At 65.3% G+C, this 57,671-nt stretch carries 40 protein-coding genes and 3 pseudogenes (1 of these 43 running past the window's edge); 24 read left to right on the top strand and 19 right to left on the bottom strand.

The genetic code is table 11. The annotated features are described in order from the left end of the window. The 6 genes from clpB to ABZ803_RS13230 all read left to right on the top strand — a co-directional run. Positions 1-1,540: the 3' portion of an ATP-dependent chaperone ClpB gene (gene clpB, locus ABZ803_RS13255; protein ID WP_357036494.1), read on the top strand. Its footprint begins 1,094 nt before the window's first position; 1,540 of the gene's 2,634 nt are visible here — the last part of the coding sequence; the start codon falls outside the window, past its left edge; the stop codon is at positions 1,538-1,540. A gap of 14 nt (positions 1,541-1,554) precedes the next feature. After that, a complete protein-coding gene (trxA, locus tag ABZ803_RS13250; protein WP_357036491.1) occupies positions 1,555-2,007 on the top strand; it encodes a thioredoxin in 453 nt (150 codons plus the stop codon). After that, positions 2,004-2,270, top strand: a complete 267-nt coding sequence (locus ABZ803_RS13245) for a UBP-type zinc finger domain-containing protein (protein WP_357036488.1) — start codon at positions 2,004-2,006, stop codon at positions 2,268-2,270. Before trxA ends, ABZ803_RS13245 begins: the two co-directional genes overlap by 4 nt. Then, entirely contained in the window at positions 2,248-3,972 is a 1,725-nt protein-coding gene (locus ABZ803_RS13240) for an FAD-dependent oxidoreductase (protein ID WP_357036486.1), read from the top strand. The genes ABZ803_RS13245 and ABZ803_RS13240 overlap by 23 nt, the downstream gene beginning before the upstream one ends. Before the next feature lie 13 nt (positions 3,973-3,985). Then, positions 3,986-4,426, top strand: a complete 441-nt coding sequence (locus ABZ803_RS13235) for a DUF1931 family protein (protein WP_357037177.1) — start codon at positions 3,986-3,988, stop codon at positions 4,424-4,426. Positions 4,427-4,662: 236 nt separating this feature from the next. Continuing rightward, positions 4,663-4,920 (top strand): transposase, encoded by a 258-nt coding sequence (locus ABZ803_RS13230; RefSeq protein ID WP_357036483.1) that lies wholly within the window; start codon positions 4,663-4,665, stop codon positions 4,918-4,920. 61 nt (positions 4,921-4,981) lie between these two features. Here the strand turns inward: ABZ803_RS13230 and ABZ803_RS13225 are convergent, their stop codons facing one another. The 3 genes from ABZ803_RS13225 to ABZ803_RS13215 form a co-directional block, all read right to left on the bottom strand. Beyond that, positions 4,982-6,013 (bottom strand): hypothetical protein, encoded by a 1,032-nt coding sequence (locus ABZ803_RS13225; RefSeq protein ID WP_357036480.1) that lies wholly within the window; start codon positions 6,011-6,013, stop codon positions 4,982-4,984. Positions 6,014-6,441: 428 nt separating this feature from the next. Next, positions 6,442-6,873: an excalibur calcium-binding domain-containing protein gene (locus ABZ803_RS13220; protein WP_357036477.1), complete on the bottom strand. Its 432-nt coding sequence runs from the start codon at positions 6,871-6,873 to the stop codon at positions 6,442-6,444. A 402-nt stretch (positions 6,874-7,275) separates the two neighbouring features. After that, on the bottom strand, positions 7,276-8,412 hold the full coding sequence (locus ABZ803_RS13215; protein WP_357036474.1) for a hypothetical protein: 1,137 nt from the start codon (positions 8,410-8,412) through the stop codon (positions 7,276-7,278). Positions 8,413-9,036: 624 nt separating this feature from the next. Between ABZ803_RS13215 and ABZ803_RS13210 the strand changes: the two are divergent. Together ABZ803_RS13210 and ABZ803_RS13205 are read left to right on the top strand one after the other, a co-directional pair. Beyond that, positions 9,037-9,341 (top strand): annotated as a pseudogene (locus tag ABZ803_RS13210) (transposase); the annotation flags it as partial. Continuing rightward, positions 9,236-9,538 carry a transposase gene (locus ABZ803_RS13205; RefSeq protein WP_357036471.1) on the top strand — a complete coding sequence of 101 codons (303 nt, stop codon included), beginning with the start codon at positions 9,236-9,238 and terminating at the stop codon, positions 9,536-9,538. The pseudogene ABZ803_RS13210 and the gene ABZ803_RS13205, both read left to right, overlap by 106 nt. Before the next feature lie 9 nt (positions 9,539-9,547). Here the strand turns inward: ABZ803_RS13205 and ABZ803_RS13200 are convergent, their stop codons facing one another. Continuing rightward, the gene (locus tag ABZ803_RS13200; protein ID WP_357036467.1) at positions 9,548-10,141 is read right to left on the bottom strand and encodes an RDD family protein; all 594 of its coding nucleotides are present in this window, start codon (positions 10,139-10,141) and stop codon (positions 9,548-9,550) included. A 126-nt stretch (positions 10,142-10,267) separates the two neighbouring features. Between ABZ803_RS13200 and ABZ803_RS13195 the strand changes: the two genes are divergently transcribed. The 5 genes and pseudogenes from ABZ803_RS13195 to ABZ803_RS13175 all read left to right on the top strand — a co-directional run bounded on the left by ABZ803_RS13195 (position 10,268) and on the right by ABZ803_RS13175 (position 13,811). Beyond that, positions 10,268-10,528, top strand: coding sequence for a hypothetical protein (locus tag ABZ803_RS13195; protein WP_357036464.1), 261 nt, complete (start codon positions 10,268-10,270; stop codon positions 10,526-10,528). 4 nt (positions 10,529-10,532) lie between these two features. Then, the gene (locus ABZ803_RS13190; RefSeq protein ID WP_357036461.1) at positions 10,533-11,258 is read left to right on the top strand and encodes a hypothetical protein; all 726 of its coding nucleotides are present in this window, start codon (positions 10,533-10,535) and stop codon (positions 11,256-11,258) included. Further along, positions 11,255-12,050 (top strand): annotated as a pseudogene (gene istB, locus ABZ803_RS13185) (IS21-like element helper ATPase IstB). The gene ABZ803_RS13190 and the pseudogene istB overlap by 4 nt, the downstream one beginning before the upstream one ends. A gap of 152 nt (positions 12,051-12,202) precedes the next feature. Next, positions 12,203-13,168 (top strand): DUF1152 domain-containing protein, encoded by a 966-nt coding sequence (locus tag ABZ803_RS13180; protein ID WP_357036458.1) that lies wholly within the window; start codon positions 12,203-12,205, stop codon positions 13,166-13,168. A gap of 208 nt (positions 13,169-13,376) precedes the next feature. Continuing rightward, positions 13,377-13,811, top strand: coding sequence for a hypothetical protein (locus tag ABZ803_RS13175; protein WP_357036455.1), 435 nt, complete (start codon positions 13,377-13,379; stop codon positions 13,809-13,811). Between the two features lie 514 nt (positions 13,812-14,325). Here ABZ803_RS13175 and ABZ803_RS13170 read toward each other — a convergent pair. The 9 genes from ABZ803_RS13170 to ABZ803_RS13130 form a co-directional block, all read right to left on the bottom strand. Beyond that, positions 14,326-15,120 carry a methyltransferase domain-containing protein gene (locus ABZ803_RS13170; protein WP_357036453.1) on the bottom strand — a complete coding sequence of 265 codons (795 nt, stop codon included), beginning with the start codon at positions 15,118-15,120 and terminating at the stop codon, positions 14,326-14,328. 865 nt (positions 15,121-15,985) lie between these two features. After that, a complete protein-coding gene (locus ABZ803_RS13165) occupies positions 15,986-16,876 on the bottom strand; it encodes an alpha/beta fold hydrolase (RefSeq protein ID WP_357036450.1) in 891 nt (296 codons plus the stop codon). A 76-nt stretch (positions 16,877-16,952) separates the two neighbouring features. Next, positions 16,953-17,558, bottom strand: a complete 606-nt coding sequence (locus tag ABZ803_RS13160; protein WP_357036448.1) for a TetR/AcrR family transcriptional regulator — start codon at positions 17,556-17,558, stop codon at positions 16,953-16,955. Positions 17,559-17,941: 383 nt separating this feature from the next. After that, positions 17,942-18,574, bottom strand: coding sequence for a hypothetical protein (locus ABZ803_RS13155; protein WP_357036445.1), 633 nt, complete (start codon positions 18,572-18,574; stop codon positions 17,942-17,944). Next, entirely contained in the window at positions 18,571-19,779 is a 1,209-nt protein-coding gene (locus ABZ803_RS13150; RefSeq protein ID WP_357036442.1) for a cytochrome P450, read from the bottom strand. Before ABZ803_RS13150 ends, ABZ803_RS13155 begins: the two co-directional genes overlap by 4 nt. Continuing rightward, on the bottom strand, positions 19,776-20,441 hold the full coding sequence (locus ABZ803_RS13145; RefSeq protein ID WP_357036439.1) for a glutathione S-transferase N-terminal domain-containing protein: 666 nt from the start codon (positions 20,439-20,441) through the stop codon (positions 19,776-19,778). The genes ABZ803_RS13150 and ABZ803_RS13145 overlap by 4 nt, the downstream gene beginning before the upstream one ends. After that, the gene (locus ABZ803_RS13140) at positions 20,438-23,428 is read right to left on the bottom strand and encodes a beta-ketoacyl synthase N-terminal-like domain-containing protein (RefSeq protein ID WP_357036436.1); all 2,991 of its coding nucleotides are present in this window, start codon (positions 23,426-23,428) and stop codon (positions 20,438-20,440) included. Before ABZ803_RS13140 ends, ABZ803_RS13145 begins: the two co-directional genes overlap by 4 nt. Continuing rightward, positions 23,425-28,719: a type I polyketide synthase gene (locus ABZ803_RS13135; protein WP_357036433.1), complete on the bottom strand. Its 5,295-nt coding sequence runs from the start codon at positions 28,717-28,719 to the stop codon at positions 23,425-23,427. Before ABZ803_RS13135 ends, ABZ803_RS13140 begins: the two co-directional genes overlap by 4 nt. Further along, positions 28,712-35,230, bottom strand: a complete 6,519-nt coding sequence (locus ABZ803_RS13130) for an acyltransferase domain-containing protein (RefSeq protein ID WP_357036430.1) — start codon at positions 35,228-35,230, stop codon at positions 28,712-28,714. Before ABZ803_RS13130 ends, ABZ803_RS13135 begins: the two co-directional genes overlap by 8 nt. A gap of 660 nt (positions 35,231-35,890) precedes the next feature. On the opposite strand from ABZ803_RS13130, the pseudogene ABZ803_RS13125 reads away from it, so the two are divergent. Together ABZ803_RS13125 and ABZ803_RS13120 are read left to right on the top strand one after the other, a co-directional pair. Then, positions 35,891-36,045: pseudogene (locus ABZ803_RS13125) on the top strand (hypothetical protein); the annotation flags it as partial. A gap of 482 nt (positions 36,046-36,527) precedes the next feature. Further along, entirely contained in the window at positions 36,528-37,385 is an 858-nt protein-coding gene (locus ABZ803_RS13120; protein ID WP_357036427.1) for a DUF4253 domain-containing protein, read from the top strand. 486 nt (positions 37,386-37,871) lie between these two features. Here ABZ803_RS13120 and ABZ803_RS13115 read toward each other — a convergent pair whose 3' ends face one another. Continuing rightward, positions 37,872-38,684: a VanZ family protein gene (locus ABZ803_RS13115; protein WP_357036424.1), complete on the bottom strand. Its 813-nt coding sequence runs from the start codon at positions 38,682-38,684 to the stop codon at positions 37,872-37,874. Positions 38,685-39,354: 670 nt separating this feature from the next. Here ABZ803_RS13115 and ABZ803_RS13110 point away from each other — a divergent pair. Beyond that, entirely contained in the window at positions 39,355-40,869 is a 1,515-nt protein-coding gene (locus ABZ803_RS13110) for a recombinase family protein (RefSeq protein ID WP_357036421.1), read from the top strand. A gap of 674 nt (positions 40,870-41,543) precedes the next feature. On the opposite strand, the gene ABZ803_RS13105 is transcribed toward ABZ803_RS13110, so the two are convergent. The 3 genes from ABZ803_RS13105 to ABZ803_RS13095 form a co-directional block, all read right to left on the bottom strand. Further along, complete coding sequence (locus ABZ803_RS13105) at positions 41,544-41,675, bottom strand: hypothetical protein (protein ID WP_357036418.1); 132 nt, start codon at positions 41,673-41,675, stop codon at positions 41,544-41,546. Positions 41,676-41,802: 127 nt separating this feature from the next. After that, a complete protein-coding gene (locus ABZ803_RS13100; protein ID WP_357036415.1) occupies positions 41,803-42,375 on the bottom strand; it encodes a hypothetical protein in 573 nt (190 codons plus the stop codon). Positions 42,376-42,900: 525 nt separating this feature from the next. Further along, a complete protein-coding gene (locus ABZ803_RS13095) occupies positions 42,901-43,605 on the bottom strand; it encodes a GIY-YIG nuclease family protein (RefSeq protein WP_357036412.1) in 705 nt (234 codons plus the stop codon). A 242-nt stretch (positions 43,606-43,847) separates the two neighbouring features. Between ABZ803_RS13095 and ABZ803_RS13090 the strand changes: the two genes are divergently transcribed. From ABZ803_RS13090 to ABZ803_RS13055, 8 genes are all read left to right on the top strand, one after another. Then, entirely contained in the window at positions 43,848-44,954 is a 1,107-nt protein-coding gene (locus ABZ803_RS13090; RefSeq protein ID WP_357036409.1) for a hypothetical protein, read from the top strand. 88 nt (positions 44,955-45,042) lie between these two features. Then, entirely contained in the window at positions 45,043-45,291 is a 249-nt protein-coding gene (locus ABZ803_RS13085) for a hypothetical protein (RefSeq protein ID WP_357036406.1), read from the top strand. Between the two features lie 350 nt (positions 45,292-45,641). Further along, positions 45,642-46,910, top strand: a complete 1,269-nt coding sequence (locus tag ABZ803_RS13080; protein ID WP_357036403.1) for a hypothetical protein — start codon at positions 45,642-45,644, stop codon at positions 46,908-46,910. A gap of 202 nt (positions 46,911-47,112) precedes the next feature. Further along, positions 47,113-47,478 carry a hypothetical protein gene (locus tag ABZ803_RS13075; RefSeq protein WP_357036400.1) on the top strand — a complete coding sequence of 122 codons (366 nt, stop codon included), beginning with the start codon at positions 47,113-47,115 and terminating at the stop codon, positions 47,476-47,478. Further along, complete coding sequence (locus ABZ803_RS13070) at positions 47,475-48,110, top strand: hypothetical protein (protein WP_357036397.1); 636 nt, start codon at positions 47,475-47,477, stop codon at positions 48,108-48,110. The genes ABZ803_RS13075 and ABZ803_RS13070 overlap by 4 nt, the downstream gene beginning before the upstream one ends. Continuing rightward, a complete protein-coding gene (locus ABZ803_RS13065; protein WP_357036394.1) occupies positions 48,107-51,193 on the top strand; it encodes a hypothetical protein in 3,087 nt (1,028 codons plus the stop codon). Before ABZ803_RS13070 ends, ABZ803_RS13065 begins: the two co-directional genes overlap by 4 nt. After that, positions 51,186-52,496, top strand: coding sequence for a DUF2399 domain-containing protein (locus ABZ803_RS13060; RefSeq protein WP_357036391.1), 1,311 nt, complete (start codon positions 51,186-51,188; stop codon positions 52,494-52,496). The genes ABZ803_RS13065 and ABZ803_RS13060 overlap by 8 nt, the downstream gene beginning before the upstream one ends. 157 nt (positions 52,497-52,653) lie before the next feature. Next, positions 52,654-53,352 carry a hypothetical protein gene (locus ABZ803_RS13055; protein WP_357036388.1) on the top strand — a complete coding sequence of 233 codons (699 nt, stop codon included), beginning with the start codon at positions 52,654-52,656 and terminating at the stop codon, positions 53,350-53,352. A 682-nt stretch (positions 53,353-54,034) separates the two neighbouring features. On the opposite strand, the gene ABZ803_RS13050 is transcribed toward ABZ803_RS13055, so the two are convergent. Both ABZ803_RS13050 and ABZ803_RS13045 read right to left on the bottom strand, forming a co-directional pair. Continuing rightward, entirely contained in the window at positions 54,035-55,087 is a 1,053-nt protein-coding gene (locus ABZ803_RS13050) for a hypothetical protein (RefSeq protein ID WP_357036385.1), read from the bottom strand. Positions 55,088-55,134: 47 nt separating this feature from the next. After that, a partial coding sequence (locus tag ABZ803_RS13045; RefSeq protein ID WP_357036382.1) for an ATP-binding protein occupies positions 55,135-57,671 on the bottom strand: 2,537 nt, incomplete at its 5' end.

The following is a 57,671-nucleotide window of genomic DNA, read 5'->3' as shown; positions in this document are numbered from 1 at the left end:
GGTGTTTCACGGCGTGAAGATCAAGGACGGCGCCCTGGTTGCCGCCGTGACCCTCTCGCACCGGTACATCACAGACCGCTTCCTTCCGGACAAGGCGATCGACCTGGTCGATGAGGCATGCGCTCGGCAACGCACAGAAATCGATTCGATGCCCGCCGAACTCGACGAGCTCACCCGGAAAGTGACCCGGCTGGAGATCGAAGAGGCCGCGCTGTCGAAGGAAACGGACGCGGCCAGCAAGGCACGCCTCGAAGAGCTGCGCAAGGAGCTGGCCGACCTACGGGCCGAGGCCGACGCCAGGCACGCTCAGTGGGAGGCCGAGCGGCAGGCGATCCGGCGGGTGCAGGAGCTGCGGGGAGAGCTGGAACGGTTGCGCCACGAGGCCGAGGAGGCAGAGCGCAACTACGACCTCAACCGGGCCGCCGAGTTGCGATACGGCGAGATCACCGAGCTGGAACGCAGACTCAGGGCGGCGGAGGAGCAACTGGCCACCAGGCAGGGCCGGACCCCGTTGCTGCGTGAAGTGGTCACCGAAGACGAGATCGCAGAGATCGTGGCCGCATGGACGGGCATCCCGGTCGCCCGGCTGCAGGAAGGCGAGCGGGAGAAGCTGTTGAAGCTCGACGAGATTCTGCACGAGAGGGTCGTCGGCCAGGACGAGGCGGTGCAACTGGTCGCAGACGCGGTGATCCGGGCGAGGTCGGGTATCCGTGACCCGCGCCGGCCGATCGGTTCGTTCATCTTCCTGGGCCCAACGGGCGTGGGAAAGACCGAGCTCGCAAAGACACTGGCCAGTGCCCTCTTCGACAGCGAAGACAACATGGTGCGCCTGGACATGAGCGAGTACCAGGAGCGGCACACGGTGAGCAGGCTCATCGGTGCGCCCCCCGGGTACGTCGGATACGACGAGGGCGGCCAGCTCACCGAAGCGGTGCGCCGCAAGCCGTATTCCGTAGTGCTCTTCGATGAGATCGAGAAGGCCCACGCCGACGTCTTCAATACCCTGCTGCAGGTGCTCGATGACGGCCGGATCACCGATTCTCGAGGCAGGCAGGTCGATTTCCGGAACACGGTGATCATCATGACCTCCAACATCGGATCCCAGTATCTCCTCGAGGGAGTCACAGCCGATGGCGAGATCAAACCGGATGCCCGGGGGCGGGTGCTGGCGGAACTACGCGGGCACTTCCGTCCGGAGTTCCTCAACCGGGTCGACGACATCGTGTTGTTCACCCCGCTCACGCTGCCCCAGATCGAGCACATCGTGGAGCTGCAACTCACCGATCTTCGCAACAGGTTGTCGGAGCGGCAGATACACCTGGATATCACGCCGGAAGCGCGTCGGCTCATCGCCGAACACGGTTTCGACCCGGTCTACGGTGCGCGGCCGCTGCGACGGTACATCGCCCACGAGGTGGAGACCAAGATAGGTCGTGCGCTGTTGCGCGGCGAGATCGAACCGGGTGGCACCATCCGTGTCACGGTGGACGGCGGCGAACTCGCCGTCGCCTATGCGGAGCCCGCCGTCGCGGCGGCCTGAGAAGAGGTGTCGTCATGGGATCCGAAAAGGTGAAGTGCCCGCACTGCGGCAAGGTCAACAAGGTGGCGGCGGCAGGGGAAGGAAAACCGCGCTGCGGGAACTGCCATGAGCCACTGCCCTGGATCGCCTCGGCAGGCGACGACGACTTCGCGGAGGTCGCCGAGAAATCCTCGGTGCCTGTGCTCGTCGACCTCTGGGCGACGTGGTGCGGTCCTTGCCGCATGGTCAGTCCGGCGCTCGAGCAGCTCGCCAGGGAACGCGCGGGTCAGATCAAGCTGGTGAAGATCGACGTGGATGCTGCGCCCAAGACGGCCGAACGGTTCACCGTCCGCGCCGTACCGACTCTGCTGGTGATGGACCGGGGCGAGGTCCTGGCTCGTCAGGCGGGCGCCGCTCCGGTACCACAACTGCGTACGTGGCTCGATCAGGCGCTCTCGGAAAATGCAGGCAAGGAGACGAAGCCATGACTTCAATCCATGTGGACCCACACGTGAGCGCGATCCGGCCCGTCGCACCCCGGACTCCGCAGGGCTGCGAGGAATGTCTTCGCCTCGGCACCCCGTGGGTACATCTGAGGCTGTGTCTGACGTGCGGACACGTCGGTTGCTGCGACTCCTCGCCCGGCAAGCACGCGAGCGCGCACGCTCATGTCATCGGCCATCCGATCGTCCAATCAATGGAGCCAGGTGAAGATTGGCGCTGGTGTTATGTCGACCAGAACTTCGTCTGAGGACGCCGCTCCCGTGCGCGACATTCCGCCGCTCGGCGAGACTCCCGATGAGCTCGGAGCATACCCGCGGCTGACGGACGACCAGGTCGCGACACTCGAGGTCGGTGGCACGCGTCGATCGGTTCGCCTCGGCGAGGTGCTGATCCGAGAGGGCGAACCCAGCAACGACTTCTTCGTCATCCTCTCGGGCAAGGTCGCGATCATCGACGAGGGCGACGGAGACGGCGAACGCCGGATACTGCGCGTGCACGGTCCCGGCCGATTCCTGGGCGAGCTCGGACTGTTGGAAGGCCAGGTGGCGTTCTTCACCGCCGAGGCGATCGAGGACGGCGAGATACTCGTCGTCCCGGCCGACCGGGTGCGCGCGCTGGTTTCCCACGATCCCGTGCTCAGCGATCTGATCCTGCGCGCCTACCTGGTGCGGCGGCACCTGCTGATCGGGCTGGGTTCGGGATTCCGGATCATCGGCTCCTGCTATTCACCGGATACGTTGCGGCTTCGGCAGTTCGCCATGCGAAACCGATTGCCCCACAGATGGATCGATGTGGAGCAGGACGAACGGGCGGAGCAGCTGCTGCGCAGCCTGAACGTCGCCCCCGAGGACACTCCCGTCGTGATCTGGCACGGGGAGAAGGTGCTGCGCAATCCCACGAATGCGGAACTCGCCCGCATCGTCGGGCTTCCGGTCCTGGACTCGGTCCGGGACGCAGCCCAGGACGTCTGCGACCTCGTCGTGGTGGGTGCGGGACCGGCCGGTCTGGCCGCGTCCGTGTACGGCGCCTCGGACGGGTTGAACACGGTGACATTGGAGTCGTTCGCCGCGGGCGGCCAGGCCAGTACCTCATCCCGGATCGAGAACTACCTCGGCTTCCCGGCAGGGATCTCCGGCGCCGAATTGGCGGAGCGAGCCGTGATCCAGGCCGGGAAGTTCGGCGCCCGCATCCTGGTGTCGGCGGAGGTGACCGGTGTGGGGTCCGAGGACGGCCACCACGTGCTCCGGCTGGCGGACGGCGGCACGGTTCGCGGCCGGGCCGTCGTGCTCGCCACCGGGGCGCGATACCGCAAGTTGGCGGTTCCGGGAATCGAGGTACTGGAGGGGACGAGCGTGTACTACGCCGCAACCCATCAGGAAGCGCGGATGTGCGGCACCGACCCGGTGGCCATCGTCGGCGGCGGCAACTCCGCCGGACAAGCCACCGTCTTTCTCACCGACCGTGTCTCCCACGTTCACCTGCTCATCCGCGGCGGTGACCTCGGAAAGAGCATGTCCCGATACCTCGTCGACCAGATCGAGCGCCATCCGCGCGTGACCGTCCACCGGAATACCGAGATTCGCGAGGTCCACGGTGAGAAGTACCTCGACCAGATTGTGGTCGAGAACAATCACACGGGCGAACAGGACACCCTCCGGGTACACGCCCTGTTCGTCTTCATCGGCGCGGTGCCGCACACCGGGTGGCTGGCCGACACGATCGCACTCGACGACCACGGCTTCGTCCTCACGGGCGTGGACGCGGTCCACGCCCGTGAGGACGGCAACCAGTGGATCGGCGATCGGCCATCGAGGACGCTCGAAACTAGCTCGCCCGGCCTGTTCGCTGTCGGCGACGTCCGCACCGGCTCCGTGAAACGGGTCGCCTCCGCTGTCGGTGAGGGAGCGATGGCGGTTCGCCAAATCCATGAATACTTCGACAGGAGCTGACGACATGCCAGTGATGGGTACCGTGAAATTCCAGCAATTCTTCCGGTCAGCGGCCGGTCTGCAAGTCGACCGGAACGACCTCAAACGCTATACGGATTTCATCGACGACAAGATCTACGATCTGGTCCTCATCGGCAAGGCCTCGGCGAAGGCAAACCTGAGGGACGTGATCGAACCGTGGGACCTGCCGATCACCAAAGGACTGCAGGAGAGCATCCACCGGTTCGAGAAACTCGACGAGGAGATCGAACTCCAGTCTGTGCTCGATCAACTGACGGCCCGGCCGCCGTTGGACATGGCCCTCTCCGAGGCGACCGAGCAGCGACTGCCGCTGATCGCCGGAGGCTTGAGCGTGGCGCTGGCGCACACATTCGTCACGATCGAACCGGACCGTAAGAACCCCGGGACCGCCGAATGGAACGTCGCCTTCGACATCTTCCATCTCCTGCTCTGACCATCGCCCGCACCCGGCGAACCAGTAGGTTTCTGTCTCCCGATCTGGTGGATTGCCCTGAATCGTTCTGGTAGTGGCGCATCATCGTCTGCTGTGACGGGGTTGGGGGCTGATCGGTATCGAGTGCTGACGGACGAGCAGTGGAAGTTGTTGGAGCTGTTGTTGCCCACTTCCGAGGGCCGGGTGGGCCGGAACTTCGCCACCACCGGCTGGGGGTGGAGGGGATGTTGTAGCGGTTGCAGACTGGTTCGCCGTGGCGGGATCTGCCGCCGGTGTTCGGGCCGTGGCAGACGGTGTGGAAACGGCATCGTCGTTATGTCGCGGATGGGACCTGGGATCGGATGCCGACCGCGCTGCTGGCCTTGGCCGACTCGACCGGGAATCTGGACGGTCGATTCCACGATCGTGCGGGTGCATCAGCACCGTGCCGGCGCCCGGCGCCCGGTACGACAAACTGGCCATCACCTACCGCGCCGGAGTCGTTCTGGCCCTGATCATCGAATGGCTGAGAGCCGCCGGGAAGCCGTCGACGCTATCGCCGACACCGTCACGTTGTCAGTCCGCGTGGTCGAATCGCTGGCGTTGCCGGGCCCCGTAGGCCGCCGCCTTCACGGCTTCGTCGTCCTCCACGCCTGATCCCAGCGCACCGCCCAGGGTCGCGACGGCGCCGACCAGCCAGGCCATCAGCAACAGCGTCGTCGATCCCGCGGGCCTGCCGGTGTTCTCGGTGACCATCTGCGGCGGGATCGTCCACCAAGCGGTCAGCAGCAACAGGACGAACAGCGCCGCGTGGAAGACGACGACGCCGATCGTCAGGGTGATGACTGTCGAGGCGTTGTACAGCACCGCGCGCTCTCGGGCGCCGCTCGATCCCGGACGTTCCCACAGCCTGTGTTCGATGATGAGCCAGGCGATCAGCGCCGCGCTCGCCAGCACCGTCGCCGCGCTCAACCGCCACGGCCCCATCGTGGCCGACAGTTGCCACATCGTCGGATAGGCCAGGCTGACCGCCCCGGTCGCGAAGGCCGCCATCATCACCTTCGACATGCCGGTCACCAAACGCCACGGCCGGTTGGCATAGACCATGCCCGCGAGCAGCCGCAGACGAGACAGGGCCGAGGGCGCGAGGTAATGGACGACATCGTCGTCCTGCACCCGCTCGAGCCGCTTCGCCGGTGCGTGCTGTTCCCCGGAGCGGCCGGTCACCTCGGCCACGACGGTTCGCGCCAGGTCCCGTACCCGGCGCTCGATGAACGCACCGCCCAACCCCGGGATGGAGATCACCGCGAAGCGGTCCGGCACGCTGATATCGGCCAGTACTGGCGTCGTTCCCTGGCGCCGGGGCAGATCGGTGAGGTAGATAACGACGTCCTCGGTCTCCCCACCCGGGTCGATGGCTCCGACGACCTTCGAGAACTCGGTGTCCTCGTCGATCGGGTAGGCATGACACCGCACCGACACATCCCGGGCGCCGGATGCGGCCCCGTCGCTCCGAGTGCTCGACAGCGAATCGGACAGATGTTCGGCGATCGCCGCTGGGGCCCCGGGATCGGCGATCAGCAGAATTGACGACTGTTTCCCTGCCATGGGCGCCGCCTACCCTCGCCACAAGCGGCCAAACGCCCCCGGTGTCACGCACACGCACGCCCGAGACCTCACGGCAGCCGATCCCAGGTCCCGTCCGCGGCGTAGCGACGGTACCGTTGATCCCTCGAGCGCGCCTTGGTAGAGCAGACAAACTCGCATCGCCGCGCAGGTGGGTCAGGACGGCCGTGTCTTCGTGGTGCTGCCCGATATAGACATCGGATGCGGACATGTTCTGTCGTAGGAAACCGATGCCAACCCCGTGCGGCAGCGGCGGATCCCTCGCGCTACCCAAGCCGACATCGGAAACGTGTCATTGAGTGTCCGGAGGGGGACAAATGCGCTAACCACAGAGATTGACCTGCGGAAACGGTGAGTAGATGCCCTGCTGCGCTTCCTGTACCGCGTCAGCACAAACAGCGTCGGTTGCCTTATTCGCAGGCGACGCCATCCTTATCGCGGTCCAGCTCGGATCTGTAGCCGGGTTCTCCCCGCCGGAGCGGCGCGGCACCCGCGGCCTTGGCAGCGGCGCAGTTGGAGTAGTAGACGCTGGGAGCTACCGGTCGCGGTGGCACCGGAACGACCGCCGCCGGAGGCGTCGGTACCACTGCTGCGGGCGGGACAGGGGCGACCGCAGCCGGCGGCGAAGTGGGGATCAGGGTCGCTTCCAGTGTGGTCGGCGGCAGTGGTAAGGCAGTGGTTGTCGGCGGCAGGAGCGTCGTGTGGCCAGCGGATACGACTGAAGTCGTGACCGGTGTTGTAGTGGTTGGTGTTGACGCGGTTTCGGCGCCGCAAGCGGCGGCTGTGAGCGTCACTGCCGCGCAAGAAAGGAGAGCGGCAGCAAGTCGCCGGGGTGATGTCATGGTCTCTTTCCGAGGTAGGGGTGTACGTCCGAGCGCAGGTGCATGCCGCCGCTTGCACGGAGAGGGTGACGTGTGGCCATGACGCACCGCCATGGCAGTGCACCTTGCGTTGTCGGCTTTGGTTCCGTCCCGCAGATTCTGCGTAGGGTGCAGCTCGGGAACTGCCAGCCTTATCGGAATCGGCCCGGCTTGTGTTTCGGGTATCCGACCCAGTTGGTCCGACCCTGTGTTCGCCTCGGCCGGAATGTCGGTGGTCCTGCCGGTTGCACCGTAGTCCCTTCTTTCGACTCGGTTGCTTCTGAGCCCTCAGCTCACCACCACCGCGCCCACGTCACCAACGTCACGACCCGCATAGCTAATCGGCGTTTTCGGTCGCAAAGCTTTCGCCTGCTGCAGAGTTGATCAGGACGCCCACGAGCTGTGCAGTAGCCCCTGCGCAGCGGTAACGATGTCTGTAGCGAGCTGCGAAGGAGTGGCGGTTTGGTTGGCTTCCCAGTCGCCGTAGCGGTCGGCGAGTTCTAGCAGCGAACGGAGCGATTCCGGCTGGTCGAGCTGCATCCAAGCCTGGGTCGCGATCAGTTCGACACCGATCACAGGTGGCAGATGTCCGTGTGTGATCTGACGAAGCCACCATCCAACCAGTAGGTGCCGGACATCGCACTCATCGGTGGGAATTGTTGCCACGATGTCGAGTTCGTTCAACACCCGGTCGAACAGGTCCTCGGCTTGGTCGGTCTCTGCTCGGGTGAGTCCGCCGAGCAGAGGCAGAGACTCGCTGTCGATATCGAGAACCAGTGCGACGAGGGCAGCTTCGATGAGCTTTTCCGGTTCCACTGGGCGTCGGATGAGCCGCTCCAGCCCCAGCATGCGCAATTGTTCTACGGCCTGTTCGGGGGTGACGGCGTAGGGATCCGATGGCGCGACGACCCTCAGGTCCGGTGGTCCGCCGCTGTCGCCGAGCAGGTAGTTCCAGAAGGGAACAGTTGCGTGAGCCAGGTCGAGATCGCTGGCCTGTCTCAGAAATTCGTGCCGAAGATAGTCGGAAAGGTCTAGGCCGTAGTAGATCGCGTCGGTCTGGACAATCGACAGCACCGGGTGACCCCATTGCCCGGCGATGCCGGGCAGGAACCGATGACCGAACACAGGAACCAGCTGCGGCGCGTCCTCGAGCCCGCGGCGCGCGATCTCCAGACGTCGGATCGGATCGGCGGGCCGGTCACGCCATGCTGGGTGCCAGAAACCGTTGTGTTCAACGTCGAACAACACACCTTCGGCGGGTTGAGCGAGCCACGCACCGAGAACTTCCGGGTCGTCGTGTCTCCAGTCCGGCCAGCCACGCCAGCCGGACTCACCCGGCTCGTCCACGGGAAGTCCAGCCGCCAGGAAGGCGCGGTGGTCGTCGGCGAATCGAAAGTTGTAGCGCGATTCGATGGAGTCGAATTCGCTATCGGTCAGTCCTGGTGTGACCTCGGCCGGCAGGTGTCGCTGGAGCCGGCGGGCAGATTCGATCGAGAGTCTGTCACGTCGGTGCTCATTCATGGCCGCTCGAAGACATCGCTGCCCCGCTCTGCTCGAGCAGGTTCGTCATGATCCTCACGCGAGCCCATTGTCCTCGGCTTCTTCGTCGAACCTCCCACCAGACACAGGAAGGCTGCATCCAATCGAGGGAGGAACCGTGCTCGCCTCTCGACGGCGTCATCGGCGCACGAAGATCGACGCCACAGGAAGAAACTGCCGAAAATTACTGCCACGGTTGGAGCACACCATTTCTTGCGCTCCGGCTCGGCGATTGCGAGGCTGAATGGACTGACTCAGACCGTGTCTCATGTCGCAGGTGTCGACCCAAGAGCCGGGAAGTGCGCAGGCAGTAGCCAGTTGCACTCACCACTGTCGGGGGTACACAGTCGGAGCCGGTTGATAGCATGTGTGCTGGTCGGACAGACTGCTTCGGCGTACGCGACCAGGAGGTGGTCGCCGCCATTGATATGGGTCAGGCCGGGCCGATATTTCGGGGGCAAGCGTATGGATGTCGTTTGCCGAAGACCACCTCCCACGCGCGTTCTCAAAGAACCGCTCCTGCCGTCGATGTGATTCGTGGATGTGCATGAGAATTGGTGTGCTGCATGATGTTTTGTCGTGACAGTCGCGTTCTCCAGCCGGTTGGTGCCCGACGAGCTGTGGGAACTCGTCGAGCCACTATTGCCGAAGTTCAGCCCTCGCGCATAAGGGGTGGGACCGCGCCGGTCGACCAGCGGGCGGTAATCGCAGCGGTGGTGTACGTGTTGACCAGCGGTTGTGCGTGGCGGCTGCTGCCGCCATCATTCGGTATCACCGTGCCGACAGCGCACCGACGGCTCAGCGTGTGGACCGAGGCCGGCTTGTGGCGGCGTTTACACCATGCTGTGCTGGACGAGTTGGGAAGCCAAGCCTTGATCGATTGGTCGCGCACGGTGATCGATGCGGCGTCCGCATCGCCCGCAAAGGCATCGAATCCTCCGAACGCCTCGGTAGGCACCGGTGGGTCATCGAACGGACGATCTCCTGGCTGACCGGCTACCACCGGCTCAACATCCGCTGCGACCGCAAGGCCACACACTTCCTCGGTTTCCTCACCCTCGCTGCCGCACTGACCTGCTACAAGAAACTGGTGAAATCAACCACATGAGACACGGTCTTACGGGCGCTTTCGCATGTCCACACGGCCCGGCAGTACCATCGGGAGGTCGTTCTTCCAGTCGATCTTTCGCTTGGCCGCGCGTACCACCCGGCTGCCAGTTGCCAGATCATGCAGGGCTAGTCGTTTTCCGGAGGGAATCGCTGCGAGGAAGAAGCTCACAATGAGCGCAAGGAATCCGATAACGGCGATCCAATTGAGGATGGCTGCATCCGGATTCGATCCCGCCAGGGACATGAAGACGAACGGCAGGAAGATGATCAGCATGCGCGAGGCTGCTGGCAGCAATTCCAGCCTTGGCCGAGCCCACTCTCCAGAAGGTATTACCCGAAGTCCGAGAAGCCCTTTGCCGAGAGTCTGTCCATCGCGGCGGATCAGCAGAAAGACCTCCAATCCGACGTAGGCGATGAAGTAGCACAACCACGCCGCTGATTCGTAGATCATCGCTTCGCGGGCTTCGGTCGTCAGCAAGGTGATCGGGACCAACAGGATTCCGACGGGTATTGCGATGACGAATGTAAGCAGTAGGCAGAAAGTAAGATCGAGGAGCCTTGCGGCGAGACGTCGGAAGAACGGGGCGGATTCGTAGGGCATCTGACCTCATCTGTGAGTCTTCTCCGAGGGAGAGTTGCCCTCGGAGAGAGTCTCTCCGGGTACTGTGACGCAATCGCCGAGCCCTCGCGCCTTGTTACTTAGCTGGTTCCGGTCACGCGCCTGCAGATGACCAACCCCGATCACGCCGAAGCGGTCGAATGGATCACCGATGCCGACACCCACGGTGAGTATCGGCGCAGCCGACGTGTCCCCTACCGGCGCGCGGCGATGAGCCCGCACCAGCGCGGATTGCCCACACCACTGCCCATCGACATCGATCGGATCGCCTCGGATGTCGGCTGGTTCTATCGGCGATCTGTGACGTCACCCATCGGTGGATGTTGGTGTCGGGCTGGTTCGGAAGATGTTCGTATCGGTAAATTTTGACGTCGTGATCTTGGTTGCGGTGCACGGATCGGTGTGCTTCGCCCGGTGCTTGTGGAAGGAGACTGCGGAGACCGGCCGCTGGTTCACACCCCGGGTCGACAAATATTCCCAAGTTACCGTCCGCACCAACCGATATTCGGTGCCGGTGCGGTTGATCGGCCGCCAGGTCAGGGTGCTGCTACACGCGAACCACCTCGTCGTCTATGACGGCCGCACTGAAGTCGCCCGGCATGAACGCCTGCTCGGCAAAGCGCAATCACGCCTGGATCTCGACCACTACCTCGAGGGTTTGCTGCGCAAACCCGGTGCGCTGCCTGGTGCGACAGCTCTCGAACAAGCCCGAGCCGCGGGAAAGTTCACGCCCGTCCATGAAGCCTGGTGGGCCGCAGCGCGGCGAGCGCACGGCGAGCGCGACGGCACGCGAGCACTGATCGAAGTGCTTCTGCTGCATCGGTATCTGTCGCACGACCATGTCGTCGCCGGCCTCGCTGCCGCACAGCGAGCTGGGGCGTTGACCGCTGACGCGGTCGCTCTGGAAGCCCGCAAGATCGGCGAGGCTCTGGAAGGCGAACCCACGGTGGTCGACCTCGACCAACCCGATCCGATCCCGTCGCTGACCGAGCGCCGCCTGGCTCAGCTGCCGCCGGACCGGCGCCCTCTGCCGTCGGTCGCCGCCTACGACCAGCTGTTGCGCCGAACACCCACCACAACGAAAGGCACCACCGCATGACCGCCACCACGCCGCGTCGTCACGGCATGACCGAACAGGCCGCTGACGCCGCGGTCGACCAAGCCTGCCGCATGCTGCGGCTGCCGACCGTCCGCTCCCACTTTGGTGAGATCGCCGAGACCGCCGGCCGCGAGCAGATGTCCTACCGCGTATTCCTGGCCGAGCTGCTGCTGGCCGAATGCGACGACCGCGCCCGCCGCCGGTCCGAATGCCGCATCCGCGCCGCCGGTTTCCCGCGCGACAAGTCGCTGCGCGCGTTCGATTTCGACGCCAACCCCAACATCGACCCTGCCACCATCCACACCCTGGCCACCTGCGACTGGATCCGCAAAAGGCCCGCCTCTCTGCCTGATCGGTGACTCCGGCACCGGCAAGTCCCACCTGCTGATCGCGCTGGGCACCGAAGCCGCCATGCAGGGTTTCCGGGTCAAATACACCTTGGCCACCAAGCTCGTCAACGAACTGGTCGAGGCCGCCGACGACAAGCAACTGACCAAGACCATCGCCCGCTACGGTCGTGTCGACCTGCTCTGCATCGACGAGCTGGGGTATATGGAACTCGACCGGCGCGGCGCCGAGCTGCTGTTCCAGGTCCTGACCGAACGCGAGGAGAAGAACTCCGTCGCCATAGCCTCCAACGAGTCGTTCTCCGGGTGGACCAAGACCTTCACCGACCCCCGGCTCTGCGCGGCGATCGTCGATCGGCTCACCTTCGGCGGCCACATTATCGAAACCGGCACCGACTCCTACCGCCTGGCCCGCACCGCCCAGGCCAAAGCCACCGCCGGGTGACGCCGGAATTCACCGATACATCCCAGCTGACTCCCGCCTCAGCGACGTTACGATTCACCGATGCCCTTGCGGGCTCGCCGCTGCAGAGAGTTCGTCAGCCCAGGGAAGTCGAGCACCGCAACGGAGACCAGGGGTGCTGAATACTGCGACAGATGTCTGCCCCTACCCTGTTCGACACATCGATACTGCACCGCCTGCACGACTGCGAGCGGATCCTGATCGCTGGTGCCGGCGGCGGGCATGACCTGCTCAGCGGCCTACCCATCGCCTTCGCACTCCAAGAGCGACATAAGACGGTGTTCCTGGCGAACCTCACCTTCACCCCGGTCCACCGCACCACCGCACAGCCGGTCGCGCCGGGACTGTTCGAAACCGACGCCGACACCATCGGCCCTCCCGGCTACTTCCCCGAGAAACACCTCGCGGTCTGGTTACGAGACCACGGCTATCCCGACCGCGTGTTCCTCATCCGCAAAGGTGGACCCGCCGACATCCGGGCAGCCTACGGGTGGCTGGCCCGTGAGCTGCGCCTGGACGCGGTGGTGCTGGTCGACGGCGGCACCGACCTGCTCATGACCGGTGACGAAGCCGGTCTCGGAACCCCGGTCGAAGACATCACCAGCCTGCTGGCCGCCCACGCCCTCGACCTACCCGTCAAACTCGCCACCTGCGTCGGGTTCGGCAACGACACCTACCACGGTGTCTGTCACGCCCACTTCCTGGAAAACGTCGCCGCCCTCACCAAACTCGGCGCCTACCACGGCGTGTTCGCACTCACGCCCGGCATTACAGCCGTCGACGCCTGGCTGGACGCCGTCGACTGGGTCCAACAACACACCCCCGGCCGGGAAAGCATCCTCTGCGCCTCCACCACCGACGCCGCGCGCGGCGAATTCGGCAACCACCACTCCCTGGCACGCACCCGCGCCAAAGGCGCTGAACTGTTCATCAACCCCCTCATGTCGATGGTCTGGGGATTTGACCTCGACGCGGTCGCCAACCGAGTCCTCTACCGCCACGACATCGCACACGCCACCACACCCTTCGAAGTCGCCGCCGCGATCGAAGCATTCCGCGACCACACCCCACTGCGGCCCCGACGAACCATCCCCGTCTGACAACACCGACGCCCGCGACACACCCCGCAAGCGACGTCAAATTCCACCGTCACAAACCAGCGACCGAGCCAACAGGCGACGCCCGAATCCACCGATCAACGACGCCCGAATTCACCGGCATAACCAGTCGGCTTCACCACGACACGTAGATTCCGAGAGGCATTCCAACGGCAGTTCGGACAAATCCCGGCCCAGCTACGGACTGGACGTGTTCTGGGTGCGCCCCGACGGGGCGATCGCCACCCAATGGTGGAACGCGGCGCCGAACCAAGGCTGGAATCACCAGCCCTTCGCGATCACAGTGCCGGGCGAGGCGCACGTGCCCCATGCCGCGCGCGTGCTGAACCTGTTGGACGCGGTAGGCGTCGACTTCAGCGTCCCGGAAGGGGAACTGACCGAATGGCTGCGAGATCCGGAATTCACCCCCTACCCAGCACTGGCCGATGCGCTGCTGGCACTGCTGAACAGCCGATGGACGCATTCATGGTCACCGCTCACCTGCGTGCGTCGACCACCGCAGCCTCGATGTCGAAATCCGGCAGCCCGACTCGATGCGTCATTCGCCAGTAGTCGGCGACCCGCCACGGCATATTGGACCACCCGGCCCGCCGCGTTGCGATACCAGCTGCGCATACCCCTGTAGCTCCAGACATGAGCACGTATCTTCGGCGGTCGCGACGGAAAAGCTCGAACGCGCGTCGATGCTGATCCGGTGGACGGGCTTCTCGACCCGCAACAAATGCCCCTACCAAGTGGGTGAGCCCTTGGGTCGTTTGTTCCTGGCGAGTGGGTGGGGGTCGCCGGTGACAGGGGGAGACGAGCTACGCGGGCCCGGGCGGGACCTTGGCCATCGACGTCACCGAACCGGCGTGGGCGGGGTGACTCCGGCGAGAAAGTGGAGCGCGTGCGCGGCCTGACACTCCGCCACCAGCATAACTTCCACAGCCGTTCATAATCCCGCTTCCGGCACAACGATTGTGATGTCCGAAGACATGATATTTCTCCCTACCGCGAAATGGGCCACACGCCCGCCGATTCCCTGACTGCTTGCGGGCTTCACCAGTCTTGGCGGCGCATCCACGGTGGCTGGGGGTAATGTTCGCACACCGGAGGGATCCTGGGCGTGGTGCTCCTCGGACTTCCAGGGCTCTGCGCGGTCACTGTGGGTTTGACCGCTTGGCGATGAAGTGGAAGAACCTGGCCAGATGGATGTAGGGCTCGCGGGTGGCCAGCGCCATTTCCAGGCGTTCAAGCTGGCGGTAGAACTCGGGATCGGATTTGCGGTCGTCGTCGAGGATGTAGTCGCAAACTGTCCGGATGCCGCGATGAGCAATGACCTCGAATCCGGCAGCGGCCAGGTCGGCTTGGACGTGGTCGGGATAGCAAGCGCGGGTGGTGGTTTCGTAGGCGACGCTGTAGCGAGTGGGAGCGTCCAGCATCCGCAGCGCCCCGTCCAGGTCCAGGCCTCGCACCGCGCTCAGCAGCGGATCGGCGTCGGCGTTGGGCGCGATCATCGACAGCACGCCGCTGACCCGCAGCGGCACCGCCAGTGCCGCGATCACCCCGACTGGGTCAGAAAGGTACTGGATCACGTTGTGGCACAGCAGTACATCGAAACAGCCACGACCGAACTCGTCACCGAGGGCATCGAGGCTCGCGTGCCGGGTGGTGACTCGGTCGTCCAGGCCGCGGTGCGCGGCCGCGGCACGCGCCTGTGCGAGGGACTGCTCGGAGATGTCGGCGATCGTGACGTGATGGCCTTGTGAGGCCAGTTCGAGCGCGTCGAGCCCGTTGCCACCGCCGACATCCAAGATCTCGAGGGGGCCGGCCGGTAGATGGGCGGTGAGGTTCGCGGCCGCGACGGTGTATCGCAGGCGGCCCCAGGGGCTGGTTTGCCACCGCGCGAACGCGCTGAACTTCTCGTCGAACACATCGGCTCGTGACTGACTCACCGCGCTTCACCCGGCCTTTCGGATCAGGGTTCGATTCGAGTGTGTCCGATCGTAGGGATTGCGCACTGCGCGAGGCTACTGGGCGTCATGCTGCTTCGTTGCGGTCCGTGCCGAGTCGTTCGGGAGCGCGTGTTCGATGGCCGCTGCCTGGGTGAGACAGCGCACGATCTCTTCTGCGAGCAGGTGATCACCGAGATCGGATAGGTGCACTCCGTCGGCACGCCAGAGCGTGGCCGCCGCTCCAGCAGCCGGGGGACCGCCGGGAGCCGACCCCAATGCTGTTGCTGTGGCCATGACTCGCTGATGCGAATGTGGAATCCAGCGGCGAATCGACGCTGTCGGGAGTCGCCGACATCGCCAACGGGTTGGTCGTCCGGGATCCGCATCGGGCACCGTCAGCGTGGGACTGAACGCTGGGCAGGTGTATCGCGTGCGGGCACAGACCACCGCATGTTGAACTGGCCTACGATCCGATGCTGAGCGCGCTGCCGATCCGCTGGGGCCGAATACGGCAAGCAGACAGCGGATCCCGATGCGCACCGAGGCGATCCGCGGCGACAACACGACCGTGTCCGCCGACCGGACTGCGCGATAGTGCGGCACCGCCCCGCTATCGCCAGTCGATCTGCCGGCGGCACGCGCGTGCGTTCGCACTGCTACGAATCGCCGATGCGTATCGACGGGTCGAGGCATCGCAGCTGTCGCCCATCAAGTCGCCCCACGCGACACAACAGGTCGGGCCGGTGGTCCGGCGATATCGGGTGCTCGAACAGCTCTGTCCAACGTTGACGAGTGGTAACACGCACGTCGGCTTTTGGTGCGTTTTCGGCGGCGAGGTGGGTCACAGCTGAACCGGACGCGGGGTTTATCCGCTCAGCTTGGCGAGCAGGAAGTCGCGGGCGACGCAGGACGCTCGTTGGAATTGTTCCTCGTAGACGGCGAAGTGGCCACCGGGGATGAGGGCGAGTTGTTTGGGTTCGAGTGCCTCGGCGTAGCTCTGAAGAGCGATATCGCTGGGTGTCAATGTGTCCTGATCGGTGATCACCATCAACAGCGGGGTCGGGGAGACGCGGCGCAGGAATGCTTCCGGGGCGTAAGACTGGAATTTGTCGACGCTGGAGAGGGTGACCTCGTTACGCCAGGTGGGGACCTGCGGACCGTGGGCCATCAACCACTGGTAGACCTCGGTGCCAGGCATCGCGACGAACTCCGTGGAATCAGCGGAGGCCGCCTTGATCATCTCGTGCGGTTTGCCGGAGGCGCGAGCCCGGCGGTCGGCTGCGATCGCCTCATGGACAGTGGGCAGCATGATGGAGGGCACCAGGCTGCGGAAGGTCGCCCACCCATTGGTAAGCGGGACCTGTGATACCACGGCGCGCACGCGCCGATCGGTCGCTGCGACGACCAGGACATGACCGCCCGCGTAACTTGTTCCCCATACGCCGATGCGGTCGGGTTGGATGCCGTCCAGCGTTTGGGCGAAGGTGATGGCATCCCGGTAGCCCTCGATCTGCCGGATCGGGTCGACCTCCTGACGCGGTTCGCCGTCGGAAGTCCCGAACCCGGGGTGGTCGTAGACCAGACAGGCCAAGCCCGCGTTGCTGAATACCTCGGCGAATGGCGCGACCCATTCCTTGACGCCTGCGAAGCCGTGCGTCATCACCACCAGCGCGGTATCGCGCGACGCCCGTTCCGGCCGGTACAGCCAGCCCCGTAAGGTCACTCCGCCGCTGAGGAATTCGACGTCGACACGCATAGCCGGGTCCTTTCATTACATTCCGTCGTGTAATGAAAGTATGCCTCAACAGGTGTGATGTCAACCACAGAAATCGTCAGCGCGAGGCGTATCCGACCGCGTCGAGGGCCGAGCGCACCGTCAGCATCACGAACTCCTCATCGATCGGACCGAGCACAGGCATCAGTGCCCGCATCAGCATCGGTCCGGTGATCAGGTCACAGAGCCATTCCGCGTCCACTCCGCCGACGATCTCGCCACGCGCCACCGCCCGATCGAGGATGGTCGCGGTGGACAATCGCCTCGGGCGCAGGAACTGCTCGTGGAATCGGCGCGCCGTCGCCGGGGTGCGGTCGAGGTCTTCTAGCAGACCGGGCAGCGCTCGGCGTAGGACTTGATCGTTGAAAAGCTCCATCTGGTGCCGCTGGATGCCCAGCAGCTCCGCCTCGATGCCGCCCAGGTCCTCGTCGCCCGGATGCAGCCCGTAACGATGGATCAGTACCGATACGACGAGATCGGCGCGGTCGGTGTAGCGGCGGTACAGCGCGGGCCTGCTGGTGCGCGCCTCGTCGGCTACGGCCTGCAGGGTGAGTGCGCCGTACCCACGCTCGGCGATCAATCGTGCGGCCGCCTCCAGCAACGCGGCATCCACCCTGCTGTCGCGCGGACGGCCGGTTCGGGCAGGGGCAGTACTGTCCGGCATTCGCTCACCGTACCCAGAACATCGCACCATGGCGCCTTGCGCCCTCGGTCGGCATCGACCGACAGCGCCAGTGGCCTCGCGTAACCGATGGGCACACTGTTCGATGACCACGGTGGCCGGCGCCCTCCTCGAACGCGCTGCCGCCGAACTCAGACGAAGCGTCAAACCCACCTTCCTGACGACCCAGACCCGCAACCTCCGGGATGAGCGGCCAGGAGTTCGCGCACCCACGCCGGCCGTTGCTCTCCGGTTCCGGCCTCGGCCACGTCGCGTTCGATCAGCGCGACCCGGACGCCGAGGTGGTGCTCACCATAGGCGCAACCTGGTTCGGTTCATATCGGCGGCCGTTGTCGCGGGCCTTGGTCGAGTTCCGGCGACGTAGTTCATCGACCGGACGTGTCCCGCACGACGATCGCGCCGTAGTCCCTGCTCGGCGGATCTGGATAGTAGTCGGGGATGATGTGCTGTCGGTCCGGCACCAGATAGCCGTGCCCCCGGTACATCTCCAGGAACGGATCGACGAGGCAGCCGCCGAGCTGACGAAACGCGTAGTCGCCTGCGTCGATTTCACCGAAGCGGCGGCAGTAGGCGTCGTAGCCGGGGATCTTGGCTCCGGTGAGAACATAGTCCAGCGTCAACCGCTCGGCCAGCTCGACCGGGGTCTCCATCATCACCGCGTATGCCATTCCGCCGCGCGCGCTCCGCTTCAACGAGCCGGAGGCGAGGTAGATGGCGTTCGCGGCGTCCAGATCGATCGTCGGGTAGTAGCCATGACCGGTCACCGTATCCCAATCGCTGAGTTCGGCGATCTTGTCCGGCGTGTAGCGCATGGGGAAGCCCATCAAGGTTCCGACGACCTCATCGTCCTGCTCGAAAATCCAGAATCCCTCGGGGAAGGCGCGCAGGCGAGCTGTCATCTGGTCCCGGCTCGCCCGCTGGGATTCCTCCCAGTCCTGCTCGACAGCCATGATCTCATCCAGGTCGTCCAGCGCCGCCTGGCGCACTCTGATCGTCATCGCGCCTCCCAGGTCACAGGCAGGCATTCCAGGCCATGGACGAATACGCCGATCTTCCATCGCAATGTGTCCGGATCGGCAGCGAACCCCAGGCCTGGAAAGCGCTGCACCAGGGTGCCGACAGCCACCTGCGCCTCGAGTTTTGCCAGCGACGATCCGAGACAGAAGTGCAGGCCATGGCCGAACCCCAGATGCTGGTTCGGTGTCCTGGTGATGTCGAACCGGTCCGGTTCGGGAAACCGTTCCTCGTCGTGATGTGCCGACAGCAACGAAGCGACGACCAGTTCCTCGGCCGGAATGACCGTGCCTCGAAACTCGACATCGGTCAGCGGAAATGCCCCGGTGCTGTTGGCTACCGGTGGGCAGTATCGCAACACCTCCTCGATGGCTGGTTCGATGAGTTCAGGCCTGTCGCGCAGCCGCCGCATCTGCTCTGGGTGACGGAGCAGCGCCCACACCCCGTTGCCGATGAGGTTGCCCGTCGTCTCGAACCCTGCTGCGATGAGCAGGAACACCATGCTCATCAGTTCTACCGATGAGAGCCGGTCGCCATGCGTCTGCGCCTCGATCAACGCGCTGGTGAGGTCGTCGCGAGGGTGCCTGCGGCGCAGCTCGAGGAATTCCTCGAGGTACTGCTGAAACTCGATCGCCATCCGGCGCAGGGCGTCGAAGTCTCCTTCCGACGGCGGAGCAATCAGAATTCTGGTCCACTCCCGGAAGCGCTCCTGGTCTTCGATCGGAACCCCGATCAGCTCGACCAGCACGGTGATCGGCAACCGGAATGCCAGTGTGTCGAGCAGGTCCACCGAGTCCTGCTGCTCGGCGAGGTCCAGCAGCCTCTGCGTCGCCTCGGCGATGAGTGGGCGCAGCTGCGAGATCCGGCGGGGAGTGAACGCTTTGGCCACCAGTGCGCGCATCCTGCTGTGCTCGGGCGGATCGGCGTAGAGCATGTGCTTGTCCAGCCGGTCGAATTCGGTGACCCGGAAGTACCGGGAACGCGCCTGATCGGACAGTTTCCGCTTGTCCTTGCTGAAACGGGGATCACGGAGCAGTTCCACCACGTCGGCGTAGCGGGTCACGCGCCACTCGGGCGCCCCCTGGTGCGGATTGAACAGCCGGACGATCGGTGCCTCGGCACGCATCCGCGCCAGCGTCGGCAACGGATCGACCCGCATCTGCTCACCCCACAGATCGAACTGGTTCATTCGGGTCGCTCCAGCACCTTGCCCACTCGAAGCCAGGTCGGCCTGCCACTGATCTCCCGCCACCACCGCGCCAGGTTCGGCCGCGCATCGATCAGGTCCGCGCCGTTGGAGGCGACCAGATATTGCAAGTAGGGCAGCCAGGTGACCTCGGCGAGTGAGAACTCGGGGCCGGCGAGGAATTCCTGTCTGGACAGCGTGGCGTCCGCGACGTCGAAAGGTGTCGCCAGCGCGGCGCGGGCAGCGGCGATAGCGTCCTGGTCCGGCGGCGGCGGCAACAGCGCGGCAGCGGGGCTGCTCCGGATGATCTCGTAGACCGGGCCGCCACGGACCAGCTCCCACACGGGGCCGCTGACATAGCTTTGCTCGATGCTGATCCACTGCTCCATCAGCCCGTGCAGCTGAAGGTTGTCCGGCGTCAGCGCGGGGCCCGGCAGCCGCTGATCGAGATAGCGGATGATCGCCCGCGATTCGTACAGCAGGAACCCGTCGTCTTCGAGTACCGGAATCTCACCGAAGGGCTGGCGTTGCCGGTGTTCCGGCGACTTGTCGTGTCCTTTGAGAACACTCACCTCGACCAGCTCGGCTTGCTGGTCCTTCTCGGCCAGCACCATCAACACTTTGTGCGTGCACGCGCTGGTGGCTGTCCCGTAAACCTTGATCATGATTCATCCTCTTCGCGCTCCGCGAGCATCTTCAGCAAGTACCGAGTGATCGCCCGTGGGGTCGGGTGATCGAAGGCGAGAGTGGATGGCAGCGCGAGGCCCGTTCGCGCGGCCAGTTCATGCCGCAGTTGCACGGTCATCAGCGAATCCATGCCCAGTTCCATGAACTTGCCGTCGACCGGGACATCGGATGGCGAAGACAACTGGAGCACGGTAGCCGCGTCCGCGCGTACCGCCGACTCGATCGCGGCCTCTCGCTCTCCATCCGGCAGTCCGGTCAGCTCCGCGAGCCAATGCACCGGCTCGACGGCGACCTGTTCGCGTGGGGGTTCCGGGGTGTCGAGCCAGTGACGCTTGCGCTGCCACGGATAGTGTGGCAACGACACCACCGTGCGGCGATCCGGGTAAAGGCCGCCGAAGTCCACCGGATACCCCGCGGTGTAGAGGTCGGCGACCGCGTTCAGCAGGCTGAGCATTTCCGGACGCTCCCTGCGCAGCGTCGGTATCGCCGCCGACGCGCCGAGACAGTTCGCGACATGGCCGGCCAGCACAGAGTGCGGTGCTATCTCGAGAAAGAGCCGCTGCCCGTCTCTGCCCGCAGCGCGCACGGCTTCGGCGAACCGCACCGGATGCCGCACGTTGTCCGCCCAGTACTCCCCGGTCAATTCCTTTCCGGCGATCCGGTCTGCGCGTGCCGTGCTGTACAGCGGGCACGCCGTCCGGCCTGCCTCGACCGTGCCGAGTTCCTGCGCGAGCTCCACGGCCAGTGGAGCCATCGACGGGGAGTGGAACGCGTAGTCGACCGGCAGCCGACGGCAGCGAACGCCTTGTCGCTGCAGTGGGCCGAGCACGGTGTGCAGCTCGTCCACCGCGCCGGACAGCACGACGGAGTTGTCGTCGTTGATCGCGGCCACCGCGACCGAACTGTCGGTCGCGGACAACAAGGCCGCGACCTCATCGTGGGCGAGCTCGACCGCAACCATCGTCCCCGAACCGGCTGCCCGCGCCATGATGCGGCCTCTGGACACCACGATCCTGATGGCTTCCGCGAGACTCAACGCACCTGCGACGTGCGCTGCGGCGATTTCACCGACGCTGTGCCCGATGACCGCGTCCGGTCGGATACCCCATGAGGACAGCAGGGCGGCCAGCGCGACCTGGAAGGCGAACAGCGCGGGCTGGGCGATCTCGGTGCGCTGCAACCTCGACCGGTCCGGTGGCGCGGCCAGCTCCGCGAGCAGCGAAAAGGATGCGTTCTTCGCGATGAGCTCATCGCATTGACCGAGCACAGCGGCGAAGACCGGCTCGCTGGATCGCAATTGCCGTCCCATGCCGATCCACTGCGAGCCCTGTCCGGAGAAGACATAGGTGAGCGCAGGCGGTGCGGCGGCTCGTGCCGCGGTGGCGCCGTCCCGCGCGAAGGCGCGCAGCTTCCCAGCCAATTCGGCTCCGGACTCGCCGACCACCGCGGTCCGCCACTCGTGATGATCACGCCGCACCCCTGCGGTATAGGCGATATCGTGCGGATCGTTGCCCCGCTCGAGGACACTCGCGTGTGCCGAAGCAAGCTCGGTCAGCGCCGCGGGGCTGCGTGCCGACACCGGGTGCACAACGGGCCCGGCGCGCGGTGGCACCTGCTCGGGCGAAGGCGCTTCGGCAACGACGACATGCGCGTTGGTGCCGCTCATGCCGAACGAACTGACGCCCGCGATCCGTGGCCGATCGCTTCGAGGCCATGCCACGGCCGTCTTCGGGATCACGAATGGTGTTCCGGTCAGGGAAATCCTCGGATTCAGGGCGCTGAAGTGCAGGTTGCGGGGAATCTGCGCATTCCGCAATGCCAGTACCGCCTTGATCAATCCGGCGATCCCGGCGGCGGCTTCGAGATGCCCGATGTTGGTCTTGACGGCGCCGAGTACACAACCGCCGCTGTCGGGCTCCCGTTCGCCGAAAACTTCGGTCAAGGCCTCGATCTCGATCGGGTCCCCGAGCGCTGTTCCGGTGCCGTGGGTTTCCACGTATCCGATGTCGTCGGGTCGCACACGCGCATCGGCGAAGGCCTGACGCAGCATGTCCTTTTGCGCCGATGGGTTCGGCGCGGTCAGTCCGGCCGAGCGACCGTCCGAGTTCATCGAGGAACCCCGCAGCACGGCAAGCACGCGATCACCGTCGGCCAGCGCGTCGGACAGTCTCTTCAGCACGACGATTCCGCAACCCTCGCCTCTGACGAACCCATTCGCACGCGCGTCGAATGCGCGACACCGGCCGTCCGGCGACAGCGCCTGCAGATCGGCCACTATCTGGGTTACCGACTCGTCGAGAACGAGGTTCACTCCTCCGGCCAGCGCGAGCGAGCTCTCTCCTGTCCGCAGACTGCGAATCGCAAGGTGTATCGCAACCAGCGACGATGAGCACGCGGTGTCCACCGCGAGACTCGGCCCCCGCAGTCCGAGCAGGTAGGACAACCGGCCCGCACCGAAACAGTGGGCCGTTCCGGTGCCCGCGTACCCGCCCATCGCGCCGGATCTGGCGCTGAGCAGCAGATAGTCGTTGCCGCTCATGCCGACGAACACACCGGTTCTGCTACCGGTCAGCCGCTCGGCCACCACGCCGGCATCTTCCAGCGCTTCCCAGGCGACTTCGAGCAGCAGCCGATGTTGCGGATCCAGCGCCGCGGCCTCCCTCGGGGAGATCCCGAAGAACGCCGCGTCGAAACCGTCGACAGCGGAAAGGAAGGCACCTGTTCGCGCGGCATCGTCGGTGGCGCGAGCCGGCCGCTCGGACACCGCGTCGACGCCGTCGGAGAGCAACGTCCAGAAGGATTCCGGGTCGTCGGCGCCGCCGGGGAAGCGGCAGCCCATGCCGATCACGGCGACCGGTTCGGATTGCTGCCGCGTCAGCCGCTCGACCTCGGCCTCCAGGCTCCGCAGCGCGGCAGCCGCTTTGACCAGCCGCGAGCGGTAGCCTTCCTCGTCGATGACGGTCACGGCAGCTGCCTGCGCTCGAGCCGGTCGATCGAATCGTCGATCTGCGCCAGCAGGTCGCGGAGGTCATCGACCTCGTCGATGGCCTCTTGGGGCTCGGCCATGCCGAGCACGTCGAGTAGCTGTTCGGTCAATGCCCGTACCGTCGGTGCGCTGTACAGCAGCGTCGCGGACAGCCGGACGCCGAGCGCCGCCTCCAGCCGGTTCCGCAGTTCCAGCGCCATCAGCGAGTCGACTCCCATGCTGGTCAGCGGCGCCTTCCGGTCGATCGAAGCCGCGTCGAGATGCAGGATCCGGCCGAGTTGCTCAGTGACGACGTCGTCGATCAAGCGTGGGCGTTCGGCAGGTGTCGCCGCGCGCAGCCGGTCGGCGAACCAGGAATCCGATGACCTGCTCGCGCTCTCCGTACCATCGTCACCGAATTCGGTGAACAGCGACGCACCCGCCAAAGCCGGGTAGAACGCAAGCCACTGTCGCAGATCGAGATCGGCCGCAGCGATCTGGCTGGTGTTGCCACCCAACAGCAGACCGAGGATGTCCGTGCCTTGTTCGGGGGTCAGGGTGCCAACCCCCCGATGCGCGAGTCGCTGCCCTTCGGTGTTGCGTTCTGCCATGATTCCTTCCTGCGAGTACAACCCCCAGTCCACGCACAGAGCCTTTCGGCCACCGTGTTCCCGATGCCGGGCGAGCGCGCCGAGAAATGCGTTGGCAGCCGCGTAGTTGGCCTGCCCCGGCGAGCCGAGCAGGGCAGAGGCCGACGAGTACATCACGAAGAACTCCAGCTCCCGGTCCTCGGTGAGCTCATGCAGATTCCAAGCCCCCCGCATCTTGGGTGCCAGCACGCGGTCGTATCGCTCGGCATCCAGTTCCAGAATGGTCCGATCGTCGAGCACCATGGCCGCGTGCAGCACTCCGCGCAGTGGCGGCATCCGGGCGTCGATGTCCGCGAGCAGCGCGGCGACGTCCTGACGCCGGGCCACGTCCGCCCGCGCGACCACGACCTCGACGCCTTCGCTCCTGAGCTCGTCGATTCTGGCCTGAACGTCCGGAACCGGATCATGCCGTCCGGCCAGCACCAGGTGCCGCGCACCGTGCGCGGCAAGCCAGCGCGCCAAACCGATACCGAGCCCGCCGAGCCCGCCGCTGATCAGGTACGTGCCCCGGGCAAAGGACAGTTCGACGTCCCGTGGCTCGAACGAGGCCCGTACCAGCCTCGCCACATTCCGCCCTTCCTCCCGGAGAGCGATCTCGTCCTCGCCGTCCGCACCGACCAACTCGGGAAGCAGTTCGTCGGCGCAATGGGGTGGCGCCCAACCCGATCCGAGGTCGACCCGCACGCACGCCAGTTCGGGATGCTCGACGCTCAATGTCCTTGCCAATCCCCACAACGGCGCTTGGGACACCTCGACCGGTTCATCGCCCACCTGCTGTGCGCCTCTGGTGACCAACCACAGCCGGGGATGGTCCCGCAGACGGAGTCGAGCGAGTGCGCGGACGAGCCGCACCGTGCTGAGTCCGGTGATGTGCTGATCGGCGGTCAGCGTGTCGGCGGTGACCTGTTCGGTACCTGTGGTGTCCAGGCTCCACAGATGCACTACCCCGATGCAGGCGCTTTCGCCATCGGCGGCGACGTCGTCGAGCAACGCGCTCCACGCATCGTCATCGGCGACGTCGATGTCCCGATTGCCGACCAGTACGCAGGTTTGACCACGCTGTTCGAGCAGCGTGGCCAGACGTGTACCGACACCGGTGGAGTCGGTGAGCACCAGCCACGTCCTCGAAGGCCCATCGCCAGGGTCGGGGACGACGAGCCGCTCTGCGGCGCGCCATGCCACCCGGTAGAGCCAGTCCCGGTACGGTCCCTGTTCGGTCAGCCTTGCCACTGTCAATCCCTCGACCTCGATCAGCACGGTGCCGTCCTCGTCGAGCACCAGCAGATCCCCACTGTCCCCGGTGGGCCGGGCAAGGGCGTGCACCCATACACGGCCACCTGGTGGCCGGTGCATTCGGAGCCGGTCGATCCGAACCGGAATGACCCCGCCGCCGGCTCGCTGGCCGAGTAGCACGCTGCCGAGCACTTGGAAACAAGCGTCCAGCAGCGCAGGGTGACAGATATACCCCGGAGACGAGCCGGTCAGCTCGACCAAGGCCACGCCCTCCCCGTCACCGGTCCACATTCGTTGCACACCACGGAAAGCCGGGCCGTAGTCGACAGCTCGCCCGGCATACCGCGCGTAGTGCTCCGCTACGGATACCTCGGTGCCGCACCGGTTCCGCACCGACGATGGCGGCTCGGCCCTCGGCGGGCCCTCGCCACCGTGACGGGCGGTCCCGTGCGCGCACAGAACCCACGGTTCGTCCCTCGTCGCTCGGCAATACACCTGGAAATGGTCGGAGTCCTCGATGAACTGGACGTGTCCGGAGCCGTCCTTCGCGAGAATCGCCATTCGGTCGAATGCGATGTCCTCCAGCACCATCGATCGTCCGCATGCGCCAAGCGCCATCTCGACATATCCCGACGCCGGGAACACCACCGCGCCGTCGACCATGTGGTCGGCCAGGTACGGCAGATTCAGCTCGCGCTCCCAGATCCGGGTACCCGGTGAGGTTGCCGGGCTGACCGGCTCACCACCGAGCAATGGATGCCCGTGCTCGGCGCGCGCAGCCGGAGTTCGATCCACCCAGTACCGCTGGCGCCGCCACGGGTAGGCGGGCAGTGGCACGCAGCGTCCGCCACTCGGGTGGAGGGCGGGCCAGTCCACCTGGCAGCCGCGGACATACAGTGCGGCGAGCGATTCCAGGAAAACCGCGCGCTCATCGTGTTCGCGCCGCCCGGACGCAACGACCAGGCCTCCGTCCTCTTCGATCGAGGGCAGCAGGATGGGGTGTGGGGTCAGCTCGACGAAGATCGTGGGCCCCAGCGCCATGCAGTCACGGACCGCCTGCGCGAACAACACGGGTTCACGGAGGTTGCGTATCCAGTAGGCGGTATCCAGCTCGGCCCCGTCGCAGACCTTACCGAGCACGGTGGACCACATCGGCACCGTGGTGGCCGTCGGCGTCAGCGCACCGAGCTGGCGACTCAAGTCATCGGTGATGGCATCGACTTGTGGGCTGTGCGCGGCGACCTCGACCTTGATCCGACGACAGAACACTCCCGCACCGGTGAGCTCGGCCAAGAGCTCGTTCAGTGTCTCCGGATCACCGGAGAGCACCGTCGAGCGCGCGCTGTTACTCGCCGCGATCGACACCCGATCGGCGACTCCGGACAGCGCCGCGCTCGCTCGCTCGATCGGCAGTTCCACCAGCGCCATCGCGCCGCGCCCGGCCAGTCCGCGCAGCAATCGGCTGCGGCGGCAGATGACGCGCGCCGCGTCGGTCAGCGTGAGCGCGCCGGCCACATGCGCGGCGGCCACCTCACCCATGCTGTGCCCGATGACGGCGTCGGGCTCGATGCCCTTCGATCGCCACAGTGCCGCCAACGCGACCTCCATCGCGAACAGGACCGGCTGCACGACGTCCACCCGGTCGAGCCGCGACGTGGTCGGCCCGGCGGTCAATTCATCGATGACAGACCATCCGGTCTCGTTTTGGATCGCGTCGTCGCATGTCTCGACAGCCGCTCGGAACGCGGGCTCGCCGGCGAGTAGTGCACGCCCCATGCCGAGCCACTGCGAGCCCTGGCCAGGGAACACGAAGACCACTCTCGGCCGTTCGGCCTGCTCAGTGGCGGGCACCAGCCGCGGCGGCCCGTCGCCGGGCAGCACCAAGGCGGCCCGGAACCGATGATGATGCCTGCGGACAGCCGCGGTGTAGGCGATATCCGGGATCTCGGCCTGCCGCTCGTCGAGCACGGCGCGGAACGCGGCGACCAAATCGGTCAATGCGCCCGCATCGCGCGCGGAGATCGGCACCAGCGCCGGTCCGGGTTCGGTCACGGGAGGCTCGGGCTGCTCCGGCGGATCGGCGACGATGACGTGCGCATTGGTGCCGCTGATGCCGAACGAGCTGACACCCGCCATCCGCGTCGCACCGTCGCGTTTGGGCCACGAAACCGGGTCACTCGGCAGAACCAGGGCGGTACCGGTGAGGTCGATCCTGGGATTGACAGTGCGCAAGTGCAGGTTCGCCGGGATGCGCTCCCGCTGCAGCGCGAGCACGACCTTGATGAGCCCTATCACCCCGGCAGCCGCTTCGAGATGCCCGATATTGGTCTTCACCGCGCCGAGCACACAACGCGAACCATCGTCGCGCAACCCGCCGAGCACGTCGGCGAGCGCGTCCACTTCGATCGGATCACCGAGCGGCGTTCCGGTGCCATGCGTCTCGACGTAACTGATGTCCGCCGCCTCGGCGCGAGCGCTGCGCAACGCCTGACGAAGCAAAGCCTTCTGCGCCGAGACGTTCGGCGCGGTCAGCCCGGAGGAACGGCCATCGGAGTTCACCGCGGAACCACGGATCACCGCGAGCACCGGATCGCCGTCGGCCACCGCGTCGGAAAGCCGTCGCAGGACCAGCATCCCGCAGCCCTCGCCCCGGACATAGCCGTTGGCCAGCGCGTCGAAGGTTTTGCATCGCCCGTCCTCGGACAGCGCGCGCGAGCTGGCCAGCATGTCGGTCATGTCTCTGGCCAGCATCAGGTTGACCCCACCGGCCAGCGCCATCGCGCTCTCTCCCGAACGGAGGCTCTGGACCGCGAGATGCACGGCGACCAGCGACGACGAGCACGCCGTGTCCACGACCATGCTGGGTCCCTGCAGCCCGAGCACGTAGGACAGCCGTCCTGCGGGGAACGAGTGCCCGTTGCCGGTCACCGTGTAGATGTCCCGGTTTCCGAGGCTCAGCCGGTCGTAGTCGGTGACGACAACACCGGTGAAGACACCGGTTCTCGAGCCCGCCAGCCGGTCGGGCCGAGCGTGCCCGGCCTGTTCCAGCGCTTCCCAGGCGACTTCCAGCAGCAAGCGCTGCTGGGGGTCCATCGCCTCGGCCTCCCGGGGCGCGATGCCGAAGAAGGCGGCGTCGAAGGCGTCCACATCGGACAGAAAGCCACCCCAGCGCGTCGGGCTGCCGACCTCACCCACCCACCGGTCCGGAGGCACTTCGGTGATCGCATCGACGCCGTCGTCGAGCAATTGCCAGAATTCGTCGGGGCCGCGGCCGCCGCCCGGGACACGGCAGCCCATGCCGATAATGGCGATCGGCTCGGTCTTCGCCATCAGCTCCCGGTCCAGCCGGGCTTGCAGTGTCCGCATAGCCGCCAGGGCCTTCTTCACCGGCGATGTCTGCTCAGTCATCGTGCTGTTCCTGTTCGACAAGCCGGATGCTCTCCAGCAGCATGGCCTCGGCTTCCTCGTCGGAGAGCAGATCGATGTCCGCTGCCATGGAAGACCGACCGTCCTGTTCCGGATCTCCGGCCGGAGTCTCCGTCCCCGCGAGTTGGTCCGCGACGAACTCGGTGAGCGCGGCGATGGTGGAGTAGGTGAAGACCAGCGCGACGGACAACCGGACGCCGAGCGACGACTCCAGCCGGTTGCGTAGCTCCACCGCCATCAGCGAGTCCATGCCCATGTCCTGGAACGTCGACTGCCGGCTCAGGCTCGTGGGATCTCGTTGCAGCGTCAGGGAAACCAGCTCGATCAGGTGCTGCTCGATCAAGCCGGCCCGTTCCGGGGCGCCGGCCGCGGCCAGCCTGTCGGCGAGCGCGGTGGCGATCCCCGCGGCACGGATTTCGATCTCATCGAACAGCGGTGTCCCCGCCACGCTGGGGAACGATTCGTACCAGTGCCGGAGGTTCAGTTTCATCACCGCGATTTGAGCGAGATCCGCACCTACGCCGTGGTCCAATGCGCGCGCGAGGTCTGCCGAGGACGCATCGGCGATGCCGTGTGTCGCCATGCCGGCCTGCGCGAGGTGCAGGCTCAGTGCGCGCAGGCCGCGGGCACGGCGATGGTGCGCGATCGCGTTCATCCGTGCGCTTGCCATCGAGTCGCCCGGGGATCCGAACAACGAGGCGACCGATGAGCAGAGCACGAACAGATCCAGCTCGCGATCGAGCGTGTGTCGATGCCACCGCCAGGCGCTGTCCTCGCCATCGGCGTGGATGAGCCCGCGCAATGGGCCCGACGCGGCCTCGATCTCGGTGATCAGCCCGGTCATCTCGCGGTCGTCGGTCGCGCACGTGTCGATGGTCGACACCTGCGCTCCCGGAATGCTGATCGGCCCGATGGCGCCGTCTCGGTCCAGTATCACGATGGTGCGCGCACCGCAGTCGGTCATCCACCTGGCGAACGACTCCGCGAGTGCGGCATCCGCGCCGACGATCAGGTATGCGCCGTCCGCTCGTAATAGCGTCGCTCGCTCACGGACGTCCGGCGCGCGAACCAGCCTGGCCACGAACCGGCCACCGGGACGCAGGGCGACATCGGTCTCACGATCATCGCTGAGCAGGACCGTCGCCAGCGTGGCCGCCTCATCGAGTGTCGTCTGCTCGGCAAGGTCCACCCGCGTGACCGACAGCTCGGGATGCTCGAGCCCGATCGCCCTGCCGAGCCCCCATAACGCCGCCTGGTCGACATCCACCGCCGAAACGTGCTCGCCGACCGCCTGGGCGGCACGGGTCACCAGCCACAGCCGTGGCTGATCGCGCCAGCCCATCCCCGCCAGCGCGTCGGCCACCCCCCGCACGCTCTCGCTGCCGAGACTTCCGATGTGCACAACCCCCGCCGGGGCCGGTCCGGTCAGAACCGCACGCAGAGAGTCTGTTCGGATCGGGTCCGCCGTCTGCGCGGTCACCAGCTCACACTGCTTTCCTCGAGCTCGCAGCTCTTCCGCGAGCTCAGCGCCGAGGCGATCCTCGCCCGCCACCACGACCCACGCCCCGGCTCGATCCGGCACGGGTTGCCGGACTGCTCTTTCGCGCCATTCCACCGTGTACAGGCAATCCGCGACCGTATCGGGATCTGTGAGCGGGCGCAGGCGCACGCGCTCGGCCTCCACCAATACCCGGCCGTCGTCGTCGAGCAGGTAGAGGTCGCCGCCCGACCCCGCTGATCGGCCGTGCGCCCATACCGGGCCCGCCGGGGTCCGGTGCACTCGCAACCGACCGATCCCGGTCACCACATTGCTTCCGGACGAACCGTTGCACAGGGCGATCAGCGCCTGCAGACCGGCGTCGAGCATCGAGGGAGTGATTCGGTAATCGGTCTCTCGACCATGTGGCCGCTCCGGCGGCACGAGCCGGGCAAGCACTTCCTCGTGGCCGAACCACAGCTCCGATACCCCCCGAAGGTGCTCTCCGATTCCCAGCCCCGCGCCGGCCAGCGCGCGGTAGTGCGCTGTCCGGTCCCGGTGCGCGGTGCAGCGGTGCCGTATCAGGGCGGGCGCCTCACGCACGTCCGGCTTCTCGGTGTCCGGCCCGACGGTGGCCAGTGCGTGGCGCACCCAATCCGGACCACGCTGGCCGAATACCTGGAAGAGCCCCTCCCGTGTGCTGAGCACTGTCTGGGTCGTGGGCACCGCGGCCGCGGTCACTTCCAGCATGCGCTCGAACACCAAGTCGGTGACGACGATCTCCTTGGTCGCGTACGCCTCGGCGCCCGACGCCAATGCCATTTCGGCGAACGCGGCCGCTGAGATCACAGTGGTCCCGCGCACCGTGAGGTCCGCGAGATACGGCAGCCTGACCGGGTCCAGGGCGCCTTGCCAGTAACGGGTTCCCTGCTCTACCGCCGAGATCAGGCCTGTGCCGAGCAACGGATGACCCCCGCCGTCGCCGGCGAGCGCGGTACGCCGGTCGGCCGCGAGCCAGTATCGCTTCCGTCGCCATTGGTAAGCGGGTAGCGACACGACCCTGCCGGTTTCGAGTAGCCGATCGAAATCCGGCGAGCAGCCACCGGCGTACAGTGCGCCGGCCGCGCGGCGCAGCGCGGATCGTTCGTCCTCGCCCTTGCGTAGCGAACCAACGGCGTGACCTTCGATCCGACGGGCAGCCAGGCATCGCTGGACGTTCTCCAGCAGAACCGGATGCGCGCCGATCTCCAGGAAAACCCGATATCCGTCGGAGATCGCGGCGTTCATGGCGTCCGCGAACCGCACGGTCTCCCGCACGTTTCGCACCCAGTAGTCCGCGTCGAAACACTGGTCGCCGACGAGATTCCCGGAGACCGTGCTGTAGATGGGCAACCGATTCGGCCCCGGAGTGAGCGTGCCGAGCGCCTGAGACAATTCGTGCCCGGCCGGGTTCATCCGCGCACTGTGGAACGCGTAACCGACCCGGAGCTCGCGACATGCGATCCCCTCGCCGCGCAGCCGTACGAGCAAGTCGGCCCGTGCGGCGGCGTCACCGGAAACGACGGTCGAATCGGGATCGTTGATCGCGCCGATCGTGAGTTCACCTTGGTACGCGCTCAGCAGATCGCTCATCCGCTCGGCGGGCAGTTCCACCGTCGCCATACCACCTTCTCCGGCTTCTCCGGCCGCGGCCTGCATCAACCGGCCCCGGTGATACACCACCTCGACCGCTTCGGCGAGGGACAGCGACCCGGCCAGGTACGCGGCGGTGACTTCGCCGACGCTGTGGCCGATCAACGCCTCCGGCGCAAGCCCCCATGCCTGCCACAGACGCGCGATCCCCACCTGGACAGCGAACAGAGCCGGCTGCGCGACCGCGGTCTCATCGAGGCGGCTTCGTTCCACCGGCGCGGTCAGCTCGGCCGTGAGCGACCAGGTGGTCAGCGGACGCAACCACTTCTCGCATTCTTCGACAGCCGCGCGAAAAACGGGCTCGGCACGCAACAGGTTTCGGCCCATACCGGCCCATTGCGAACCCTGGCCGGAGCACACGAACACGATCGCTCGCCGCTCGCCACGTGCCACGCTGCCCATCCACGCATTGCCGGGCATGGTCCCCACAGCCGCGGCCCGCAAGGAATCTGCCAGCTCCTTCGCAGACGAACCTGTCACCGCCAACCGGTGTTCGTGGTGGTCGCGCCGCACCGCGGCCGTGTAACACAGATCGCGCAGGGCGATGTCGTTGTCACCGCTGAGCTCGCGTGCCATCGTGGTCGCCGATGCCAGCAGGGAATCGCGAGAGCGGGCGGAGAGCACCAGCAACTCCGTCCGGCCCTGATCCGGCGGCGGCTGGGCCGCGCCCAGGGTGTACAGCGCGCCCAATGAGTCGATCAAGGTCGAGTGGTCGCGGTCCGCGCGGCGCAATGTCGGCAGCGCCGTGCCGCCGTGCTGCTCGACCACCGATGTGAGGATCGGATGCGGGTCGACGTCGACGAAGACCTGGCGCCCCCTGGCGAGCAGGTGTTCCATCACGGTGTCGAACCGCCATGGTTCGCGTTCGGTGCGCACCCAGTGCTCGGCATCGAGCAGCGCGCCCTGCGTCTGTGCCCCGGTGGCCGAGGAATAGAACGGGATCCGGGTCTCACCGGGCCGCAGATCAGCGAGCGCGTCGCGCAGGTCAGGCAGGACGGAGTCGACATAGGGACTGTGCGAGGCGTAGTCGACCCTGATCCATGCCGACGCGACCGAGCGCGCGGCGAGTTCGTCCCGTATCGCCTTGATCGCTGCTCGATCACCGGAGATGACCGTGGATCCGGGGCTCGCACTGCCTGCGACCCACACCTCACCGCCGTGCCTGGACAGCAGGTCGTTGGTGTCCTCAGCGGAGAGGTCGAGCACGGCCATTCCGCCGTGGCCGGACAGTTTGCCGGCGATCGCGCTGCGCCTGCATATGATCAGCGCGGCATCATCGAGAGTGATCGCTCCGGCGACGTGCGCGGCGGCGACTTCACCCATGCTCATCCCGGCGACGGCATCCGGCTCGATTCCCTGTGCTCGCCACAGGTCGGTCAACGCGAGCTGCATCGCGAAGATCGCCGGCTGGGCCAGCTCAGTGCGCTCGATCCAGCTTTCGTCGGCCGAGGTCAGCAGTCGGGTGAGGGACCAGTCGACGTGTGGGCTCAGCGCGGTCTCACACCGCATGATCGCCGACCGGAACGCAGGCTCACGTAGCAACCGGGCACCCATCCCGGTCCACTGCGCACCCTGGCCGCCGAACAGAAACGTGATGTGCGGCCGGTCGCTGTCGATCACCCCGGTGCTGATTCCGGCTCCGGCACGGCCGCTGAGGAATTTCTCCGCGCCCACGGCGATATCGTCGCGGTCGCGAACGGACAGTGCGAGCCGGTGCGAGCCGTCCGCCTCGACCGACGCGGCGGCGCGCGATCGGGCGATCGGCGGCAGGCGGTCTTCGGTGCCCGCGGCAAGGGGCAGCAGGTGAACCGGAGCGTCATCGCCGCTCTCGAGGACCACGTGGCAGTTCGTACCGCCGAAGCCGAACGCGCTCACCCCGGCGAGGAGGCGGCCTTCCGCGTCGCCGTCCCACCGCTCCGCCCGCGTAGGCACCCGTAAACCCCATTCACCGAACGGGATATTCGGGTTGGCTTCCTCGAACTGGCCGCATGGTGGCACGGTGCGATGCCGCATCGCCAGCAGCACCTTGATCAGCCCGGCGATCCCCGCCGCAGGTTCGAGATGGCCGATCGCGCTCTTGACCGAACCGACCGGCAGCAGGTGGTCGCGAGACCGGCCCGCGCCGAGCACCGCGCCCAACGCGCTTGCCTCGATCGGGTCACCGAGGGCCGTCCCCGTTCCGTGCGCCTCGACATAGCCCACCTCGGCAGGCGCAACCCCCGCGCGGCGATAAGCGCTGCGTAGCAGGGATTCCTGGGCCAGCGGGCTCGGTGCCGTCAGGCCGTTACTGAATCCGTCATGGTTCACCGCGCTGCCCTTGAGCACGCCGTGGATCGGATCACCGTCGGCGAGTGCCCGATCGAGGGGCTTGAGCACGATCATCCCGCCGCCTTCACCGCGGCCGTATCCATCCGCACGCGCGTCGAACGCCTTGGACCGCCCGTCCGGTGCCAGGGCGCCGAGCCGGGACAGTGCGTGCACCGTGTCCCGCGCGAGCATCAGGCTCACGCCACCGACCAGCGCGAGATCGCACTCGCCTTCACGCAGGCTCTGCGCCGCGAGGTGGACCGCGACCAGTGACGACGAGCATGCGGTGTTCACCAGCAGACTCGGCCCACGCGCACCGAGTGTGTAGGACAATCGGGCGGGAATGATGCTCGGATCGCCTCCGGCCAAGGTGTGCTGGGTGACCAGCTCGGGGTCCGCGCGAATGCCTGCCCCGTACTCACTCCACATCGCACCGACGAAAACTCCGGTCCGGCTGCCCGCGAGGCCGCTGGGCGGAATACCCGCGTCATCGAGAGCTTCTTGCATCAGTTCGAGCATGAGCCGTTGCTGCGGGTCGACGTGCGGAGCCTCCCGGGGAGATATACCGAAGAACTCCGGGTCGAACTCGTCGATCCGGTCGAGGAACCCGCCGCGCGGCGGACCGTCGCGCCATCGACCATCCGGCGGTTCGGTGAGCGCGTCGGCACCCGAGCTGAGTAATCGCCAGAATGCCATCGGGTCGGGTGCGCCGGGGAACCGGCAAGAAAGACCGACGATGGCGATCGAATGCCGCTGATCCGGCGTTTCGCGCTGCACCGGTGGCGTCGAGGCAGCTCCGGTCAGCCTGCGCGCCAGAGTGATCGGCGACGGATGCGCCCAGAACAGGACGGGCGAAACGGGGCGCACCGCTGCCTCACTCAATTCGTCGGCGAGCGTGGTCAACATCAGCGAGTCGAGCCCGTAGCTGGTAAACGGCTCACGACCATCGATCGCAAGGGGATCCAGCCCGCTGAGGGCGGCGGTTCTAGCTATGAGCCAGTCCCGGACAGCTTCCATAGACCAGGACAACACGGGTGAAGCTACCTCCAGCAACAATCGAGTTCGTGGCATATCCGATGCCCAACCGGCGGCTCGCCCGAATCAGACCGGATGGTATCCCCGCTGAATTGCCTGTGTAAAGTGCCGAATTCGTAGGTCGGCTTCAGGTGCCTACGAGCGGTTCGGCGGCTCCCGAGTTCCACGACCTGGTCGGCGATAGCGAGCGCCGGGCGATTTCACCGCTGTGGGGGTCCGACATCAACCCTCAACGCCGCTTGGGGCGTTGATCGACGGTATCGAGGAGCAGGCACGGTTGTCGCGAGGCGCGCGTACACACTGCGCTCGATCGGTTCCATCGCGGTTTCGGCAGACTTGGCGAACACGGGGTGCTTGTCGTCACCACAGTGCGTCAAATCCTGTGGGATGTCGTCGGAGACGAAGTTCCGGAACAACGGTGGTTACTGGAAACTTTGGATTCCCTGGACGATGAGCGGTGCTTCGGACGCTGGCTATGAGCCTGACGACTACATCGCCCGCAGCGTCAGCTGACGGAGGCGGCGGGGTGCCGCGGGACGCCGCTGGTCGCCCGAAGACAACATCCCATGGAACGCCGGACTGGTGGGCATGGTGGTAACGCCCGGCGATTGCGGAGGCACGTCGCCGCCGTTAAGTTCCCCCATGAGCGCCACCTTTCCTCATTTCCTGTCGCCGATCGAGCTGAGAGGGTCAGGCTCCGCAACCGAGTCGTGATGGGCTCCATGCACACTGGCCTGGAAGACCGGCCCTGGCACATCGACCGGCTGGCCGCGTTCTTCGCCGAACGCGCACGCGGCGAGCAGGCGGGTTCGGCCGTCGCGATAGATCGGGACCGCCGCGGGTTGGTCGGGCAGTTTGCGGGTCAGTGTTCGGGCGCGGTCGTTGTAGCCGTACAGGCTCGGGTTCCACAGGCGCATCGAGCGGCGCGCAGCCAGTAATGGTGCGAGCCGGGCGAACGCTTCGTGCGCGGCAGCGGCCTCGTCGACAGCCGTCGGCGCGGAGATGTTTTCGGTACTTCGGGATAGTCGCGCGGGTGGCCGGTAGGGGATGGCTGGGGCCTTCGTCATATCTGGAGTTGTAGTGAGCTGACGCTCACGCAGAGCGCGGGGTGCGCGGCGTAGCGTGCGGCTAACCCGCGCACCCGATGGTCGCTTCAGGCGGAAGTGGCCGCGGGCCTCACCCCCGCGTATCGTCTACCTGGCGGCCAATCCACCAGTACGGGGCTAGTGTGGGGCGTTTCTCGTGCTTGATACAGAACAGATGGTTGAGGTACAGGCGTATGGATGGGTTCCCGCCGCCCTATTCGCTGCCCTGGGACCTGCCTCCGTTACTGCCGGGTGGTGATGGAACAGGTAGAACGCTGCCCGTTGACCTGCAGCCGGGGCGGTTGGTGGTGTCGGACAAGGGCGCTGGCGAGCCGGCGTTCTGGCTCAGCGACGGTCCGGCCGACTATTTTCTCTGGAAGCGGTTGCTGGCCGAGCATGAGCAGACCGGGTTCTGGCCGCTGCTGCTCGGCGTCGATGACGAAGGCGGCTCGTGGCCCACGGGCGAGGTGTCGTTCGTGGGTGTGACTTCGCCTGCGGACCACGATCCGGAGGCCGTGCTGCGGGAGTGGTGGGACCGCTACGTTGTACCCGGCCCTGTCGACACGGCTCCGTTCGGCCCGCACTGGCCGACTGGTCGAGTACCGACTCCGCAGCAACGGTCAGATCCTGGTCACGACGCTGAAACCTTGGGCGGCACACTGCTCTACGACTACCCGTTTCAGTTGCGACTCGGTCTGGTCGCAGCGAGTTCCTCCGATTCCGTTGCTGCGATCGGTTGGCGGGGGGTTGCCGACCACACCACTGACATCGCCCAGATATCGGCGGTGTTGCGGGATTGGGAGCGGCATTATGGGGCCCGTGTCGTAGCGATCATGGATGGCGGCCTGCACCTGAGTGTGTCCGCACCACCTGGAAACCGCGACGAGGCCCTGCGTCTCGCGGCAGAGCACTATGCGTTCTGCCCGGAAGACACCTGGAATACGGACTTCGTGCTCATCAACAACGAGATAGTGCCCTGCTCGGGCACGGTGCTCGCGGAATATGCCGAAACGCTGATCAACAAAGCGATCTGGATCTTCTATTGGCGCTGATCCGGATCGGTGCCTCGTCGAGCAACGTGGCCAGTGAGGCACGAAAGCCATCGTCAGCCTGCCGGATCCGCAAGGTAGATCCGAACACCTGCACCGACAAACTGTTCTGTCGAGATTTCGGGTCGCAGGTCGGCCATGCATGATCTGAAAGGGCGAAGCGGAACGGACATTAGCGGAAGGGGTGGCGAGAAGTTGGTTAGAAAGCGGAGGGAGCACATGCTAGTTGCGAGTTGAGCATTCGAATATTCTGTGAGATATGAATTGAGGGTTGCATGGGCCTGGCTGGCTCTGTCCGCGAACTGTGACGTCAGTTGTTCGCCGATCCTGGCGGCGTGTCGCGACCTACACCTCTTCGGAAATGTTCATGCCGACGGCAGAGAGCAGGTCTAGGACTCGGCGGAGCAGCCATCACGTGCCGAGACACACGGTAGTGCCGATGGGCGGGCGGTGGGCGTCACGAGATCGACTGCGGCGCAAATTGTCCGCTCATGCTGGTTTCCGTGCATCCAGCGGGATCGGTCTCGAGTGTGGATCTGTCGATCGGGGTAGCTCGTCGCGGATGGCTGGCATCGACCCAGCGGCCACGCACTTCTCGATGTTCTCCCTACTCGGGAAGGTCGGCTGGCCGACGCCGTCTCGCTCGGAGGCGATGCCCTGTGTCGGCTCTTCGGGCAATGCCGGCTCGGTCCGGTCGGTAACGGCGCGCGAGGCCCACAGATGTCGTGAGAGCTGGCCCGCCAGGCATGCACCGGCCGCGTTGACCAGCACGTCGTCGACGGATGAGTGACGGCCGGTAGCGAGGGCGAACTGTGCAATCTCCACCGCGATCGAAGCTGCCGCTCCCGCCAACAGGATGCGGTACGAGCGGGCGAACCAGGGTCGGCGCACGGGCAACAGGAAGCCGAGTGCGGCGAAGACCAACAGATTCCCGCCGATCTGCTCGATTACCCGGTCGTCGGCCAGTTGTTCGGCCAGATCACGCAGCGGCACGAGATTCAGCGAACGACCTCTTCCGGTCGGCGTGAGGATCATCCACAACCACGGCGCGGTACCCGTCACCATCCCGACATCGCACAGCGCCGCCCGCCACCCACGCCGTCCAGCCAGCCACCAGGCCACGAGACCGGCTACCGGTATCGCGGCGATCGCGGCCACCACGACCCGACCCCACGCCTCCCACGTCCCGTTCACCCCGCCAGTATCACTCAAATCACCAGCGCCACAAGCTTGGCCGAAATCGCCACCCACAGCCTGCACTTGTCGCAGCGCACGCGCATCCATTGAGAGCGAACAGAGCACGGAGCTGTTCGACCGGCTGTCACGGGTTCACATCTGTCGGCGCTCTGACGAACCTTGGCTACAGGTGGTGGCGAAATCGCCGTGTTTCGGCTTTCATGGAAGGCGGGAGAATCGGCAGGCCTGGAGGGGCCATGCCTTTCGATCCCCACGGTGCGCCCTCTACTGGCCATCTCGGCGCCAGAGTTCGTCCTGGGCCTTTGTCTCCCGCGGCGGCGCGCTCATCGTTCACCTCTACTCGCACCAGCACACCGGTCTGCCGTTCTTGGCGGGGGGATCGCCACACCCAAATGCGGGCGGCTCGTGATCGGTACGGAACGAGGTGCGGGTCGTCAACGGACAGCTACCAGTCGGCCAGCGTAGCCGAGGACGTGCGCCGTGTGCCCTGATGGCAGCAACGCGCATGATCAGGCTGCCAGAAGCCGCACGAACGATGTCACTGTCGTCGTTCCAGAGGACCCGCCTCAACTCAACGCGATGGCCGCTAAAGTGTTGCTGGAGATCATTCTCCGACACGTCCGCGAGACTCGTGGCGAGACCGTCGATAGTCCCCGACCGAGTCCAGCATCAACACCACGGCCGACTCCCTCGATCTCAACTTGCGAGGAGGCAGTTCGACCGGGTTACCGCCGAACGCCGATGTCTTTCTCAACCAGCAGGAGGAATCGCAGCAATGATCAGGTTCGCTTTCGCCGGGCGGGTCTCCACCGAAGACCAGCAAGATCCGGAAGCATCTCGCAACTGGCAGCTCGGACGAGCGAACGCCCTGGTCGGTCAGCACGGGCAGATCGTCGCGGAGTTCTTCGACATCGGGCAGTCGCGGTCGATCCCGTGGAAGCGCCGCCCCGCAGCCGGGCGGCTGCTCGAGCTGCTCCAAGAACCCGGGCGAGGGTTCGACGCGGTCGTGATCGGTGAACCGCAACGCGCGTTCTACGGCAACCAGTTCGGGTTGACGTTTCCGGTCTTCGTTCACTACGGCCTGCAGCTGTGGGTGCCGGAGGTCGGCGGCCCGATCGACCCGGACTCCGAAGCACACGACCTGATCATGTCGGTGTTCGGCGGCATGTCCAAAGGCGAACGCAACCGCATCAAGATCCGCGTCCGCGCCGCCATGGCCGCGCAAGCGCAAGTCGAGGGCCGCTACCTCGGCGGCCGGCCACCTTACGGGTATCGTCTCGCCGACGCCGGGCCCCATCCCAACCCGGGCAAAGCCGCCGACGGTAAACGGCTGCATACCCTTGAACCCGACCCTGTCACCGCGCCGGTGGTGCAACGGATCTTCAGCGAGTACCTCTCCGGCATAGGGATTTTCGCTATCGCGCAACGACTTACCGCCGACAACATTCTGTGCCCCTCGGCCTACGACCGCAGGCGCAACAGCCATCGCTCCGGGGCCGCGTGGTCCAAGAGCGCGGTGCGCGCGATCCTGGGCAATCCGCGCTATACCGGCTATGAGGTATGGAACAAACAGCGCAAGCAGGAGTCCCTCATCGACGTCGATGACGTCGCCTTGGGCCATCACACCCGCCTGGCGTGGAACGCGAAGACGGAGTGGGTCTACTCCGACCAACCTGCTCATGGCGCACTCATCAATAAGGATGCCTTCGAGCAGACGCAACTACGGCTGGCTGCCCGAGGCCCGCAATCGACGGGCAGGACCACGACCCGTCGTCAGCACCCGTACGCCTTCAAGGGACTGCTGTTCCACGACGCCTGCGGACGCCGCATGCAAGGCAACTGGAACCACGGGCTCCCGCACTACCGCTGCCGGTACCCCTCCGGAGTACGCCCTCGCCAACAAGATCGACCACCCGACGACCGTCTACCTGCGCGAGGACCAGCTCAGCGGCCCGATCGATTCTTGGTTGGCCGAGATATTCCACCCCGACCGGATCGAGCATTCGCTGACCATGCTCGAGGAAGCGCAGACCGACAACACACCCGCCATCGAGAGTGCACGACGAACACTTGCCGAACACGACCGCAAACTGTCCCGGTACCGAGCAGCACTGGAAGCGGGCACCGACCCGGCTCTGACCCAACAGGTCCAACGCGAACGCCAGGCCACCGCGGCCCAGCTCGCCACGCTGGAAGCCGAGCAACGTGGAAATCACCCGATGACCAGGGAGGAGATCCACCAACTCGTGACCTCACTAGGCGGGCTGGTCCACATATTGAAGGCAGCTGACCCCACCGACAAACTCGAGGTCTACCGGCAACTCGGCTTGAAGCTCACCTACGACCACGAAAAACGGGTGGTCGTGGCAGAAACTGCTCCACAACCACCCGTGTGCGTAGTGTCTGTGTCCGGAGGGGGAGTCGTACACCGGAATTGCAGCAGCTGTGCACGGCTAGTGTGCACATGCCATCACCATACACATTTCTCTCTTTTTTGGCCTCCTTCGAACGCGTCCCAGAGGCAGACGCTCGCTGCTACAGAGTTGCTTAAGTGCGTTGTGCTGTAAGTGGATCGCGCTAACTGGCTGGATGTCGACGGAGAGGTACGGATGCATTGGAAACCGGTGCCGGTGTGATCTAGACCGGATCTAGCTGGTCGTTCAGTGACATTGACGTAGTAGACCCGAAGTTCGGGTCGAGTCGAATCGTTCTGCCTGGGCACGAGTTCAGCATTGCCTCGCCCAGTTGCGCCCGTCAATGGATAAAGGACACCCATTTTGGGCGAATTTTGACAGGTTCGGTGGTTCTTATGGCTTTAGAACACCAGATTCGCCAGGTCAGGTCGCTGACCTCGACCCCTGCGACGCTACAAAGGCAGGCAACAGCCATCAGCCTCACCTGGCCCCGTATCCGAGGACCGCGGCGCCGCGTTGCTCTCATGGCCACACGTTCGTGCCAATCGGGTCAACCCAAGCCGATGTCGGTGGTGACTTCGATTGTGGTGGAGCGAGTGCGGTCAAACGCATCGGTGATCGTGGCGTGCAGCAGGTGCACGATCGCTCGGATTCGAGGATCGGTGTTGTGCAGCGGCGCCACCTCTCCAGCGTCGCCGGGCTTGGTCGGCCGCCCGCCGCAAGGTATGCCGGATCTCCTGGGATCGACTGCGCCACGCGACTACGTGATGATCACGAGCGGGTGTTGGAGTGTACCCAAAACTGCCGGTTCAGGTGTTGTCGCCTCCACCTTGAAGAGATCTGTATCCCGGAGGCAGCCAGGCGCCCTCACTAACCGGAAGTGCGCCACTCTTGATACCGAGATCGGCCCGCGTGGCTTCGTAAAACTCGTCTCTCAAACGGCCCATGGACTCGTAGAGACGAATGTACTCATCGTGCTCAATGGTTGCTTCTCCCCGGGCGACATATCGGAGCATCCAGGCAGCTTTGTGCCACCTACGTGCAGCCGCAATCGCCTCTGGCGACCCCAGCAAGAGCACGGCCTCCCACTTGGCTGTCCGATCGGCCTCTGCGGCAGCCAACGCCTGGAGTCCGGTGTCGAGATCGATCGGCTGGGTGGAGGCGGGATAGCCGTGCGTAGCCGCGAGCCGGTACGACACCTCCAGAGACTTCTTCAATCCATTGGCGTACTCGCTGTATGCGGCAAGGCGCTTGTCGTCCCAGCGGGTGTCAAGAAGTCGTCGCCACTTCGCTCGCTCGGTCAAGGCTGTCACGGTGTACGTCGCGCCCGCGCCGAGTACCACGCCGGCGAGTGTCAGGAGCTGCCGAACTACTGTGCTCACAGTCAGATTCTGCCTGCGGCAGAACGAGATCGGTGTCGGGGCGACGCCCGAACCCCCTCCGCATCTTCTGCGACGAGGTTTTGCCGACCCGTTCGCCGCCCACGGAGGAGGCGCGCGCTGCGCCCCTGGTGCTGTCGCATGCCGACACTCTTCGTGCCCACGGCTGGTGACGACTTGGTCGAACGCTGGTTCGGTTACCTCACTGATCAAGTCACTCGTCGCGGTGCCCACAAATGCGTTGCAGCACTGTAACAACAGGAGTTGGATCGAGCACTGGACCGCCAACCCTCGGCCTGCTCTCCGGTACCGACACCGCTTAGTCCGATCCGGCCGATACGCCGGAGAGCGGGGAGTTCGGCGGGTCCAGTGGCCCCCGCGGGCGGCGCCCGGTGTCACACCCGGAACGATATCCGCATCTGCCGGCTACAGGGGATGTTACGTTCGGAAGGGCAGAGCGCACGTTGCTGACTCCGCCAAGGACCGGGTCATCGACTGGGCGTGGCTCGGATTTCGATGTCCTCGGTATTAGGTGATCTTGAAGTCCCGCGTTCGTCGGAGCTCTTGGAATGATTCGTAGTCGTACTTGCCGAAGGTCTTCAGCAGGGTCTTCAGTTTCGTTGCGTCGAATTTTGGCACCTGGCACTGCTCGAACAGCTCCTGGTCGGTGGCCTTGACCAGCTCAGGGTTGATGCGTCGAGTCTCGATGGTTCGTTCCCAGGTGGCGATTCCTTCGATTCCGCTGGTGGCCCCGATGGCGAGTTTGAGCTCGATCTCGATCCGTTCCTTTTCTGCCTGCACTTGTTCTCGGAGGACCGCCAGCCGCGCGTCCTCCGCATTCAATTCGATCCAGCGCTGCCGCAACCGGATGGTCGTTTCGTCGCTGGGCAGAAGGGTCGGTTCGGGTTCGAGGTCCTGGAGTTCACGAACCCTCCTGATCTTCGGGAGCTCGTCGGCGAGGTAGTCTCGGCATTGCTGAAACACCTGCGCTGCTTCGGCTTCGGTGAGATTGTAGATTTCCGTACCGCCTTCGCTACCGCGCCGGTGACCCCATTCGTCCTTCACGTACTTTTCGAGTGCCTTGTAGTCGTCGGATTCGATGGCGTCGAAGAAGATCAGCGGATACGGACAGCCGGTCTGCAGTGTCGGTCTGCGCTTCTCTGGCGTCTGAGCAGTTTGCCCAAATTTGAACTTGTCGACGTCTCCGAGCCGGAAACCGTAGAAGTACCCCACGATCAAGAATTCCCCTCTGTGCCGGTGCAGTTCTCGGGCAGCATGCCCGATCCGATGCAGAGTATGGTTCCACAGGCAGCCGACAACCTTCGAAGATTCAGGCATAACGAACCGAGCGGCATTGTTATTGTGGGGCAATGACTTTCGGGGGGCAGATGGCTTTGCTAGGCTGTCTAACCTGTCGGTGATCCGCGTACTGTACGCGGCACCAGACCAACTCGCGCAGGAGGGGGCCCTCTGCGATGGTGACAGCCAGCGCCGCGGTACAGTATTTCGATCTAAACATCGAGAAGGTTCTCGAACACTGGCCGATACCGTTCGCCGTCCGCGAGATCATCGCGAACGCTGTGGACGAGCAGGTCATAACCGGCACCGCCGACCCCTCGATCGTCAAAGTCGGCGACGGCGTGTGGGCGATCAGCGACCGGGGTCGCGGTGTCCGGTATCAGCACCTCACCCAGAAGGAGAACACCGAGCAACGCCGGCACCTGGGGGTGATCGGGCAGTTCGGGATGGGGTTGAAAGATGCTCTCGCGGTCTTCCACCGCCGCGGCATCGCTGTACGGATCCAGTCCCGTCACGGTGACATCACCACCGTGATGCGGCCCAAAGGCGGATTCCCCGACATCGTCACCCTCCATGCGGCCGTGAGTCCGCCCAGTGAACCGCACCGAGACGGCACAACGGTGATTCTGCGCGACGTCACCGACACCGATATCGATGCGGCCAAGCAGTTCTTCCTGCGCTACAGCGGCGACACAGTGCTCGAGGACTGCGCACACGGCCAAGTCCTCGCGCGCCCGGCCCGGAAGGCGCCTGGCAACATCTACGTCAAAGGCCTGCTCGTCGCCCAGGAGGAGAACTTCCTGTTCTCCTACAACATCACTCATCTGACCAAGAAGCTGCGGCAAGCCCTCAACCGGGAACGCACCAACGTCGGCCGTACCGCCTACACCGACCGTATCAAGTCCATCCTCATCGGCAGCCGATCCGCCGAGGTCGCCGGTGTCTTGGCCGATGATCTCGCCGGCTATGAGACCGGCCGGATCCACGACGAGCTGAACTGGCTCGATGTCGCTCTCCACGCCTGCCAAGTGCTCGCCACCCACGAGAAGGTCGTTTTCGTGACCGCATTCCAGCTCGCGTTCGGCGGACCGCAGGTGAACTACGCACGCGACGAGGGATACCGACTCGTCGTCGTACCTGACACCATCGCCGGTCGGCTCGGCCGCCTTACAGACTTCGACGGCAACCCCTTGGTCGATCTCGACCAATACCGCCGAAACTGGAATGACAGCTTCTCGTTCACCTTCGTCGACCCAACCGACTTCACTGCAGCCGAGGGATGACGTGTTCAGCCTCACCGGTCCGGTGATCGCCGCGGCCGGCCTCAACCTCTCCCGCATCGGAGTGAGGTCGATACAAATCTCGGAAACCATGCGACTCAACGAATCCGGCGACCAGGTCCTCGGAGTGTACGAGCCCGACACCCAACGAGTCGTGATCCGCCGCGACCAGCTCGGCAACGCCGGCGACTACTGCGGGACCCTGCTCCACGAACTCACCCACGCCGCCACCGGTGGCATCGACGGAACACTGCAATTCGAACAGGCACTCACCACACAGCTGGGCGTACTAGCGGTCGCGGCACTGAAAGCCGGTAATCAGTACGCCCGCCGAGCCTGAAATGGGCACCGCACACGCCCATGCCCATGCCCACAAGCGTCGACACCATTGCGCTGGAGTCCGCCTTGGGTTTCTTTGCGCACCCAGGCCGGCGGGGACCGGCTCGTCATGGTGATCAGCCACCTGCACGCCGTCTCCGAAGCCGACGACGTCTTTGGGGTGGAGCGCCATCGCCGCCGGATCCACAGCCGGGTGGTTGACGCCGGGCGAACGTGACGAGCTGGTGCAGGCCTACCTGGCTAGCGGCTTGCAGACACTGGCGTAGCGCCGGTGACCGGGGCAGCGATCTCAATTGTTGTCGGTGCCTTTTTGTAAAGTTCTGCAGAGTCAGCACTTTGGGGGTGCCGAAAATGGATTCGCTGTTCGACAAGGATGATCCAGAGCCCAACGGGCTTCTCGAGCGGGTCAGGGCTCTGGTGGCGCCGGTCGCCGCGAACGCGGGCGCGGTCGTCGACCAACCGGGGACGCTGGATGTAGCCAGGGCTGTCTACGAGGCATTCGGCGAGTTGGATGCCACCGGGGGCCTGACGCGGGCACAGCTAGCACATGCGTGCTGTGACGTCACCGATGAGGCGACCTTCCAGAGTAGATTCGAGCTGTTCTGTCGGCTCGGCATGTTGCTGCCGCATTTCGACAAGCTGCATCAGCAGCGCTACGTGTTCAATCCCACCAGCGCCGCCGGGATCCTGGTGTTCGACCGGCTGGCCGAACGTGGCGGTGTGGATGAACTCATCACCTTGCTGGACCGGACCCGAGCCGATCTCACCTCGGGAGTGGCTACCAGGGATCAGGTGCGGGCCAGCTTGAGGCAGGCGCGGCGGATGATGACCATCTCCGCTGACCACCTGCTTCGGTTGGTGTCATCGAGCCCCTTGTCGGAACTGGTAGCCCAGCGTGGTCATCATCGGCACGCATCACTCATGAACGATGTATTCGAGCTCAATGAGCAGGTTCGGGTTGCTTTCCCGGAGTTGGATCCGGACGCGTACCGATTGGTGGTCGAGACACAGCGATATGTGGGAGCCCGTGAGCAGTTTGTCGGCCGGTTGCTGGACGAGGGCGCCGCTGCGCGCGATTTCTCACTATTGGACCCGGAGGAATACTTGGAAGCTGCGCGTACGGCCCCGCTGGATGCTCTCGCGGAGGTTTTCGCCACTACCGTCTTCGATCCGCCGAGCCCATGGTTGGATCCGGCCGTTGTCGCCGAAGGCGTCCAGCAGTTCCGCCCGCGTGTGGCAGTGCGCCGCCGCCCTCCACGTCCGGCGGACCCTCCTGCAGGACCTGATCCTATGGAACGAGTCGAACGGCGAGCGGAAGCCGCACGTCGAAGGCGTGACCGTGGAGCTGAGCTTCACCTGCAGGGCAGTAATGAGACGGATCTGACCAGTCGCTTGCGGGCGGCGGGGTGGCCCGGCGCGGCGAATATGCTCGTCGAACTGCTCGGTGCCCATGCCGATCCCGAGTCGCCGTTCGAGATCGCGATGAGCGACGAGCTGCTCGTGGATGCGGACGCTCCGGTTTCCTATTTGACGCCGGTGTCGTTGCGGCGCACCAAGAGCCTGTCCGTGGCATCGATCGTGGTCGCGGACATTGTCGAGGAGGCGGTGGAACATGACTGATCTGTCGCCGACTGCCTTTGCGTTGGCCAGAATGCGAGCGGAGGGCTGCGTACCCGCACCGGATGCCGCGACGACGGTGGCATTGTGGCGAGAGGCAGCCGAATGCGCTGGCCGTAGCTTGTGCCAGGCGACGCTGCCGGGCCGGCGGTTGGTGTTCGCCTTGGGCTGGATCGATGGATCCGAGCCGGCGGCGGATACCGGAATGGTACGTGCGAAGCCGTCAACGGTGTTGCTCCTGATCTTCGCTGCGGCACTTCGGGCCTGCTGGCCGGATCGGTCCGCCCACCCCTTTCCCGGTATAGCGGTCGACGAGGCTGTCGTCCTCGACTCCGTGGCGGCGCTCGGTCCGTTGACCAAGGGAGCTGTCGAAGGAGGCGAGGGAGGTCGGCGACATCGCAAGGGCGCGCTTCGCCGACTGCACGAAGCGGGCCTGCTCATTCTCGAAGGAACCGATGTTCGCCTGGGGCTGGTGGTGGCCACCTGGTCGGACACCCAGGTGGCCGCGGTGCGGGCTGTGTACGACCAGCTGCCGCTGACGCCGACCAGCCGATCGGAGGATGGGAGATGACCGGGCTGCCTCTGGTGGATCTCCCGCCCGCGCGGCAGGTGGACGTGCTCGCCGCCTTGGCGGCGGTGGAGACCGCGGATAGCCCGGTCGCTGCGGGCGGATTCCGGGCCTTGATCGACCCATCCCTGCGCGCGACCCTCGAGCGTTGTCTCAGTGAACAAGGCCGGGTCCTGCTTCGCATCGGCGGCGGCTACCTGTCCGGCTACGACGATCGCATCGGGCAACGTCTGGCCGAGGCCGGTATCGGTGTGTTGCGCACAGATGACCGTGCCGTTCTCACACTGGTACTTCTGCACAGTGTCGCCATTCCGCGCTCCGCCGGCCGGATTCGAGGGCGCGACTGGACAGACGGGGAGCCGGTGACCAAACAGCAACTCGTCAAGTCCAAAGTGCCGGAGAACAAGGTCCGCGCCGCCGTTCAGCGGCTGCGTGATGCCGGGATCCTGGGGTACGGAGCACATCGCAGCATACTGCCCGGACCGCAGCTGGCGCGATTGACTCCGCAGGTCTCCGAAACACTCTGGGAAAACATGATCCTCCTCGCACAGCCCCATGGCGTCATGGCTGACGTCATCCGTCGGCGCCGGCTCACGCGCCAACAGCAGACCGCGCAGAACGGGGAGACCCGATGATCGACCTGGATATGGACCGGAACTCGGACCGGAACGGTATCGTCGGCAACCGCCACCTCGTTGCGGTCCAGACATTCGATATCGCGCGATTGACCACGCACGCGGTCGCTCTTGTCCCGGGGACCTTCATCGCAGTGTCCGGCCAAGGACCCAAGGGCGATTCCAACGGGTCGGGCAAGACGTCCTTTTTGGCCGCCGTGTCGCTGATCCTGGGCGAAGCCCAATGGCGGTTGGAGGCCAACGGCTCCCAGTACGCCGCCAACCTGCTGTTCAAACCGGAGTCGGCTGGGCTCGATCCACAACACCGGTACGCGCAAGCCGACCGTGGCTACATCGTCGGGGTCTTCGCGGAACCGGACAATCCGCAGACCACGCCGTTGACAGTATGGTTGCGCATTGCCTCCGGCCCGCCATACATCAGAGTCCGTTGGACGTGCGGTCTGCACATCGCCATCGCCGACACCGACCTCGAACGGGACGCGTTAGCCGACAGCCTCTGGGAGGCGCTCCCGCGAACTCAGGAGCTCGGACCGAAGCGGTTCGCCGATGAGCTGTACGGGCAGGCGCCACGATGCATGGCCTACCTCGACACTCCGATGCGTCCGTCCGCGCCTTCCCTGCTGTCCCAGCAAATGACCGAGATGACACCAGCCCGGATCGGTGAGGCCCTGATCGAGCTGACCGGTCGGCAGGGCCTGCTCGAGACCGAAAAAGAGCAGCGCAGCAAGCTTGCCGAACACAAGGTCCGGCTGGCCGACAAGATAGCGGAGGATGCGCAGGCGCGTGTGAACGAGCAGACCGATCTCGACGGGGTTCACCATCGCAACCTGGCACGACAGCATTTGGCAGACGGTGAACACATGTGGCGTTTGCATTTCGCTAGGGGATATCTGGATGTCTCTGCCACCGATCGTTCGCTCGCGGAGATGATCGGAGAACTCGAACAGCAGATCGGCGACCTCGAGCTCGAGGTCGAGGGCAAGCGGACAGCAGTCCAGGAGCTTCGAGCGCAAACCAACCTGCAGGACCAGGAAAATGCCGCGGCGAAGCAACATCGCGAGGCCCAGACGAAATACGACACCGCGAACGTGCTGCGCGGAATTGCCGACAGCAAGCTCGGTGAACTCATCCAGAGACGAGTTGAGCTGCTGCCGTTGCGGGATGCGTGGACCGGGATCACCGTTGTGGAGGCAGAAGCTGAAGTCCGCGCCGCGGAAGAACTGGTCGAGGAAGCCCGCCAAAATCGTGTCGACGCGGAGCGGTCGTATACCGAGGCCGATCGAGCGCTGGCCGACGCGCGGTCGGGTAGCGGTGGGCCCGCCGGCCCCGCGTTGGAGTTGCTGCGGGCGAACAACATACCCGCAGCCTTGCTGCTCGACGAAATCACCCTGGACACAGCGGTACGTCCGCTCTGGGAACCCCGATTGTGGCCGTACCGCAACACGATCGTCGTCGCACCGGGCAAGGACGAGAGTCACGCGCTCATGCTGCTCGCGGCCACGCCCGGGGCAGAAGTCGTGATTGCCGACGGACCACTCGAAAAACAACCAGCCGAGCTTCCGGACGGTGTCTCGGCAACAGTCCCGGTCGGACAATTTCTCAGGACCCTTGAACACCGCACGGAGTTCCGGCCCGATCCCGACCGCGCCATCGATGCAGAGCTCGGTACCTCGCTGCTGGGCGGGTTCACCGAAGAGATCGCCGGTCGCGCGGCCCGTATCGCTTCGGCCGAAATCGAATTGTCCAAGACGACAGAACGGTTGGCGCACAGCAAAGACGCCGAGGAGTACGCACGACTGTCACTGGACGCGGCACAGGACATCCTCGACGCAGCCCGTGCCGCTGAGGAATTGGGGCAGCTCGCGACCCAGGAAACCGAATTAACCGACCAGATCTCGAATTTGGATGCGCAACTGGCCGTCATGCACGCCGCCGTCGAGGAGACCAAAGATCTCTGGGTGAAGGCAACGGCCGCAAAGCAAGGGCACGACCAGCAGGTGGAGCTGGCCGTCGGCGCGGTGAAACTCTGCGAAGGACAGATCTTCTCCCTTCAAGGCAAACTCAAACAGCGGCAACAAGACCGGGACAAGCTGAATCTCGATTACTGGCTAGCCGGATGGGCGGACACCCCCTCGGCCGCGCAGGAACTGCTGGACGCCCAGCCCGAGCAGATTCGTACGCTGCGGACGCGCTCTCTGCGGCATCGCGCCGCGGAAAAACTCAAAGATGCATTGGACGCGTACACCAACGCCGCGACCGACGTGCCACCGGAACTCGCGGAGGCGCGCCAACGCCGCCAGCGTCTCACCGACGGCGACCCGGGCGTCGCGGGAGCAGACTCGGACTTCACCAGCATAGCCAGGCCGCTGCGGGATCTACTCGACTCACGAGCCGACAGCGACCAGATCCTTGAGGCACGGATCAATCGGTCCCAACAGCAACGAGCGACTCAAATTGGAGCGATGCAGACCGAAACCGACGACCTCGATGCCGAGATGGGCCGACTTCAGGACGTCATCAGTAGCAGAGTGGAGGCATCGCTCAACAAGATCAGTACCGCGCTGGACCGGCTCAATCGCGCCCGCGGAGGCTTCGGGGCCGAACTGCGCGTCGCCGAAACTCGGCCAGCAACCCCTACCATGCCGTGGACCTGGGAGGTCTCACCTCGCTGGCGTCGCTCTCCGTCGGGAAGCATGGTCTCCTATCGCGAGGTGGCAAACGGCGCTCAGGTCAAAGTGTTCGCCATCCAACTGGTCCTCGCCGCCCTGCTCGCGGCCGACGGCGCCGAAGGGCGCATGCTGGTTCTTGACGAGCTCGGCAACAGCCTCGGCGACGTCAACCGGAAGGACGTCCTGCGCGACCTGAACGAAGTGGCCGCACAACAACGAGTGACCATCCTGGGCACCTGCCAGGACTCCGTCATCGGCGACGCCGCGGGCGTGTGCGGCGAAATCCTCTGGTTCTGCCACCAGTCGCCCACCGAGGCATACAACCGGCCAACGCGAGCTTGGGGCTACGACGCCAACGGGCAGCGCATCGAGTTGGTCCGCGAGTGGCACACCGCTGGACGCAGCCTTGTCTGATTCAGCTACCGCCACGCCCGTCCCCGTCTCCGGCGTCCCCGACGGCCTGACCGCCCTGGTGATCCCCCGCCCGAACGGCACCCTGCCGCACGACCGAAAGGGACGGCTCAAGCTCACACATGTGCGACTGACTGCCCGCCACCCAAACGATCCTCCACGACCGGGTACCCCTGTCGAGGGCGTCACTGTCGAGGATCTGCGCTGGGCGATCAGGACCAAACGGCGTTACTGGACGTCCATAGAGCAGCGGTTCGGCCAGGCCGCCCGGGAACGCGCCGTACGCCTCGCTGAGGCCGGTGTCGTTGATTTGATTTGTGCCATTGATGAATTCGCCCAGGTCACCGACATCCTGCACTGGCAACGCACGTCGAGGTGGGACGAGTATCAACGTCGCAATGACATACGTCAGAGCGATGACACACAGCTGTGGCAGACGAGAGCCCAGGATGTCGCGCGCCAAGTAGCCACCACCGACCCAGGGTTAGCCGAAGCCCTGATCACCGCCCGACCGAACAGTCCCCGCTTGCCGGTCCTGGTCTACGCCGCCGAAGACCTGGTCGACGGCATCGTCCACGACGGACCCCGCGCATTCAGCCAGGCCCATTTCGGTGAAACGAAAATTCGAGAAGATGCCCCAAAGGTGCTGGCAGGAGCAGGAGCAGCACCAGAAACCCTGGTTGCTCTGGGCCTCCGTCGTAGTCCGTACATCGGTCTTGGCGGATCGATCACTATCCAGACCGATGCCGGAAACCTTGATCTCGCCGCCGTCGACGGGCCCGTCCGATTTCGAGTAGATCAACGTTCAACATTCGACGTCCATCTCGGCCCAAGCACCCGGCTGCTCGTTATCGTGGAAAACCTGCAGGCCGCTGAGGCCGTCTGTGACATGGCGCCCGACGTCTCCACCGTGTGGTGTGCAGGCCAACCCTCGGAACAAGCTCTGCGCCTGATCCGCCAGCTGTCGGTCAACGCAGCGGCCACCGTCATCGCCACCGACGCCGACCTCGGCGGTATCCGCATCGCCCGCCGAATAATCGGCGCACTGCCCGCCACAGACAACGTCACCGTGCTCGATGCTGGAACCGCCGAACACCCGATCCGAAAACCCTTCGGCCAGGTGAGTCAGGACGGGCTCCTAGCCGCGACAAACGGCAACGGACCGATCGCCGACTTTGCCCGCGCCTGCCTAGCTCGCGGATACCCAGTAGAACAAGAAGCGACAATCAGAAGCACGCTGGCCACTTTTATTCTGCCGCAGGCACAGGCCGGCAAATCCGGCAATCAGTCCCAACTACCGCCGTAGATCATCATGACGACCCACCCTGCGAGCAGTTACTGGCCCGCGCCCTGCATACCGACAGGGATAATTTGTCCTGGCAGGTTGGCAAAGCGAAGGCGAAGTACGACGGGACGATGCCACCGAATCGAGACGTGCTGACCACGAAATCCATTGAGGAGCAATGAAAGCAAGCGACCGAGTGACAGACCCCAACGACGGCGGCAGAGTGAACCCGCGACCTAGGAACGGAGATGTTCCGGCCGTCTTCGATGAGCTGTGGGCAGTCGTGGTCGAACCCGACGAGTGGGGGCGTTTGAAGTGGTCACCGACCCACCAGGACTGGTTGCCGTGGCTGGACAGCTCGATCGGATACTTGCGGGGTTTCGCGACAGCGCCGCTGTCGCAACCGCTCCGCGAGGATATCGTGGCGCGCATGCCCGCGCTGGTCTCGGAAGCCGCAGAGGCGATACAGAAGAGATTCGGAAACAGGAACCATTGCACCCGGTGTGGCGGTGGAGTAGCGGACCACTACGCGACGCCGGATGTCTTCGGCGAGGTCGAGATCTACTGCGTGCAGCTACCTGACAAATCGTTGGTTCCCGGGTCCACCGTCAAGCACTGGGCAAGCCTCGACGCATGTAGACGAGTTACGCCCCGGTACGTGTCCGACCAGCACGGCGACGAATGGATAGAGTACATACACGGTGACGGGGTTCCCGCTTATCTCGCCGTGTCGCAACCATGGTGTCGCGATTGCCGAACAGCGGCCAAAAGTGTAGCGGCCCGCGCGAACGCGGAGGGGCTTACCACCAAGATATGGCTTCGAAACAACGAGAGGGAACGACTCGACACGCGCCGAGGAAACCGCCGCCACCGATGACGGTCCAAGTTTCGGGGCCGGACGTCCCGCGACGACTGAACACCGACTAGCCCATAAGCGGCCCTGTTGACGTCGGGTCGGGCGCTCCGCCTGCGACTGCTCGTCGTTCGTTAGCGACACCGCCTGCCGCGAACACCACTGCCGGATCCAGATTCGGCGCTGCTTGTTGAGCACGGTGAGGCCGAAGGTGATCGCCATCCTGCGGACGAACTTGGCCGACCCCGCCCCAGCGCGGCGACCGACGCAACGACCTCTCCTTCGAAGACGTCTTCGCCGGCCGAATCGCTGCGGGAACCACCGCAGCGTGTTCCGCCGCGGCGCGTGGCGCAGGCGGAAGCGTGGCAGCCCATGTTCGAGCAGTCGACGCGCCAGGTCGAAGCCCGGCTGCTGCGCCGTCATGTGCCCGGGGTGCAACGACTCCGGAAACTATGTGCGGTAAGGCTTTACGCGGGGTCGTCCGTCGGGGTGCGCGGGGAGTCGGTGCCGCGGTCGCGGCCGGTCGGTGCCGGATCGACGACCCGCTGTGTCGCGACATTCTGCGTCCGGCCGCAGCCCAGCACAACAAGTCGAGGAGGAATCGTCAGTGTGACGGCCGGTCGCGACCATCGTCGGTGCGTCGGCATTGTTACAGCGTCCGTAAAGCCACCCGCGGGCGCCAGCGCGGGCAACAGTAAGCTGCTGCTCAGCTCACCTGGAAAGCGTTCCCGGTGGCAGGCAGGCGTTGAGCGGTGTACGACATCCTGCTGCCTTCGAACTGGCCGAAATTGAACCTCATGCCCTCGATTAGGTAAGCACCCATCACCAGTGGATCGTCAAGACGGACGGATTCGCCTACGTTGAACGCCTCATCGCCGTCGAACTCAAAGCTGGCCTGCAGCCCGTCCAGTTCGAGATTGATAGGCTGGATCAACGGAACGTCACCGCGAACAACCAGCTGCCCGTGGATGTTGACGAGCGCACGGTCGATCAGATCGTCAATAGCATCGAACGCGTCGGCCAGCTCCTTCGGTCGACCGTTCAGCTCAGCGACGACCTCGGCGACACGCTGCTGGCGGTACTGGTTACGCCGTTCGTTGCGTGCAGGCTCGTACTCGCCGACCAGACGCGGATTGAGCAGCACCCCCACACGGCGCCGTGCGTCGTCGAGGACGTGCCGATCTTGTTCGGTCAAGGCTGCGGCGAGATCGGCGTAGCGTTGCCATTCGGCGGAATTGGAGAACGCCGCCACGACATTCTGTGCGCTATGGAGGACTTCATGCCTGTCGAGTCCGAGCATGACCGCCACGGACGGCGGCGCCGGTTCGGCCTGCAGGTTCGCTTGCAGGATCGGCTGGCTCCAGGGCAGCCGCCGCGAGTATTCAGGCGATCGCCGATAGCCGCGCGGAGAGAACTGCGGTACAGGAATGGCAGGGTATAGAGGCAGTCGGCTACGCACCCATCCCACCGTCGACTCCACCGCATGCCCGAGCGGCGCGATCGTCCGCAGGTAGGCGCGCACTTCGCCGGTGAGATGGACCAACGGCATCTGTTGGGCAAGCTGTCCCCATGTGCTCGTCCACAGTGGTGTCTCGGTCAGCACGGTGGCCCCGCCCTGCATGTTCCGCAGTGCCTCGGTGACGGCATCGTCACTGTCGTTATGCGCGGGATGGCGTGCCAGGAAAGTGTGGACTAAGGGGCTGTCCGACCACGTCGCAGCCAGTGCCTGCACCGCAGGCCAGACGTCTTCAGTCGACATGATTCATCCCTGTCTATCAACAGCTTTCGCCATGTCGGCAACCAGGATCACAGCCAAGTCCTGCCCACCATCGCGTTGATAATCCGCTGGAGGTCGCGAGATGCGCGCTGGGCCGCACTGGTGGTGACGAATGAGTCCACACAGCCGCGACCGGTCCACCCCTCATGGTCGGAGAGTTCACCGACAAGGACTTCCTCCCCGGCGGTGAGCTCGGCGAGCTCACGGAACCACACGCCGCGGTCTCGTTCTTCGTCAACATGGTGCTCGGAGATCGCGAACTGGATCTGCTGAGACGCCGCCGCTTTCAACGCTTCGCCATCAGAACCGGGGAGTCCCATCTGCGAGGACAAATCGAGACGATGCTGCAGCAGCGCGGTGGAGTGTGCCGCGAGCATCGCGCGCGACTCCTGCAGGTTCTGCGGCACAGGGACACCCGACAATGCGGGCGCGGTGAGATGTTGTTCAAGCCAGCGGTGCCAAATGCGGACTCCGACCGTCAACGGCCCTTGCCCGTCGCTTAGCGGGAATGTCCATCCCGACTCGAACACGGCGCGATCGGGCGCGGCGCTTCCCAACCAGCCTTCGACGCCTGCTCCGACGGTCGCCACCACCCGTCCGTTGGTGTCCTGCCAGTAGGCGACCGTCGGACGGGCCTGGGTGGTAGGGAACAGGTGGTCCAGGTGCCGCTTGGTCTCATCGAACCAGGCATCCTCGGGCAGGCGCCTCTCGTAAGGCGCGACGTTGACCGCGGTGAAGGGCAGATCCCGGGTGAGTCGATCGGCCAACTCGACAGCTATTCCGGAGAGTTGAGCCAGGAACCGCGCCCGGGCCCGATCATGTTCACCAAGCCGGTCGGGCAACTTCGCAAGCGAACGGCTCAACGCTACTGCCGCCAGGAAATCGGCAAACGAGTCGTGAATCGGACGAACCGTATCGAAGGGTGCCGACCGGACAATCCCTGTTTCAGAACCGAATTCACGCAGACGCCGCACGGTCACCGAATGGCCGGCGTCGGTGAGCCGCTGGGCGGATTGGTTCAAGAGCGAACCCCACTCAAGGGTGTCGCAGTAACGCTTCTGCCCGTCGAGGAGTGTGGCGTAGGCCATCCCGAGCCCGGCAATAAGAACGCTGGCGTCGGGGTAACCGCGCTCTTCTGCAATATTCGCGATCACCGTGTGGAAGATCAGGGCGGGACTGGACGCGGTGCCCTTCAACGCAATCGCCCGGGCTCCCAACAGCAGCATCAGAGGGTTGCTCGCCGCCTCGTGCATCACATGATCGACCTGACGAACCAGCCACTGCGCGGTATCGGTGTCTAGCTGATAGAAGCTCTCCACGATCTGGCACTGCTCGTCTTCAGACATCGGACAGACCATGAGGTCAGTGGTGGTGACCGAGCGGGTAAGCATGGCGCGCATCGCCGTGAGCCCGCGCCCGATCAATACCAGGTCGGCACGTCGGTCCGCCGTCAGGAACTGTTTGAACTCATCCTCAAGCTCCTCCCGCGTCCCGGCTGGGATCTCGGTTACCCCGTCGACGGCGATGACGACGTCGGGGTCGGCCAAAGCTGCGGTACCCACTGCAGGATGAGCACCGATGAAGGTGTGCCGGTTAAGCCCTCCTGCGACCAGCGCCGCGAGCCGGCCGGGTATGTAATCCTCCGCGCTGACCGCGATCACCACCGCGCCGCGCTCGGCCGCGCGACGCTGCATGTCGAGTACGACCGTGGACTTCCCGCTGCCTGATGCCCCAGCCAACAAGCGGACCGCACCGTTTTGTGCCCAGTTCTCCAGAGGCTGCGGCTCGGCTGCCGACCCGACGTCGATGGCAACGTCCGGCCGACACGCCAGCTCGACCGGTGAGACGTCGGGGCGTGCGAGGACCGACGCGCAGAACTTGCTCTTGAGCGAGGCATCCCATTGCGTGCTCGGTATATGGTCTTGCGGCGTTGCCAGCAACGCGAGCACTTCGTCGCGCGTGATGATCCGGGCGGCGTCGTCGGCCAAGCCGCTGCGTTCGGTGACCGTGTTGACCAGCTCAAGTACAACCCAACGACCCCGTTCTTCGGCTTCGGCCGCGCTGGTCACGTTAGGTAGGAGCGCCCTGGCGCGCGTTTGCGCCGCGTCAATGAGATCGGCATAGGCCAGCCCTTCGGCGCGAATAGAGGCGCGCATCAGGGACTCATCGCTGACGACTACGCTTCCCGTCTTACCGGCGATGAGCTGGCGGATATCGTGCAGGTCGCCCGACGCGGCCCTTTCCAGCGCATCGCGCACTTTCACGCCCGTCGGGCCGAGCCGCCCGTCAGTGACGAATTCATAGGTGGCCCCGGGATTATCACCCGCCAGCCCCGACCAGCGAACCAGCTCGTCGATGAGCTCTTGTTGACCCCAGGTATCACTCTGATTGCGCAGCTTAAATTGAGAACCTTTGACAAGATGTCCATCCTGCGAACGGATTTCGACGTCAATGATGTCGTTCTCCGCCTCTGATGGCGCTAGCTGAGAATCCTCAGTCTCGATAGCTGATTGTCCCCAGGCGGTAGTTGTCCTGTTGGTGTCCGGCGCATTCGATGCTCCGGTTG

Origin of the sequence: Nocardia sp. NPDC047648, from assembly GCF_040642815.1 — a bacterium.
In the GTDB taxonomy this organism is placed as follows: Bacteria; Actinomycetota; Actinomycetes; order Mycobacteriales; family Mycobacteriaceae; genus Nocardia; species Nocardia gamkensis.
This window is presented reverse-complemented; position numbering and strand designations above follow the sequence as displayed.

Excerpts from the sequence above, each read along its gene's own strand:
- ABZ803_RS13200 (WP_357036467.1), bottom strand. The coding sequence starts at position 10,141 with ATGCCCTACGAATCCGCCCCGTTCTTCCGACGTCTCGCCGCAAGGCTC.
- ABZ803_RS13240 (WP_357036486.1), top strand. The coding sequence starts at position 2,248 with ATGTCGACCAGAACTTCGTCTGAGGACGCCGCTCCCGTGCGCGACATT.
- ABZ803_RS13220 (WP_357036477.1), bottom strand. The coding sequence starts at position 6,873 with ATGACATCACCCCGGCGACTTGCTGCCGCTCTCCTTTCTTGCGCGGCA.
- ABZ803_RS13150 (WP_357036442.1), bottom strand. The coding sequence starts at position 19,779 with ATGAACCAGTTCGATCTGTGGGGTGAGCAGATGCGGGTCGATCCGTTG.
- ABZ803_RS13235 (WP_357037177.1), top strand. The coding sequence starts at position 3,986 with ATGGGTACCGTGAAATTCCAGCAATTCTTCCGGTCAGCGGCCGGTCTG.
- ABZ803_RS13225 (WP_357036480.1), bottom strand. The coding sequence starts at position 6,013 with ATGGCAGGGAAACAGTCGTCAATTCTGCTGATCGCCGATCCCGGGGCC.
- ABZ803_RS13160 (WP_357036448.1), bottom strand. The coding sequence starts at position 17,558 with ATGCCGGACAGTACTGCCCCTGCCCGAACCGGCCGTCCGCGCGACAGC.
- ABZ803_RS13080 (WP_357036403.1), top strand. The coding sequence starts at position 45,642 with ATGGATTCGCTGTTCGACAAGGATGATCCAGAGCCCAACGGGCTTCTC.
- ABZ803_RS13145 (WP_357036439.1), bottom strand. The coding sequence starts at position 20,441 with ATGATCAAGGTTTACGGGACAGCCACCAGCGCGTGCACGCACAAAGTG.
- ABZ803_RS13155 (WP_357036445.1), bottom strand. The coding sequence starts at position 18,574 with ATGACGATCAGAGTGCGCCAGGCGGCGCTGGACGACCTGGATGAGATC.
- ABZ803_RS13075 (WP_357036400.1), top strand. The coding sequence starts at position 47,113 with ATGGTACGTGCGAAGCCGTCAACGGTGTTGCTCCTGATCTTCGCTGCG.
- ABZ803_RS13215 (WP_357036474.1), bottom strand. The coding sequence starts at position 8,412 with ATGAATGAGCACCGACGTGACAGACTCTCGATCGAATCTGCCCGCCGG.
- ABZ803_RS13090 (WP_357036409.1), top strand. The coding sequence starts at position 43,848 with ATGGTGACAGCCAGCGCCGCGGTACAGTATTTCGATCTAAACATCGAG.
- ABZ803_RS13195 (WP_357036464.1), top strand. The coding sequence starts at position 10,268 with ATGACCAACCCCGATCACGCCGAAGCGGTCGAATGGATCACCGATGCC.
- ABZ803_RS13070 (WP_357036397.1), top strand. The coding sequence starts at position 47,475 with ATGACCGGGCTGCCTCTGGTGGATCTCCCGCCCGCGCGGCAGGTGGAC.
- ABZ803_RS13135 (WP_357036433.1), bottom strand. The coding sequence starts at position 28,719 with ATGACTGAGCAGACATCGCCGGTGAAGAAGGCCCTGGCGGCTATGCGG.
- ABZ803_RS13110 (WP_357036421.1), top strand. The coding sequence starts at position 39,355 with ATGATCAGGTTCGCTTTCGCCGGGCGGGTCTCCACCGAAGACCAGCAA.
- ABZ803_RS13245 (WP_357036488.1), top strand. The coding sequence starts at position 2,004 with ATGACTTCAATCCATGTGGACCCACACGTGAGCGCGATCCGGCCCGTC.
- ABZ803_RS13050 (WP_357036385.1), bottom strand. The coding sequence starts at position 55,087 with ATGTCGACTGAAGACGTCTGGCCTGCGGTGCAGGCACTGGCTGCGACG.
- ABZ803_RS13130 (WP_357036430.1), bottom strand. The coding sequence starts at position 35,230 with ATGGAAGCTGTCCGGGACTGGCTCATAGCTAGAACCGCCGCCCTCAGC.
- ABZ803_RS13085 (WP_357036406.1), top strand. The coding sequence starts at position 45,043 with ATGCGACTCAACGAATCCGGCGACCAGGTCCTCGGAGTGTACGAGCCC.
- ABZ803_RS13165 (WP_357036450.1), bottom strand. The coding sequence starts at position 16,876 with ATGCGTGTCGACGTCGAATTCCTCAGCGGCGGAGTGACCTTACGGGGC.
- trxA (WP_357036491.1), top strand. The coding sequence starts at position 1,555 with ATGGGATCCGAAAAGGTGAAGTGCCCGCACTGCGGCAAGGTCAACAAG.
- ABZ803_RS13055 (WP_357036388.1), top strand. The coding sequence starts at position 52,654 with ATGAAAGCAAGCGACCGAGTGACAGACCCCAACGACGGCGGCAGAGTG.
- ABZ803_RS13065 (WP_357036394.1), top strand. The coding sequence starts at position 48,107 with ATGATCGACCTGGATATGGACCGGAACTCGGACCGGAACGGTATCGTC.
- ABZ803_RS13180 (WP_357036458.1), top strand. The coding sequence starts at position 12,203 with ATGTCTGCCCCTACCCTGTTCGACACATCGATACTGCACCGCCTGCAC.
- ABZ803_RS13120 (WP_357036427.1), top strand. The coding sequence starts at position 36,528 with ATGGATGGGTTCCCGCCGCCCTATTCGCTGCCCTGGGACCTGCCTCCG.